This window comes from Jeotgalibacillus sp. S-D1, assembly GCF_004358665.1.
Classification (GTDB): Bacteria; Bacillota; Bacilli; order Bacillales; family Jeotgalibacillaceae; genus Jeotgalibacillus.
This window is the reverse complement of record NZ_SMZR01000003.1, coordinates 1-57,671: the sequence shown is the minus strand read 5'-3', so window position 1 is coordinate 57,671 and position 57,671 is coordinate 1. Positions and strand designations below refer to the sequence as shown.

Annotated in this window: 53 protein-coding genes, 3 riboswitches and 1 other annotated feature (1 of these 57 running past the window's edge); of the genes, 29 read left to right on the top strand and 24 right to left on the bottom strand. The window is 42.3% G+C overall.

Annotation, left to right across the window (positions count from 1 at the left end):
• The 7 genes from E2R51_RS11075 to E2R51_RS11045 form a co-directional block, all read left to right on the top strand.
• Positions 1-383 carry the end of a 5-oxoprolinase subunit C family protein gene (locus E2R51_RS11075; protein ID WP_133377147.1) on the top strand. Its footprint begins 640 nt before the window's first position, so 383 of the gene's 1,023 nt are visible here — the last part of the coding sequence; its start codon lies off the left edge, out of view; the stop codon is at positions 381-383.
• Positions 370-1,131 (top strand): 5-oxoprolinase subunit PxpA, encoded by a 762-nt coding sequence (locus E2R51_RS11070; RefSeq protein ID WP_133377146.1) that lies wholly within the window; start codon positions 370-372, stop codon positions 1,129-1,131. Before E2R51_RS11075 ends, E2R51_RS11070 begins: the two co-directional genes overlap by 14 nt.
• 29 nt (positions 1,132-1,160) lie before the next feature.
• A complete protein-coding gene (locus E2R51_RS11065; protein WP_133377145.1) occupies positions 1,161-2,351 on the top strand; it encodes an NRAMP family divalent metal transporter in 1,191 nt (396 codons plus the stop codon).
• A gap of 260 nt (positions 2,352-2,611) precedes the next feature.
• Positions 2,612-3,265 (top strand): ABC transporter permease, encoded by a 654-nt coding sequence (locus tag E2R51_RS11060; protein WP_133377144.1) that lies wholly within the window; start codon positions 2,612-2,614, stop codon positions 3,263-3,265.
• Positions 3,266-3,283: 18 nt separating this feature from the next.
• Entirely contained in the window at positions 3,284-4,276 is a 993-nt protein-coding gene (locus E2R51_RS11055; RefSeq protein WP_133377143.1) for an ABC transporter ATP-binding protein, read from the top strand.
• Between the two features lie 4 nt (positions 4,277-4,280).
• Entirely contained in the window at positions 4,281-5,018 is a 738-nt protein-coding gene (locus E2R51_RS11050) for an ABC transporter permease (protein WP_133377142.1), read from the top strand.
• A gap of 26 nt (positions 5,019-5,044) precedes the next feature.
• The gene (locus E2R51_RS11045) at positions 5,045-5,947 is read left to right on the top strand and encodes an ABC transporter substrate-binding protein (protein ID WP_240733052.1); all 903 of its coding nucleotides are present in this window, start codon (positions 5,045-5,047) and stop codon (positions 5,945-5,947) included.
• Positions 5,948-6,204: 257 nt separating this feature from the next.
• On the opposite strand, the gene E2R51_RS11040 is transcribed toward E2R51_RS11045, so the two are convergent.
• From E2R51_RS11040 to E2R51_RS11025, 4 genes are all read right to left on the bottom strand, one after another.
• A complete protein-coding gene (locus E2R51_RS11040) occupies positions 6,205-7,131 on the bottom strand; it encodes an ArsA family ATPase (RefSeq protein ID WP_133377141.1) in 927 nt (308 codons plus the stop codon).
• A gap of 31 nt (positions 7,132-7,162) precedes the next feature.
• Positions 7,163-7,420: a cory-CC-star protein gene (locus tag E2R51_RS11035; RefSeq protein ID WP_026045704.1), complete on the bottom strand. Its 258-nt coding sequence runs from the start codon at positions 7,418-7,420 to the stop codon at positions 7,163-7,165.
• A 74-nt stretch (positions 7,421-7,494) separates the two neighbouring features.
• Positions 7,495-9,237: a carbon starvation CstA family protein gene (locus tag E2R51_RS11030; protein WP_133377140.1), complete on the bottom strand. Its 1,743-nt coding sequence runs from the start codon at positions 9,235-9,237 to the stop codon at positions 7,495-7,497.
• A 260-nt stretch (positions 9,238-9,497) separates the two neighbouring features.
• Complete coding sequence (locus tag E2R51_RS11025) at positions 9,498-10,346, bottom strand: aminoglycoside 6-adenylyltransferase (protein WP_165967206.1); 849 nt, start codon at positions 10,344-10,346, stop codon at positions 9,498-9,500.
• A gap of 151 nt (positions 10,347-10,497) precedes the next feature.
• On the opposite strand from E2R51_RS11025, the gene E2R51_RS11020 reads away from it, so the two are divergent.
• Positions 10,498-10,881, top strand: a complete 384-nt coding sequence (locus E2R51_RS11020; protein WP_133377138.1) for a PH domain-containing protein — start codon at positions 10,498-10,500, stop codon at positions 10,879-10,881.
• Between the two features lie 48 nt (positions 10,882-10,929).
• Here the strand turns inward: E2R51_RS11020 and E2R51_RS11015 are convergent, their stop codons facing one another.
• From E2R51_RS11015 to E2R51_RS11000, 4 genes are all read right to left on the bottom strand, one after another.
• Complete coding sequence (locus E2R51_RS11015; protein ID WP_133377137.1) at positions 10,930-13,296, bottom strand: M14 family zinc carboxypeptidase; 2,367 nt, start codon at positions 13,294-13,296, stop codon at positions 10,930-10,932.
• A gap of 103 nt (positions 13,297-13,399) precedes the next feature.
• Positions 13,400-13,505: riboswitch (SAM riboswitch) on the bottom strand.
• A gap of 104 nt (positions 13,506-13,609) precedes the next feature.
• The gene (locus tag E2R51_RS11010) at positions 13,610-13,795 is read right to left on the bottom strand and encodes a hypothetical protein (protein ID WP_133377136.1); all 186 of its coding nucleotides are present in this window, start codon (positions 13,793-13,795) and stop codon (positions 13,610-13,612) included.
• 119 nt (positions 13,796-13,914) lie between these two features.
• Positions 13,915-17,220: a GH36-type glycosyl hydrolase domain-containing protein gene (locus E2R51_RS11005; RefSeq protein ID WP_133377135.1), complete on the bottom strand. Its 3,306-nt coding sequence runs from the start codon at positions 17,218-17,220 to the stop codon at positions 13,915-13,917.
• Entirely contained in the window at positions 17,217-19,403 is a 2,187-nt protein-coding gene (locus tag E2R51_RS11000) for a glycoside hydrolase family 3 N-terminal domain-containing protein (RefSeq protein WP_133377134.1), read from the bottom strand. The genes E2R51_RS11005 and E2R51_RS11000 overlap by 4 nt, the downstream gene beginning before the upstream one ends.
• Positions 19,404-19,801: 398 nt before the next feature.
• Here E2R51_RS11000 and E2R51_RS10995 point away from each other — a divergent pair, with 398 nt between their 5' ends.
• From E2R51_RS10995 to E2R51_RS10980, 4 genes are all read left to right on the top strand, one after another.
• Positions 19,802-21,031, top strand: a complete 1,230-nt coding sequence (locus E2R51_RS10995) for a sugar ABC transporter substrate-binding protein (protein WP_133377133.1) — start codon at positions 19,802-19,804, stop codon at positions 21,029-21,031.
• A gap of 124 nt (positions 21,032-21,155) precedes the next feature.
• Positions 21,156-22,058: a carbohydrate ABC transporter permease gene (locus tag E2R51_RS10990; RefSeq protein ID WP_133377132.1), complete on the top strand. Its 903-nt coding sequence runs from the start codon at positions 21,156-21,158 to the stop codon at positions 22,056-22,058.
• Between the two features lie 37 nt (positions 22,059-22,095).
• Positions 22,096-22,926 (top strand): carbohydrate ABC transporter permease, encoded by an 831-nt coding sequence (locus E2R51_RS10985; protein WP_133377131.1) that lies wholly within the window; start codon positions 22,096-22,098, stop codon positions 22,924-22,926.
• A gap of 90 nt (positions 22,927-23,016) precedes the next feature.
• Positions 23,017-24,000 carry a LacI family DNA-binding transcriptional regulator gene (locus E2R51_RS10980; protein WP_133377130.1) on the top strand — a complete coding sequence of 328 codons (984 nt, stop codon included), beginning with the start codon at positions 23,017-23,019 and terminating at the stop codon, positions 23,998-24,000.
• A gap of 40 nt (positions 24,001-24,040) precedes the next feature.
• Here E2R51_RS10980 and E2R51_RS10975 read toward each other — a convergent pair whose 3' ends face one another.
• Both E2R51_RS10975 and E2R51_RS10970 read right to left on the bottom strand, forming a co-directional pair.
• The gene (locus E2R51_RS10975; protein ID WP_133377129.1) at positions 24,041-24,508 is read right to left on the bottom strand and encodes a hypothetical protein; all 468 of its coding nucleotides are present in this window, start codon (positions 24,506-24,508) and stop codon (positions 24,041-24,043) included.
• A 245-nt stretch (positions 24,509-24,753) separates the two neighbouring features.
• The gene (locus tag E2R51_RS10970) at positions 24,754-25,725 is read right to left on the bottom strand and encodes a cell wall-binding repeat-containing protein (RefSeq protein ID WP_133377128.1); all 972 of its coding nucleotides are present in this window, start codon (positions 25,723-25,725) and stop codon (positions 24,754-24,756) included.
• Positions 25,726-25,901: 176 nt separating this feature from the next.
• Here E2R51_RS10970 and E2R51_RS10965 point away from each other — a divergent pair, with 176 nt between their 5' ends.
• Positions 25,902-26,159 carry a hypothetical protein gene (locus E2R51_RS10965; RefSeq protein WP_133377127.1) on the top strand — a complete coding sequence of 86 codons (258 nt, stop codon included), beginning with the start codon at positions 25,902-25,904 and terminating at the stop codon, positions 26,157-26,159.
• Between the two features lie 39 nt (positions 26,160-26,198).
• Here the strand turns inward: E2R51_RS10965 and E2R51_RS10960 are convergent, their stop codons facing one another.
• Complete coding sequence (locus E2R51_RS10960) at positions 26,199-27,341, bottom strand: CAP domain-containing protein (RefSeq protein WP_133377126.1); 1,143 nt, start codon at positions 27,339-27,341, stop codon at positions 26,199-26,201.
• 265 nt (positions 27,342-27,606) lie between these two features.
• Between E2R51_RS10960 and E2R51_RS10955 the strand changes: the two genes are divergently transcribed.
• From E2R51_RS10955 to E2R51_RS10940, 3 genes are all read left to right on the top strand, one after another.
• Positions 27,607-28,140, top strand: a complete 534-nt coding sequence (locus E2R51_RS10955) for a DUF5412 family protein (protein ID WP_133377125.1) — start codon at positions 27,607-27,609, stop codon at positions 28,138-28,140.
• Between the two features lie 374 nt (positions 28,141-28,514).
• Complete coding sequence (locus E2R51_RS10945) at positions 28,515-29,042, top strand: GrpB family protein (protein WP_133377124.1); 528 nt, start codon at positions 28,515-28,517, stop codon at positions 29,040-29,042.
• 1 nt (position 29,043) lies between these two features.
• The gene (locus E2R51_RS10940) at positions 29,044-29,607 is read left to right on the top strand and encodes a GNAT family N-acetyltransferase (protein ID WP_133377123.1); all 564 of its coding nucleotides are present in this window, start codon (positions 29,044-29,046) and stop codon (positions 29,605-29,607) included.
• Between the two features lie 738 nt (positions 29,608-30,345).
• Here the strand turns inward: E2R51_RS10940 and E2R51_RS10935 are convergent.
• Together E2R51_RS10935 and E2R51_RS10930 are read right to left on the bottom strand one after the other, a co-directional pair.
• The gene (locus E2R51_RS10935; RefSeq protein WP_133377122.1) at positions 30,346-30,843 is read right to left on the bottom strand and encodes an SRPBCC family protein; all 498 of its coding nucleotides are present in this window, start codon (positions 30,841-30,843) and stop codon (positions 30,346-30,348) included.
• Between the two features lie 20 nt (positions 30,844-30,863).
• Positions 30,864-31,205, bottom strand: a complete 342-nt coding sequence (locus tag E2R51_RS10930; RefSeq protein WP_133377121.1) for an ArsR/SmtB family transcription factor — start codon at positions 31,203-31,205, stop codon at positions 30,864-30,866.
• Between the two features lie 355 nt (positions 31,206-31,560).
• Here E2R51_RS10930 and E2R51_RS10925 point away from each other — a divergent pair, with 355 nt between their 5' ends.
• The gene (locus tag E2R51_RS10925) at positions 31,561-32,118 is read left to right on the top strand and encodes a dihydrofolate reductase family protein (protein ID WP_133377120.1); all 558 of its coding nucleotides are present in this window, start codon (positions 31,561-31,563) and stop codon (positions 32,116-32,118) included.
• 460 nt (positions 32,119-32,578) lie between these two features.
• Here the strand turns inward: E2R51_RS10925 and E2R51_RS10920 are convergent, their stop codons facing one another.
• Positions 32,579-33,373, bottom strand: coding sequence for a DUF6612 family protein (locus tag E2R51_RS10920; RefSeq protein ID WP_133377119.1), 795 nt, complete (start codon positions 33,371-33,373; stop codon positions 32,579-32,581).
• A 341-nt stretch (positions 33,374-33,714) separates the two neighbouring features.
• Between E2R51_RS10920 and E2R51_RS10915 the strand changes: the two genes are divergently transcribed.
• Together E2R51_RS10915 and E2R51_RS10910 are read left to right on the top strand one after the other, a co-directional pair.
• Complete coding sequence (locus E2R51_RS10915) at positions 33,715-34,164, top strand: YrvL family regulatory protein (protein WP_133377118.1); 450 nt, start codon at positions 33,715-33,717, stop codon at positions 34,162-34,164.
• 259 nt (positions 34,165-34,423) lie between these two features.
• A complete protein-coding gene (locus E2R51_RS10910) occupies positions 34,424-34,915 on the top strand; it encodes a DinB family protein (protein ID WP_133377455.1) in 492 nt (163 codons plus the stop codon).
• A gap of 367 nt (positions 34,916-35,282) precedes the next feature.
• Here E2R51_RS10910 and E2R51_RS10905 read toward each other — a convergent pair whose 3' ends face one another.
• The 5 genes from E2R51_RS10905 to E2R51_RS10885 form a co-directional block, all read right to left on the bottom strand.
• Positions 35,283-35,789: a cupin domain-containing protein gene (locus E2R51_RS10905; protein ID WP_133377117.1), complete on the bottom strand. Its 507-nt coding sequence runs from the start codon at positions 35,787-35,789 to the stop codon at positions 35,283-35,285.
• 104 nt (positions 35,790-35,893) lie between these two features.
• Positions 35,894-36,436, bottom strand: a complete 543-nt coding sequence (locus tag E2R51_RS10900) for a cupin domain-containing protein (RefSeq protein ID WP_133377116.1) — start codon at positions 36,434-36,436, stop codon at positions 35,894-35,896.
• Positions 36,437-36,448: 12 nt separating this feature from the next.
• A complete protein-coding gene (locus E2R51_RS10895; RefSeq protein ID WP_133377115.1) occupies positions 36,449-37,078 on the bottom strand; it encodes a methylthioribulose 1-phosphate dehydratase in 630 nt (209 codons plus the stop codon).
• A complete protein-coding gene (locus E2R51_RS10890) occupies positions 37,075-37,740 on the bottom strand; it encodes a 2-hydroxy-3-keto-5-methylthiopentenyl-1-phosphate phosphatase (protein WP_133377114.1) in 666 nt (221 codons plus the stop codon). The genes E2R51_RS10895 and E2R51_RS10890 overlap by 4 nt, the downstream gene beginning before the upstream one ends.
• Positions 37,740-38,966: a 2,3-diketo-5-methylthiopentyl-1-phosphate enolase gene (locus E2R51_RS10885; protein WP_133377113.1), complete on the bottom strand. Its 1,227-nt coding sequence runs from the start codon at positions 38,964-38,966 to the stop codon at positions 37,740-37,742. Before E2R51_RS10885 ends, E2R51_RS10890 begins: the two co-directional genes overlap by 1 nt.
• 82 nt (positions 38,967-39,048) lie before the next feature.
• Positions 39,049-39,159: riboswitch (SAM riboswitch) on the bottom strand.
• 188 nt (positions 39,160-39,347) lie between these two features.
• A riboswitch (SAM riboswitch) is annotated at positions 39,348-39,467 on the top strand.
• Positions 39,468-40,075: 608 nt separating this feature from the next.
• Between E2R51_RS10885 and mtnK the strand changes: the two genes are divergently transcribed.
• The 7 genes from mtnK to E2R51_RS10850 all read left to right on the top strand — a co-directional run bounded on the left by mtnK (position 40,076) and on the right by E2R51_RS10850 (position 49,308).
• Positions 40,076-41,290: an S-methyl-5-thioribose kinase gene (mtnK, locus tag E2R51_RS10880; protein WP_133377112.1), complete on the top strand. Its 1,215-nt coding sequence runs from the start codon at positions 40,076-40,078 to the stop codon at positions 41,288-41,290.
• Positions 41,290-42,333, top strand: a complete 1,044-nt coding sequence (mtnA, locus tag E2R51_RS10875; protein ID WP_133377111.1) for an S-methyl-5-thioribose-1-phosphate isomerase — start codon at positions 41,290-41,292, stop codon at positions 42,331-42,333. Before mtnK ends, mtnA begins: the two co-directional genes overlap by 1 nt.
• Before the next feature lie 395 nt (positions 42,334-42,728).
• The gene (gene hutU, locus E2R51_RS10870) at positions 42,729-44,402 is read left to right on the top strand and encodes a urocanate hydratase (protein ID WP_133377110.1); all 1,674 of its coding nucleotides are present in this window, start codon (positions 42,729-42,731) and stop codon (positions 44,400-44,402) included.
• Between the two features lie 31 nt (positions 44,403-44,433).
• Entirely contained in the window at positions 44,434-45,690 is a 1,257-nt protein-coding gene (gene hutI, locus E2R51_RS10865) for an imidazolonepropionase (RefSeq protein WP_133377109.1), read from the top strand.
• Positions 45,691-45,713: 23 nt separating this feature from the next.
• On the top strand, positions 45,714-46,724 hold the full coding sequence (locus E2R51_RS10860) for an agmatinase family protein (protein ID WP_133377108.1): 1,011 nt from the start codon (positions 45,714-45,716) through the stop codon (positions 46,722-46,724).
• Positions 46,721-48,223, top strand: a complete 1,503-nt coding sequence (gene hutH, locus E2R51_RS10855) for a histidine ammonia-lyase (protein ID WP_133377107.1) — start codon at positions 46,721-46,723, stop codon at positions 48,221-48,223. The genes E2R51_RS10860 and hutH overlap by 4 nt, the downstream gene beginning before the upstream one ends.
• A 368-nt stretch (positions 48,224-48,591) precedes the next feature.
• Entirely contained in the window at positions 48,592-49,308 is a 717-nt protein-coding gene (locus E2R51_RS10850; RefSeq protein WP_133377106.1) for a YebC/PmpR family DNA-binding transcriptional regulator, read from the top strand.
• 265 nt (positions 49,309-49,573) lie between these two features.
• On the opposite strand, the gene E2R51_RS10845 is transcribed toward E2R51_RS10850, so the two are convergent.
• Positions 49,574-49,792, bottom strand: a complete 219-nt coding sequence (locus E2R51_RS10845) for a hypothetical protein (protein ID WP_133377105.1) — start codon at positions 49,790-49,792, stop codon at positions 49,574-49,576.
• Between the two features lie 214 nt (positions 49,793-50,006).
• On the opposite strand from E2R51_RS10845, the gene E2R51_RS10840 reads away from it, so the two are divergent.
• Positions 50,007-51,563 (top strand): sodium:solute symporter family protein, encoded by a 1,557-nt coding sequence (locus E2R51_RS10840; protein ID WP_133377104.1) that lies wholly within the window; start codon positions 50,007-50,009, stop codon positions 51,561-51,563.
• A 2-nt stretch (positions 51,564-51,565) separates the two neighbouring features.
• On the top strand, positions 51,566-51,808 hold the full coding sequence (locus tag E2R51_RS10835) for a hypothetical protein (protein WP_133377103.1): 243 nt from the start codon (positions 51,566-51,568) through the stop codon (positions 51,806-51,808).
• A 63-nt stretch (positions 51,809-51,871) separates the two neighbouring features.
• Here the strand turns inward: E2R51_RS10835 and E2R51_RS10830 are convergent, their stop codons facing one another.
• The 4 genes from E2R51_RS10830 to E2R51_RS10815 form a co-directional block, all read right to left on the bottom strand.
• Entirely contained in the window at positions 51,872-53,695 is a 1,824-nt protein-coding gene (locus E2R51_RS10830; RefSeq protein ID WP_133377102.1) for a mechanosensitive ion channel, read from the bottom strand.
• Between the two features lie 194 nt (positions 53,696-53,889).
• The gene (locus tag E2R51_RS10825; protein WP_133377101.1) at positions 53,890-54,591 is read right to left on the bottom strand and encodes a pseudouridine synthase; all 702 of its coding nucleotides are present in this window, start codon (positions 54,589-54,591) and stop codon (positions 53,890-53,892) included.
• A 33-nt stretch (positions 54,592-54,624) separates the two neighbouring features.
• Positions 54,625-55,431 carry a Cof-type HAD-IIB family hydrolase gene (locus tag E2R51_RS10820; protein ID WP_133377100.1) on the bottom strand — a complete coding sequence of 269 codons (807 nt, stop codon included), beginning with the start codon at positions 55,429-55,431 and terminating at the stop codon, positions 54,625-54,627.
• 67 nt (positions 55,432-55,498) lie between these two features.
• Complete coding sequence (locus tag E2R51_RS10815; RefSeq protein WP_240733051.1) at positions 55,499-56,737, bottom strand: MFS transporter; 1,239 nt, start codon at positions 56,735-56,737, stop codon at positions 55,499-55,501.
• Positions 56,738-56,816: 79 nt separating this feature from the next.
• Positions 56,817-57,066, bottom strand: a binding site (T-box leader).
• 169 nt (positions 57,067-57,235) lie between these two features.
• On the opposite strand from E2R51_RS10815, the gene E2R51_RS10810 reads away from it, so the two are divergent.
• A complete protein-coding gene (locus tag E2R51_RS10810; RefSeq protein WP_133377098.1) occupies positions 57,236-57,481 on the top strand; it encodes a hypothetical protein in 246 nt (81 codons plus the stop codon).
• Positions 57,482-57,671: the final 190 nt, after the last annotated feature.

Genomic DNA, 57,671 nt, shown 5'->3' with positions numbered 1-57,671 from the left:
GGGAAAAACCATTTAAGGTCTCACCACAATCTGACCGAATGGGATTTCGTCTTGACGGAACAGAATTGAAGCGCACGGTGTCGGAGGACTTGCTCTCAGAGGCTGTAGCATTTGGCACAATACAAGTACCGGCTGACGGCCAGGCTATCATCCTGCTGGCAGACCGCCAGACCATTGGCGGCTATCCGAAGATTGGTCAAGTAAGTTCCGTGGATCTGCCTGCTTTAGTTCAAAAGAAACCTGGAGAAACGATTCATTTTAAGGAAATATCACATGAAGAGGCTCAGTGCTCTCTGCTTAAAAGAGAGCAGGATATTCGTGAATTAAAATGGATCATTGACCGGAAAATAGAGAGTGGAGGAGATAATCATGCTGCGGGTTGATCTGAATTGTGATATGGGCGAGAGTTTTGGGGCATACAAGATGGGGAACGATGAAGAAATTTTAAACTACGTCACCTCTGCAAACATTGCCTGCGGTTTTCATGCAGGTGATCCATCGACAATGAAAAAAACGGTCAACCTTGCCTTGAAAAAAGGAGTGGGCATTGGTGCTCACCCTGGATTTAATGACGTGGCGGGCTTTGGCAGACGAAACATCGCCGTTTCTCCTAATGAGGCGTATGATCTGGTTGTTTACCAAATCGGAGCCCTGCACGGTTTTGTAAAAGCGTCAGGGGCAAAACTTCAGCATGTAAAACCCCATGGCGCCTTATATAATATGGCAGCACGCGATCCATTGCTGGCGCACGCAATTGCAAAAGCAGTTTATGATGTGGACAGCGAGCTTGTTCTATTTGGTTTATCAGGAGGTGAACTGATTAAAGCAGGTAACAAGATCGGTCTGAAAACAGCCAGTGAAGTATTTTCTGACCGGACTTATCAGTCAACAGGTGAACTTACATCACGAACAGAAGAAAACGCTTTAATAGAAGATGATCACTTGGCGGTTGCACAGGTCGTCCGCATGATTAAGGAACAAAAGGTTTGCTCAACAGCAGGAATGGACATCACGATTCAGGCAGATACTGTATGTATCCATGGTGATGGTTCTCATGCTTTAACTTTTGCCAGACAGATTAATGAATCACTTCAAGCAGAAGGCATTGAGTTAGTGAGTATAGGGAAATAACCATCTTTTAGTAAAGTGAGGCAACGACAATGAAGAAAGAATCAAACCGCAGTATTTTACTGGGTGCAGCGTTTTTAATGGCTACGTCTGCGATTGGGCCAGGTTTCTTAACTCAGACAACTACATTTACCCAGACACTGGCCGCAAGCTTTGGATTTGTTATTTTAATTTCCATTATTATTGATATCGGTGCACAGATGAATATCTGGCGCATTATTGCAGTGTCTGAAAAAAGGGCGCAGGAAATAGCCAATCTTGTTTTACCGGGACTGGGATACTTTCTTGCCGTATTAATTGTAATGGGTGGACTTGCGTTTAATATTGGAAATATCGGCGGAGCCGGTTTGGGAACCAATGTGCTGTTTGGGGTTTCTCCAGAAATGGGCGCGCTGTTCAGCGGAATTGTGGCAGTTGGAATATTCCTTGTTAAAGAAGCAGGAAAACTGATGGACCGTTTTACTCAAATCCTTGGATTTTTGATGATCGGTTTAACCATTTTTGTTATGTTTCAGTCACAGCCGCCGATAGGGGAGGCCATAACGCGCACATTTATTCCGGAAACAATTGATATACTTGCCATCGTAACCCTGGTTGGGGGAACAGTAGGGGGATATATAACATTCGCCGGAGGACATCGCCTTCTTGATGCAGGGCTGAAAGGAAAAGAAAACCTTGGAGAAGTAACAAAGAGTTCAATCTCTGCCATTGGTATTGCGTCAATCATGCGTATTTTCCTTTTCCTGGCTACTTTCGGGATTGTTGCACAAGGTCTTCAAATTGATCCAAGTAATCCGCCTGCATCTGTATTTCAACTTGCAGCAGGAAACATCGGCTATAAAATCTTTGGGGTAGTTATGTGGTCTGCCGCTGTAACTTCTGTGGTAGGGGCAGCTTATACGTCAGTGTCCTTTATCAAAACCTTCAGCCCTATTTTTGAGAAGTATGAGAAATGGCTGATCGTCAGCTTTATTGTTATTTCAACAACCGTGTTTGTTATCGTCGGTCAGCCGGTAACCATTTTAATTCTGGTTGGTTCAGTCAATGGACTTATTCTTCCGATCTCACTTGGTGTTATGCTGATTGGGGCCCACAAAGCAAAAATCGTGGGAGATTATAAGCATCCAATTTGGATGACTGTTTTTGGTATCATCATTGTTATAATGATGTCTTACATGGGCGGCTATACGTTAATTAATGGCATCCCTAAATTATTCTCTTAATAACCTGAAACCAAATAAGCTGCACTAAAAGGGGATCTTAAAAAGATCCCCTTTTTAGCGAAATTTGCTGTCGAATTTTCTCGAAAAAACGAGCTATTTGAAGAAAACCAGGGTATATTCCTAAATAATTATGTTAACTATGATACAATTGTCATAATGGTTAACATAATGAGAAAATAAATTATTTCTTGTTTACCTGACCATAATAAACCCAGAGAGCTTTAACTTGCTCTCTTTTACAGGAAGGGAGGTTATTTGTTTTGGAAGAATGGTTACGATTTCTTGAGATTAATGCACCCCGCATTTTAGAACTGACACTGGACCATGCCATACTTGTCACTCTTGCTATTATCGTTGCTTTATTAATTGGTGTGCCGCTTGGCATCTACTTGACCACTAATGAATACCTCGCAGGAACCGTTCTTCAAGTTGCTTCTGTTACGCTTACAATTCCGAGCATAGCGCTCTTTGGTGTAATGATACCTATTTTTTCCATTATTAATCAGGGAATAGGTTTTCTGCCAGCTTTTGTGGCATTAGTTCTGTACTCTCAACTTCCAATTATCAGGAATACGTATACGGCTATTAAAAACGTAAATCCGGAAATGAGAGATGCTGCAATTGGAATGGGCATGAAAACGTCTCAGCGCCTGTTAAGAGTAGAAATTCCCAATGCTTTGCCCGTCATAATGGCAGGCGTTCGAACAGCGGTTGTTCTTAATATCGGAATAGGAGTCATTGCTGCTTATATTGGTGCCGGAGGACTCGGCGTCCTCATCACACAGGGGATCAGCAGAGGCGATAATTATCTGATTATTAGCGGATCGCTGGCGGTTGCTTTATTGGCAATCATTGCAGACGCTATATTGCTGTTTATTCAAAAACGATTTACAACAAAGGGTATTGCTAATTAACTGTTGAGAGGTGAAAAGATGATTACGTTTAATCATGTAACCAAAAGATACAATGAAGAGAAAACGGCAGTTAAAGACTTGAATTTTACTGTTGAAAAGGGAAACATCGTCGTCCTGCTGGGACCATCAGGCTGCGGTAAAACGACTCTTTTAAGAATGGTTAACAGACTTGAATCCATTTCTGAAGGAAACATCGTTATTAATGAGCAGGATTCCATGGATCTCAATGCCATTGAATTAAGAAGAAAAGTCGGATACGTCATTCAAAGTAATGGTCTTTTTCCGAATATGACCATTGAGGAAAATGTCATGATTGTTCCTGACCTTCTGGGCTGGACCAAAAAAGAAAAGCGGGAGCGGTTTGATTATTTAATGAAATTAATCGGCCTTGACCCGAAGATATACCGCAAACGATTTCCCCACGAATTGTCAGGAGGCCAGCAGCAGCGTATCGGTGTGGTCCGGGCACTGGCAGCTGATCCGCCTGTAATGTTAATGGATGAGCCTTTTGGAGCACTTGATCCAATTATTCGTGAAAAAATACAAGATGAGTTTTTGCAGATTCAGCGTGAAGTGAAAAAAACCATTCTTTTTGTAAGCCATGATATTGATGAGGCAATCAAAATGGGTGATAAAATCGTTCTTTTGCGTGATGGAGAAATTATGCAATACGATACTCCTTCAGAAATGCTGACGCATCCTAAAAATGAATTTGTATCCCAATTTTTCGGTAAGGACCGTGCCATAAAAAGCTTGAGTTTGCATACGGTGAAAAACCTGCAGGAAGTCATCGGACTTGCGCATATTGATGATGCGATCGAAGATACGAAAACGATCAATGTAAATCAGGACCTGCGCAATACAATTTCCATGCTGTTAAATCAGGAGGCAGACCAGGTGATCGTAACAGATGACCAGGGTGAACGAATTGGATCCATTACCATTGATCTTGTTCAGAAATATTTACATTTTGAAATAAAAGGGAAGTTGTCCGTATCCCAGGAAGGGTGATCCGGTGAATACCAAAAAGTTAATCGGAAATAGCTTTCGGTTTTTTATCTATGGAATGGTCCTGCTATTTTTTATCTGGGCCATTAAAAATCAGTATTTTTCGTATATTTTCAGTGAGACAGGTACTTTTTTTGTTCTTTTAAGACAGCATCTTGAGCTTGTACTGGTGTCATCAATATTTGCCATACTTATCGCCGTTCCGGCAGGTATCTTAATTACCAGACCAAAGTTCAGAAAAGCAGAATGGCTTGTCACGAATATTGTTAATTTTGGGCAGACCATTCCCAGTCTTGCCGTACTTGCCCTGATGATCAGTGTGCTTGGAATCGGGTTTCAAACAGCAGTTTTTGCCCTGTTTATCTATTCCATTCTGCCGATTTTCAGGAATACAGTAGCTGGGCTTGATACAATCGACAAAAACCTGATCGACGCAGCTAAAGGAATGGGCATGAAGCCGCATCAGATTTTGTTCCGAATAGAATTGCCGAATGCTGCCTACTCCATCCTTGCGGGTATCCGTACAGCAGTCGTACTGAATATTGGTACTGCCGCGCTTGCTTATGTAGTGGGAGGCGGCGGATTGGGTGTCTGGATTTTTACCGGCATTCAGCTATTTGACAACGGCTTCTTAATATCAGGTGCAATCCCTGTCACCCTGATGGCTATTTTGGCTGATTATTTACTTCGTAAATTAGAATATGTACTTGTGCCAAAAGGCTCAAGACGTGTAGCAAAAGCATAGCAATTGGGATTGGAGGCAGCAGATTTGTGAGAAAATCACTTACATTAATGATCCTTGTGATCGCTATGGTTACCCTTTCTGCCTGTTCGGGAATAGCAGGGAAAGAGGTGACGGTAGGAGGCAAAAATTTTACTGAGCAGTATCTATTATCAGAGATGACAGGCTTTTTACTGGAAGAAGAAGGATTTAAAGTCAAGCAAATGAATAATCTTGGAAGCAGTGTTGTGAGAACTGCCCTGGAAAACGGGCAGGTCGACCTGATGTGGGAGTATACAGGTACCGCGCTTATCACCTACATGGGGGAAGAGCCGATTGCCGATCCGCAGCAGGCTTTTGACAAGGTTAAAGACATTGACCGTGCAGATGATATTCATTGGATGAATATGTCCCAGGTAAATAACACCTATGCACTTGCTATGAGAAGTGAACAGGCTCAGGAGCTTGGAATTGAATCAATCAGTGATTTAGCCGAATATATAAATGAAAATCCGGGCGAGCTGACCATGGCTTCTGACGCCGAGTTTGCTAATCGTGCAGACGGACTGCCGGGCGTGGAAGAAACCTACGGCTTTGAATTTGGAACCGCACAAATCAATCAAATGGATATTGGGCTGACCCAGAGAGCATTGGATAATGAACAGGTGGATGTTTCTGTGGCCTTTGAAACAGACGCCACAATCAAAAACTATGATCTGGTTATACTCGAGGATAATGAACAGTTTTTCCCGCCGTACCGTGCAGCCATTTCAATAAACCAGGAGGTATTTGAAGAATATCCTGAAATTGAAGACATTACAGCTGTATTAGCGGAGAACCTGGATAGTTCCATCATGCGGGAATTAAATTACCGCGTGGATATTGAAGGGGAAAGCGTATCTGTCGTTGCCTATGAGTGGCTTGTTGACAATGGGCTGCTTGATGAAGAGTAGACTTTAGAATAATTTGAAAGTAACTCTATAAAGCGGCCGGTTCATTTCCGCTCCAGGCGGAGGCTTTCCGGACGGCGGTCGCTGAGCCTCCTCGGCTTTGCCTGTGGGGTCTCAGCATTCCCGCTAATCGTCCCGGAGTCCCCGCCTTCCGCTACAATGAACCTGCGTTTTTAATAAAAGTTTTGCAATGAAAAGAGGAAGATGACGATGAAAAACGTCATCTTCCTTTCTTTTGTTTGCAAATATCATGTGCTACCTCAGCTGAAATGCTCACTGAACCATTCTAAATGGTTTTTGCTGACAATGTCCTGAGAAAAGAGGGGCACATAGATTAATTGCTGCTTTTTGAATGTGTCCTTAATTAATTCAGTATATTGCCTTTCATGTTTTTTGCGCTCAAGCATAAAGGTGCCGTCAGCCTCTTCAGGCAAGACTTTATTGATGATCAGTGTTTTTACATGCAAATCGTACCTTTGCAGGAGTTCAATCGCTTTTTGTGTTTCTAATATCGGCAGCCTCTCCGGATTGAGGACGAAAATAAATCCTGTTTCCTTTTCATTTAATAACAGTTCCCGTGCTTTAGAGAACCGTTCCTGCCGTGTCCGCAGCACTTCATAGATTGGATCCTCAACAGGCTCCCCGTCGTTTAACAGCGCTGCGTAGTTTTCGTTGGTTTTTTTTCTTTTTTCAAGCAGCCCTTCAATCCATACCCCCATAAGCTCAGGCAGGGTTAACAAACGAATCGTATGGCCGGTTGGCGCCGTATCAAAGACTAGTTTGTCAAAGTGCATCCTTTCTTCCAATATAATGGAGATCAGCTTATCAAACAGTGCAGCTTCGTCAGCACCAGGGGAGGCTTTAGCGGTATCAAGCTGCCGGTGAACCTCCTCCATCATTCCTGAGTGCACCACGCCTTTAATGTTTTCCTTAACCCCTTTTATATAGTTAGCCGTTTCGATTTCAGGATCAATTTCAAGCGCATATAAATTTTTAGCGATCTCTTTATTTTTCCCGCCAATTTTTTCATCAAAAATATCACCGACGTTATGGGCGGGGTCCGTTGAAATCAACAGGGTGCGAAATCCCTGCTGAGCAGACTTCCAGGCGATTGCTGCAGCAGTCGTTGATTTTCCCACGCCGCCCTTGCCGCCTACAAATATAATGCTTTTCTTCAATACTTCCATGCGAATTCTCCTTTTTAAAAACGAGCTTGTCCTAACAACAGCGAATACCTGTCATCGGAGATTTCTCCATGCCCATGCGCAGATGCCAGTCGTGAAATTTTTCGATCATATAAGGATAGAGTTCAAGTGTGTAGTAGTACACAGGGTTTGGAATGCCAATCATCTCTGAATAAAGAAGCAATAAAAATAAATCATCCTCGTTTCGCAGCTCACGGGCGATTTCCTGCCTGTGGGGCATGCTTAACACTTCTTCATAAAAGGCGATCAGCTGTTTAACCTTGTCCAGCATTATCAGTCCACCTCATTTCTTAAAATGCAGGAAAGGGATCACAACCTGCATGACCCCTTTTTGTGCATCTTACATTACAAATCGTTATCGTCAATTGTTGGCTGGCTGTTGCTTCCAAGAGCAGTAAGGGCAGTGATAACAATCCAGATGGCAAATCCCATAATAATGGCCCCGAAAATAAAGAGGAGGGAGTTTGACTGCGTTCCCCACCATGCCCATGTAAACAAGACCTGCTGAACCATAGCCCAGAGCGTCATAAACAGCAGGAATAGCATTGGAATTAATGTAATCATATAGTTTCTGCCCAAGCGCTTCAGCCAAACAGAAATCAATAGTAAACTGATTCCTGCGAGCAGCTGATTTGATGTGCCGAATAACGGCCATAGCAGGTAGCCGCCTGAACCGAAGCCTTGAGGACCTTCAGGAATCAGCACAAGTGCTGCACTTGAAACAACGGCAATCGTTGTAGCAACATGCGTTTTTGTCAGAGCTGGCACCTTGTATTCTGAACCGAGTTCAGCAATGATGTAACGCATCAGTCGAACAGAAGTGTCAAGAGTGGTAGCAGCAAAGCTTACGACGATGATTGAAACAATTGTAGCAGCGATTTCAGCAGGAATGCCTAAGCCTGTTGCAAGCTGGCTGGCACCTTGTACAAAGGAGCCCAGACCTCCTGCACTTGCTGCTTGAAAACTGCTGTAGGTTGCAAGGAAATCTTCCTTTGTCGGGAATAGCGTAATAACGGCGATTATCGAAACAAGTGCTAAAATGCCTTCCCCTACCGCTCCCAGGTAGCCTACAAAGCGGGCATCTGTTTCTTTATTAAGCTGCTTGGAGGATGTACCGGAGGAGACCAGTCCGTGAAACCCTGAAATTGCCCCGCAGGCGATGGTAATAAACAGAAGAGGGAACCAGGATACATCATCAGCATTTGGGTTGGTAATTGGTGCTGTAATTTGAGGGTTCGTAAAAATCAGTCCTAAATACAAAATAGCCAATCCAACAACCAATTGATGAGAGTTAATAAAGTCACGCGGCTGCAACAGCTGCCATACAGGAAGTGTGGACGCGATGTAAACATAGATCATTAAGATAACAATCCAAATGAAAAACGCGCTGGACACGGCACCGAGACCAAAAATCCCCGCTCCGGCTTCCCCGCCCATATAGCGGACCAAGTCAATTTGAAGAAAATCAACACGCGCAGCAATAACAGCCACAAAATACATGACGGCAAGAGCAATCAGAGAGGGAACCAGCATTTTTGCATTCTTTTTATAAACAGCATGTCCAATCCAAATCGCAAGCGGAATCTGAATAAAGACTGGAAGGACGCTTGATGGAAAGGTAATAAACAGGTTTGCAATTACCCATGCAAAAACGGCATTTACCATCAGCACCAGAATTAAGATAATGAATAAAAATAATATTTTTGCCCGCTGGCCTACAAGCTTATGAGCAAGTGTGCCAATTGATTGTCCCTTGTTTCGGACAGATACAACGAGAGTGCCAAAATCATGGACACCGGCTGCAAATACCGTTCCTAATACAACCCACAAAACAGCGGGCAGCCAGCCCCAGTAGACGGCAATGGCAGGTCCTAAAATAGGCGCTGCCCCTGCAACGGAGGTGAAATGATGCCCCCATAACACAAACTTATTCGTTGGAACAAAGTCTACGCCATCCTTATATCGATGTGCAGGTGTGACATAATTCGGATCCAGGCGAAAGATCTTTTCTGCCACAAATTTTGAATAAAACCGGTAACCTAAAATAAAAATAAAAATGCCTATAACCGCTATCGCAATAGCATTCAATTCGTATACCTCCCCCATTAGTAGTAGTTACATTGTTTTTTATTAAGGCAGACCAGAAAGCGCAATGTAATCGCTTTCAAACCTTTGTTTTAATGATAAGACATAACCTGAGTTGTGTAAATATTTTAAAGATTCATTGTTTGCTATATTTTGTCTTATTAGCTGGTAAAGTGATGAATGATGTTGAACAAAAACGATTTAAAGATGGTGAAAGAAGAGAGGTATTTAGGGAAAAATGGAAGTTTGGAACAATACTTGCTCTATGGGAGCGTATAAATATTTTTGCAATACGCGGTCAGTCTTTCTTCCATTTCTTTATCATAGGGATAGCTTAAGTAAGCGCCGACTTCAATTGCCAGTTCACTGAACAGATTCATGGTATTGAATAGTGCATTCCAGTTATCTTCTACCGAACTTCCTGCATACGTCTGTTCAATGCGGGTCCAAAGTGCAGGCTGAACATAGCGTTTAAACCAGCGGCCATGTTTATTGGGGTTAACGCCCCAGCTGTGTTGAACACCTATATGCCATTCAATCATCGGCTGCAAATAATTGATGCGAATAATGCTGTCCAGCATATATTTGGAAAAAAAGAGCTCATCGCGCCATAAGCTTTTTGCCACATAGGATGTATCCCACCAGAAGCTGTTAACAAGTTCGGCGTATTGATCTTTCGTTGGGGGCTTAACATGATAGGCCTGAAAAGAAGGGGGCTTAAAAAGCGGTGTAAGCTTATCTTTATCAAGCAGCACCTCATAGCCGTTATCGTATTCAGGTGGCAGCTGACTGACTTTTTCCAGAAGATCAAGTTGATAAATCTGAAAATCCATTTTTGTTCCATCATCAAACAGCACCAGGCGGGTTATGTGCAGCTGATCGATCGCAGGTTTTAACGGTGCTGCTGCAATCAGTGTTCCAAAATGGGAAAGCCAATTATCCTGCAAAAACCATTCCAGATTGTTTACATACAACTCAATATCGTAATCAGTAAAACGATCCCTGAAGGCATGAGGGTTGGTTCGTGAACTTGTTTGTAAAACAACACGGATCCAATCGCATTCCCCGGCCCAGTTCAGCAGGGAAGGGTAGAACTGTTCTGCACTTCGCATTAAGGACATCCTTCCTTTCATTTGATGGTTTAATTGTATCATTAAAAAATAGAAAATTCAGATTGTTAGTAAGGTGCTAATTAAGAAGAGGATTAATGAACACATTAAGTTGGTATTAACACAATAGAGGATAAAAAAGGAGGAGTTAGTGATGGGACTGTTTGACGGGTTAATGGGCAATGCATCAGAAGTAAAAAATGAAGATGCTCAAAAAGAATATGGCAAACTGCTGATTCAGGGTGAACAATTTGAAAAGTCATACAAGATTATCAGGGATCTTTTTCTCTTTACGAATAAGCGTCTTATTTTAATTGATAAGCAGGGGGTATCAGGGAAGAAAGTCGAGTATCATTCCATTCCATACTCAAGCATTACGCATTTTTCCATTGAAACAGCCGGCACCTTCGATCTGGACGCAGAGCTGAAAATATGGATTTCAGGGGCGGGTGAACCATTAAGTAAAATGTTTAATAAATCGCTAAATATATATGATGTCCATACCGTCCTCGCAAAATATGTTTTGGCAGCTAAATAAAAAGGGGAGCCTTCAAAGCCAGATTCCAGGCTTGAAGACTCCTATTTTTTATTGATTTATTTCAAATATTGAGTTGGATAATAAACGGAACAAATAATCAGTATGGTTTCTAAATCCGGCTTCGATTCCAATCAAGGTAACGGGCTGATCCTTTTCTTTAACAATTACCGCTTTGTCCCTGGCGGTTTCACTGCCCTTCCAGTGACCTGCCAAGAAGAAGTCCTCTTTGCTGGAGAAGGTGGCGGCAACATCTGTGTTGTCTGTGTTCGAGTACCATACAGGACCATAAACGAATCCGATATCCTCCTTTTTATAGCCGGAGGTGAGGGGGGAGTTAAGGTAATCCACCTTTACAATTCCATTGCTGCTTGAGGAGGCGCGATTAACTTGTACTTCTGTCAGGCCGGCTGATTTTGCTACTTGTGAACCGCCTGATCCTACAGCAATAAAGCCGCCATTGTTATCAACAAACCTTCTTATGTTTTCATTGAATTTGTTTACTTCTTCTGAATTTTCAAGACCAAATTCTTTGTTTGCTTCACTTAAATTAGAGGATACTAGATTTGCAGTTCCGCTGTAAATTAATGTATCGAAATCCTCCAGTCCTTCATTTGCTACTTCCCTGGGATGAACTTCAGTTACAGAAAAGCCAAGCCGCTCCAGGGAAAGCTTTGTTCCTGCGTGGGATTGAACTTTACCCATGCCGCCATCCTTCACAATGGCGATTTTTAAAGCTTGCAGCTGATCCGAATGTTTTGGTGCTTTTTTTGTAATCAAGGTCAATCCGGATTCCTTCACTGCTTGCTGAAGCTTGTTTTGTTTACCCTCTGCATAAAAATGACCATCATTATCTTTTTTGACAGTTACATCTTCATTGAGCAGCTTATTCACCAGGTTCACCGCATTAACAGAAGCATTGGGGATCTGGTAAGGACCTTTGCCAACCAGCTTTCCTTGTTCTTTTACTTTTCGTACTTCGGATGTCTTTACCTTAACATCAGTGTAGGCTTCAATTGCTTCAAATCCCCATAACTCTGGAAGGTTCCAAGCGGAAATATCATACATGGCATCAATGTCATCGGTAATATCTTCACCGTCCCAAAGAAATGCATTAGCCAGTCCTGCTTTTGCCTGGTGTAGATCAATAATATAGGCGCCTTTTTCATAACGTTCGCCGTCTGCTGTAAATGGGCTTACTGCTCTTTCCACTTTAATATCATTTTTGATCAGATGATTGATTACTTGATTAACAGCAGTTGGATCTTTTTTATCTTCAGGGATGATATAGCTTTCAGGATAGAAACTGTCTTCATTATTAGGATGCTCTCCGCTGACACCGCGTTCAAATATCTTTATCTGGTCACGCATCATACCCTGCTTATTATCAAGAGCATATTTCAATGCACCGGTAACTGCGTCGACCTGCCATTTTACCCCATCCAGATCATTCGTTGGAGCTTCCAGGGTGTAGCCGTATCCTCCATGGAGCATGGCGTAGGCAGGGGTATAAATAGGGGGATAAACATCCCAGCCTGATGGTGAATCTCTTAAAGGAATGTGAGTGCCTTTCATAGTTGTGTAAAGCTCTGTTTCATAGTTTTCCTTTTCACTGACTAGTTGTGTTTCCATTGCTTCTGCTTGTTCGTTCATCCATTTATATAAAAGATCATATTCATAGTTTGGATTATGAGGTGGGGTGCCGGGAAGAATGAGACCCGGGTGGTTGGCTTCGCCCCTCTGTTTTACATAACCATGAAGATCAAGCAGCACAAGGGGATTAAGCTCCGCAATCTGCTTTACCGCTGCCTGCGTTTCAGGCTGTGATTGAGTAATAAAATCACGGTTTAAATCGATGCCCTCCGCATTAAATCTTGTTGCATCGATCCGTCCGTCAGGATTGGCATTCACATTGATTACCAGTGTAAAGTTTTTAAGAATTTCTTTTGTTTCTTTGTCATTTTCAAACCCGAACCGTTCGATCAAACGAATGGCTGCATCTGTTCCTACAAATTCTGTCCCGTGGATCGATGCGTGGATAAGAATTGGCGCTTTTATATCAGGGTTTGCTTTTAAGTAGGCCTGTGCTTTTTTAGGGTTATGATTCATTAACTTACGCAGGAATTTGTATTTCTTTTCGCTTTGTTCAGACTTAGGCTCTCCAATTGTAATTGTGTATAAATCTTTTCCGGTAGAGGACTGTCCGGTGATGTCAAGGTCCACCCGCTTACTTTCTTTTTCAAAGCCTTCGAGCTGGTCTTTCAATGAGTCATACGTTATGTAATCATATTTTTCCGAGTTGAATAGACTGTGCTTTCTTTCAGTCGAAGTAATCGTATCGGCAAGGGAATGCTGTGGAGCGATGCTGAAGAGTAAACTTATACTTACGGCGGTTGCAGCAATCGTGTTTTTAATCATTTTTTTCCTCCTGTCAAGTTTTTGTTAAATAATATATTCAGTCAATAAAAAAAGCCTCTTTCTCATAAGAAAGAGGCGTGTTAATCAATATAACCGTTTCTCTCTCTTATCCCTCAGCACGTAGCTGCAAGAATTAGCACCGTATTGACACAGGTCAACCGGTTGCCGGGTTTCATAGGGCTTGTCCCTCCACCAGCTCTTGATAAAAGAGTTTTATTATTGAATTAGACTGAATTATAAAGAAAATAAAGAAATCGTCAACAGATATTGAAAAAAATGGTTCTATAAGACGATGAAAATAATGGAAAATGAGTCAAATGTCCAGCTGCTGAGGGGCATTGCCATCTGCATCAGATGAAAAATCACTGTCCCTTATCAACGGGTCCACCCTAATCGAATCCTTTGGTTCCATTGCGTAACGGAAAAAATAGATAAATGTCCCACCAGCCATACCTAAAAACATCAAAAAACCCAGCGTCGTTACTAACCATAATGTCATTAGAGCCGCCCCCTTTTGTTGATATGTATGTGGGGAGGAGGGGAATTATTTCTAGTAAACATTTGTAAAAATAAGCATAAAAAAGCCGCCCAATAACAAAATGGGCGGCGCAAGAAAGATTAGCTCCAAACTTCAATAATATTACTTTCTCTATTTAACATGGATTCTACAGTAGCTCTGGATAGAATTACTCCGCTTTCACGGTATCTGTTTTTTGGTGAGTCAAAAGTGATTTCTTTATCATTAACCGTAACGTTCTGCTCTCCTTTTGAAAGATGATAACGCAGCGTCAATGGTTTTCCGTAAAGGTTAAACGAAAATTCCAGACCATCCATTGAAGGAGGGAGGACTGGATCTATGATCAATGAATGTGCCTGGTGACGAATTCCGAGCGCATTTGAAATTAACTGATTCATATAAATTCCCGGTCCGCTTGAATAAATGCGCCAGCCGCCTTTAACAGGTACTTCTCCGGTGCGTAGCTTTTCAAAATTGTCCTGCGCTTCATATCTGTTGTTGAATTTGCCGTCTGAACTGCTGAAATACGCATTGCTTTGGCGTTTTTCTGCATTAGGCACGACTGAAGTAATGCCGATTGGATTAATTGTTTCAAGACCTTTCCATACTTCCTCAGTTCGTCCGAGCTTAGCCATGGCTTCGACAAAACGAATATGGGCATGTACATATTGAAGACCGATCTCTCTTCCAAAGTTTGAAGCCTGTTCAGCACGCTTAAAGTGTCTGGTAACGCCGCCGTCGTAATTAGCAGGGCGGTTCATCAGGCGCACTCCATCAGGACAGTAAAATTTTTCTCTGATCAATCCCTCGTATCTTTCAGCTTCCTCGGGTGTTAACAGTTCGCTGATCATGCTGCGGGTCATTGGCAGCAAACGATACTGGATACCTGTTTTTTGATCACTTGGATGCACCATGTTTTCAGGGTTCTCAGGATCTTCAAAATACAAAAACCCAGGGATAACGTCTGTGTTCAGCATATATTTTTTAAAGTCAGACTCAATGCCGGAAGCAAGTTCCATCAATTGATCAGCTTCTGTTTTATCAACGTTTTCAAGGCTTTCCGCCAATGTGCGAATCGTTTGGAAGGTCAGGGCGACAGTCCAGCTGCTGACCATGTATTCTCTCAGCTGCTGGTTGGCCGGCTGAAGCGTATCATCCCAATCGCCATCTCCATATGAAGAAAGGTGCGTGTCATGAAGAAAGTTATCTTTGATCGTTTGAATCTGTTTCTTCAGGTGATCCATAAGCGGAATTGCAGCTTCTGTGAATGAAAAATCATGCCGGTTTGTATAAGGGACAGGCATTTCCAAAATCGAATAGTCACCTGTAGCAGATAAGTAATCAGCTACTACCTTAAGCGGCCACACGATTACATCCCCATGGCTGTGATCATGCTGAATATGCTGATACTCATCAAACATGAACCACTGAGGCCAATCACCTTTGTCCTGATATTGATGAGAATACACGGTTTTTATAATTTCTCTTACACGTTCGTATTGATTGGTGGCAAGGAAGTATTCTGCAGGTCCCTGGCAAACGTCCCGTGTTCCCCAGGCGGCACCGCCATATTGTTCGAGACCATGCGGCACAGAATAATGCACAAGCATATTATGCGTGTACCACCACGCGATGGCATTTACTTTCTCTATGTCCTGATCCTTGTGGGACAATGAAAATCCGTTCATCATATCCTTGTAGTAGGATTTATAGACTGTCTTTTCCTTTTCAAAGTCTAATGCCTGAACCTCATTGAATTCACCTGTTAACGAACCTTCCATCGTGAGGGTCCATTCATCTGCAGCATCTATTTCAATGGACACCATAGAGTCCTGCTGATGATCGATCACATTCATGGGCTTATTAATCGTATAACGGTAGGCTAAATCAGGATGTACATTGGCATTATCAGAACCAGACCCCGCGTAGACATTAAATTGATCCCTATGCACGTCCAATTTGAACGGTGCATCGTATTCATGATTATTCATGGTCAGCTGATTTGTCACGATAAAATCATACGTTTTCTTGTTCAAAGAAGAAACAGTCAGCGTTACCGATTTTTTATCGGCTGCTGTAAAGCTTGTGATCGTCAGCGTATCGTGCGGAAGCTGATAGATCCAGCGTGCATAGTTAAAGCCTATTTCATAAACAGCAGGCATCGTCAGTAAATGATATTGACCGTCCATTTTGACATAGATTCGCTGTCCGGACGTTTTAAAGATGTTTAAAGGATTTCGTACATTTGACATCAACTTATTCATGGATGTGTTTCCGAGCACAAGCTGTGCATTGAAAACGCCTGGCATATAAGAAGTAGAGGTCATAACCGGCTGCGCGCTGAGGCGGTGATTTCCTCCGCTCATTAAAATATGGCCGTGGGAGCGTTCCACCTGAAGCTCTTTTTCTTTTAAAACAATATGTTCAAATGACGGAGTAAAAAATGAGAGAAGGGTGTCTTCCTCCCATTCTTCCAGAATTCGGTCAGGATACATGGTGTTAATTTGATCCAGCGTAAGGGCTGGCGATGAAAGAACAGGCGCATTGGAAAGATGCTGCACCTTTTGTGGAGCAACCAGCTCGAATTTTTCGGTCTGACGGATTGTTTTATTCCATTCTTCCTCAAGATCGCCGATTTCTGAGAATGGTTTTCTAACTGCTTCAGCATGATTTTCTGCCGTGTAGCCATAGAACACAAATGATGCTTTGCCATTTAATTCGATTTGTTCACTTTGAAGGGCGGTATAAGCAAATTCATATTGATAAACTTCATTTGCGAGCCTGTCTTTTGTCAGTGCTTCCGGGAGATTGGTTTCCTTGTAGCTTAGCCCGTAAAATTGAAAACCATCTGTGCTAAAGCCGGTGATTTTTCCTAAAGCGCCCTGCTGTAAATAAGGATAGCGATCACCCTGAGGCTGATTTTGCCTTGAGCATAAGACGTGTCCGTTTTTACTTTCAAATACAGCATGATCTATATACTGGGCAGTGTATGCTTCGTTTGAACGGAGAGCATTTTTGTCAGCGAGTCCGACATCCTGTCCATATACCAGGTCAACCTTGTGATTGTTTCCTTCAAGGTTTATTTCCCAGAACCAGGTGCTTTCCGATGCCAAATGGAAAACAACTTCATAAGGGATGCCAGCTGCTGAACCCGTCCATTTAACCTTGCTTTGAGACTGATAAAAAGAGCTTTGTGATGCTGAGCCGAGCAGGGGATAAAACTGAATAGTCTCCTGGTCATATACACGCAAATAAATATTATTTAATGAGCCGTCGATGGTGTTGCCAAACAGCTGATTAATCATAATATTGTTGGAGGAGAAGTTGTACACATCTCCTGTGGATAAAAATTGAATTGCTGTATTTCCGGCTTTAAGTTGTGGAGTGGTTGTCGTATTAACGATCATTTCGATTGTCCGCCTTCCTTTAGTAGAATAAATGATTGAGAAAAGGTATGTTCACTGCTGCTGCCGATAAATAGTTCAAATGCTCCGGGATCACTTTTAAATGACAGATCTTTATGATGATATCGGAGCTGTTCTTCTGTAATGGAGAAGCTGATTTCTTTTGATTCGCCGGGAGCGAGCGCCAGGCGTGCAAAATCCTTTAACTCCTTCATTGGCCGAACAATTTCGCCGGCAATATCCCTGATATACAGCTGGACAATTTCTTCTCCGCTGACATCGCCTGAATTTGTTACTGTGATCGTGGCTTGGATAGATGATCCAGGTGAAAGTTCAACAGAAGAAAGCTTTAACTCTTCATAGTTGAAATGGGTGTAGCTCAAGCCAAATCCAAACGGGAACAATGGTTTATTTGGCGCATCAAGATATTGAGATACATAGTGTACCTGTGCGTCTGGAGCCCCTTTTGGACGCCCGGTGTTAAAGTGGTTGTAGTAAACCGGCACCTGGCCGACATTAGAAGGGAAGGACATGGACAATTTCCCAGACGGATTGATTTCTCCAAAAAGAAGATCGACTAAAGCATTTCCACCTTCACTGCCGGGAAACCAGGCTTCTAATACAGCATCACTGTGCGATACGACATTCGTTATATCCAGCGGACGTCCATTAAATAAAATCGTTACGACAGGCTTTTTGAGAGCGGCGACAGCCTGAAGCAATTCAATTTGCGGAGCGGGGAGCTGGATGTTTGTTCTGCTGCAGGCCTCACCACTCATATTGCTGCTTTCCCCGAGCGCCATCACGACTACATCCGCATCTGCTGCAGCGGCTAAAGCCTGAGCGATTTGTTCTTTTGACACCTGGTCAATGCTGCTGCCTTCAGCAACAGTAAATGTATTAACTGGCCGTATCTGTTCAAAGGCTTGCCGTAAAGTGACTGCCTCTTCTCTTGCTCCTAAAGCGGACCAGGGTCCTAATAGATCATTGCTCTCTGCAAAGGGGCCAATTAAAGCAACCTTTGCCTGTTTGTCCAGCGGCAATGTCTGTTTATTATTTTTAAGCAGTACCGTTGATTTGGCTGCAAGTTCTTTTGCTGCCTGGCGGTGATCTGCATGCCCGACAATCTCTTTTTCAAGCTCAATATCTGCACCTCTGAATGGGTTTTCAAAAAGACCCAGCTTCTCTTTCAGTGCAAGAATTCTCAGAACTGCCTCATCAATCAGTTCTATCTTAAGAAGGCCTTCCGCTACGAGTGATTCCAGGTGCTGAACATAGCATTCTGTCATCATTTCAATATCTACACCTGCTGTCAGTGCTTTTAGCGCTGCTTCTTTTTCATTTTCCGCTACACCGTGTGGAATCAGTTCCTTCACCGCTCCCCAATCAGAAATTAGAACACCGTCAAATCCCCATTCTTCCCGCAGCAAGTCCCGCATTAATTCTTTATTGCCTGTCGCAGGAATGCCATCCACAGTATTAAAAGCAGTCATGACCATTTCGCACCCAGCATCCAGAGCTGCCTTATAAGCAGGCAAATAGCTTTCTCTAAGCTCTCTTTCTGACATATCCACGGTGTTGTAATCTCTTCCGCCTTCAGCAGCGCCATAAGCTGCAAAATGTTTCACACAGGCAGCCACAGATTCCAGGTTATTTGTTAGATCATTTCCTTGAAAACCCTCAACAAATGCCCTGCCAAAAGCGCTGTTCAAATATGAATCTTCACCGGTAGACTCCATCACACGTCCCCAGCGAGGATCACGTACAAGGTCGACCATCGGTGCAAAAGTTACATGAACGCCTGAAACACTGGATTCCCTGGCTGCTATTTCAGCACTGCGTTTAGCAAGCTTCAAATCCCAACTGCACCCGATTGCTAGGGGAACAGGAAAGATGGTTTTGTATCCATGTATGATGTCGGCCATAAATAGAAGAGGAATACCCAGGCGATTTTGTTCAAGATGTTTTTTTTGAATGGATCTGACCTCAGCAGCTCCTGAGACTCCTAATACAGAACCGGCATTTATAATATGGTTTTCTGTAATCGGCATTTCAGCCATGGGTCCGGTAATATGTCCGGTCTCGGTGGAGCCCTTAAAGAATGGTCCGGCCAGTTGTACAAGCTGAGAAATCTTTTCTTGCAATGTCATGTCAGCGAGCAGATGTTGATACGAAGATGCAGTCATTAGATACCCTCCATTAACTAATTTAGTGAAACGTTTCAATTTATATGTAAAAAAATTATTCCCCAGAATATACAATCAAAAATAAGTTGTTTACTATCGTCATGAATTGCAGAGACTATAGTAACCTGCGTATAAAAGCGCTAATATATCAGTTTCTTTACATTAAGATGTAAAAAGATATTACTTTTATTCTGTGAAATAAAAATGTTTTAAAAAAGAAAATAAAAGAAATATGAAGAAAAGTATTGAAAGCGTATTCACCTTTGATTATAATCAATTTATCGAAACGTTTCAATAAGTTTATTCGAAAGTTTTAAAAACTACTCAGCACATTTGCTGATCAAGGCTGACAGAAATCATAGAAGAAAAAGAAAATCTATACAAAGGAGAGAGATCGTATGAAGAAGAAAAGCATCGTTTATCCATCGATTTTAGCTGTTGCATTATCAGGTGTTTTGGCAGGCTGCGGAGGCGGCGAAAGCGGAGGCAGTGATGATAATACCCTTACCGTGTGGGCAATGGGGGAGGAAGGCAAGCTGTTAAATGAAATGACAGCAGGGTATGAAGAAGCTCATCCTGACGTTAATGTAAAAGTTCAGGCGATCCCTTGGGAATCTGCATATGACAAGCTGCTGACAGCTGTTGCATCCGGCAATGGACCTGATGTTCTTCAACTGGGAACAACCTGGGTTGCTGAATTCGCTGATGCGGGTGCTTTACTGGATTTATCAGAGCATATCGAAGAATATCCTGAGTTTGATCCTGAAAATTACTTTGATGGTGCTCAAACTTCTATGAAATATGATGATCAAATTGTCGGGATTCCATGGTACGTAGAAACACGTACGATGTATTACCGCACAGATTTATTAGAGGAAGTGGGTTATTCAGAGCCGCCAGCCAACTGGGATGAGCTGAAGGATGCTGCTTCAAAGCTTTCTGAATCCGGAGAGGACGTATACGGACTTGATATTGATTTGAACGATCAAATTACCCCATTCATCTTTGCATGGCAGAATGGTTTCGAATTTGACGCAGAAAATCCAAACTTCACTTCCCCTGAATTTAAGGGAGCGCTTGAATATTACACAAGCTACTTTAAAGAAGGCATAAGCACAACCTCTGAAGGAATCGATATTGTACAAGCCTTTAAAGACGGCCAGAAACCAATGTTCTTTAGCGGACCTTGGATGATTAACATCCTGAATGATCAGGCGCCTGATCTTGAAGGCAAATGGGCAGTTGCCCCAATGCCTGCTCAGGAAAGCAATGTGTCAAGCATTGGAGGAGCAAACTTTTCAGTCTTCCATAACTCTGAAAAAGTCGATGAAGCACTGGACTTTATTTCTTATATGAACGAAGTGGATACGCAGCTTGAGTGGATGGAAAAATCAAATACGTTGCCATCGCGCCTCGAAGCATGGGAAGATCCGAAGCTTGCAGATGATGAAATGTATTCAGTTTTTGGCGAGCAGCTGGAAAATACCAAAGGAGCTCCACCAATTAAAGAATGGGAGAAAATTGCCCAGGAATTGCTTGCAACAATCGAAAGAATTAATATCGGCGGTGCTGATTTAGATGAAGAGCTGGAAAAATTCAACGAAAAAGCAGACAGCTTGATCGAATAATTATACTAACAACAGCATTCTTTTCATGCGGTTATTGATAAAAGCAGGTAAGGAGCACAAAGCCTGCCTGCTTTTGTCTGTAGCGCCAGCTGTGTGAAAGATTGTGTGAGATGGGTGGAGTATTATGCTGAACCAACTATTGAAAGGCACGGTGCGTAATCGGCATCCGTTTATTTTTATCGCTCCGGCGTTGATCATCTTAATCCTTTTCAGTTTAATTCCTATTATGATTGCGTTTGTCATCAGTTTTACAGACATGGATCTGAAAGGTCTGGCTGATTGGTCCAATATCAGTTTTATCGGTCTTCAAAACTATACGACTTTACTTGCAGATACGGTTTTTCACAAAGCTTTGTTTAACACCTTTTTTTATGTTGTTATTGGTGTTCCGCTTGTCATCATTTTTTCATTGAGCATTGCCCTGCTTTTAAATTATGGAAAAACCTTAATATTCACTGTGTTTCGTGCAGTCTATTTTATGCCGGCCATCACGAATATTATTGCCGTTGCCGTCGTGTGGGGCTTTTTGTATAACACGCAGTACGGGCTGTTCAATTATGTGCTTTCGCTGGCTGATATTGACAAGGTACTTTGGCTTGAGGAACCGGTTATGGCCAAGCTTTCTCTTATTATCCTGGCAGTCTGGAAGGGAATCGGCATTAATATGATTATCTTTTTAGCTGCGCTACAGGGCATTCCAAACTCGTATTATGAGGCAGCGAAGATAGATGGAGCAAAAAGATGGCAGATTCTTTTTTTCATTACATTGCCGCTTTTGCGTTATGCGATTTTCTTCGTGACCGTTACAACATTGATCGGATGGCTTCAATTCTTCGAAGAGCCGTTCATTATGACCCAGGGCGGTCCGCTTGACGGCACTGTGTCGATGGCACTGTTTATCTATCAAAGAGGATTTCAGTTCAGCGAATTTGGTTATGCTGCCGCTGGTTCATTCGTTCTTTTCATCGTCATTATTATTGTGACCTTGCTTCAATTTAAATTAAAAAAATCAGATGCAGAATATTAATGATGGCTGCACAATAACAGGATCGGGGTGAAAACCAATGTCTTCTGGAAAATCAAAAAACAATACGGAAAGATGGATCGCAACGATACTGCTGATTATTGGCGGCATCATTGTTTCACTGCCGTTCATATGGATGATTTCAAGTTCTTTTAAACCGGAAAATGAAATACTTCAAATTCCGCCGACTCTTATCGCGGAAAATCCAACTTTTCAAAATTATATTGATTTATTTACCAATTTAAATTTTGGAGTCTACTTAAGAAATACCTTGATTATCGTGGCTTTATCGTTTGTGGGATTATTTTTTAACGCGATGGCTGGCTATGGTTTTGCCAAATACCATTTCAAAGGAAAAGAAAAAGTATTTTACCTGGTTCTCGCTACGATGATGATTCCAGGACAGGTAACGATGATACCAGTTTACCTGCTATTAAACGAAATGGGTTTAATCAATACAATGGCCGGTATCGTGCTTCCAGGTCTTGCAGCGGCGTTTAGCATTTTCTTATTCAGAATGTTTATGGCGACGATTCCGACAGATTTAATCGAAGCAGCGAGATTGGACGGGGCAGGGGAGTTTTATATTTTCTTCCGTCTAATTATTCCTATTTCCAAGCCGATCTTCGCTGTACAGGGAATTCTGACATTTATTGCAGCCTGGAACAGCTTCTTATGGCCGTTAATCATAGCCAATGATGAATCTCTTTACACGCTTTCGGTAGGGTTATCTCTGTTAAAAGGCCAGTATGCCAATAACTTTGCACTGCAAATGGCAGGTGCTGCCTTCATGGTCATCCCAATTATCATCATCTTTTCATTTTTTCAGAAATACATCGTGGAAGGATTTACAACTTCCGGCTTAAAATAAACACCGAACAAAAGACATTTCCAGACTGGAATGATAATCTAGATAATAGTAGTTAACAATGAAGCAGTTGGATGAATGGAGGAAAAAGCTGTGGCAACAATTAAAGATGTGGCCAAGCTCGCAGGGGTTGCCATTTCAACAGTATCTTATGCATTAAACGATAGTGAAAAAATCAGCAAAGCCACACGCAAAAAAGTGATGGAGGCAGCCAGAGAACTAAACTATCAAAAAAATGGCTTTGCTTCAGATCTGAAGCGTACCAAAACAAATACCATCGCTTTAATTTTAAGTGATTTGGCAGGACCCTATTATTCAGAGCTCACAACAGGTGTCCAGGAGGTTTCGATGGCAAACGGCTATGACTTAATTGCCTGCAGCTCTCAGGGCGGCCCTCAATCCACAGCGGTAAAGTTTCTAAGGGAGAAACGGGTGGATGGAGCAATTATTTTAGCCCATAATATTTCAGATGAGGATATCGTTGAATCAGCGCGGAAGGGATTTCCAATCATCATCCTTGACCGACATTTAGAAAACGAACATGTGGTCCAGGTGGAGGTTGATAATTTTCACGGCGGTTATGTCGCGACGGAGTATCTGATTCAGCAGGGGATGAAAGAAATTGCTTTTATCAGCGGACCGCCAAAATCTCATGACGCAGATATGCGTTATAATGGATACATGATGGCTTTAAAGGAGCATAAACTTCCCATTCATTCCAAGTGGCGCATGCACGGGGACTTTACCCGTGAAGGCGGCTACAGAGCAACCAAAATGCTGATTGCACAAGGCAGCCTGCCGGATGCTGTGTTCTTTGCCAATGACGAAATGGCCATTGGAGGAATGCAGGTATTCAAGGAAAACAAGATTAAAATTCCGAAGGATATATCGGTTATAGGCTATGATGATATCCAATTATCCGAATTCATGTCACCGCCGCTCACCACCATTCGCCAGCCGAAGTATGAAGCAGGCGCCCTGGCGATGCATTTAATTCTGCAGCAGCTGTCAGGAACAGAAGTAAATCCGTATTATAAGCTATCGACGGAACTGGTTGTCAGGAAGTCGGTTAAATAAAGCAGGACAAAAGACTGGCCAATTTTGGCTGGTTTTTTTGTCAGGATTTTGGGGCCGATAATGCCCATATTGCTTTTTTTACTTTAAAATAATAGAAATCAATCGCGAAGAGACCTATGCCATAGATGACGAGTGAGTAGATGATACTCCACTTATCGTGGTAGCTTACTTTGTTTGCTAATATTGCCAGCAGTTCGAATCCATTTAACAATAAGAAAAAAAGAGAATAAGCCTGCCATCGTTTAAAAGTGGTGAAATAAAGAAGATAAGTAAACCATGCTGCTGTTATCGGGTAATACCCTAAGTCAATTAATAAAGAATTGTATATGGGGACAGTTGTATGCGGATGCAGATGCCATAATCCATGCTGAACACCCAGTTGATTACATGCTACGGCAATGAGTGCGGTAAAAGGAACGATGGTATAAAACAACAGGGGGACTCGACGGTACAAAAAAATACCGGTTATCCAGGGAAGAATAAATCCTAATGTTATATTAAAATTCATAGTAGCCAAGCCTGCTTTCAATCAATTCAACGAATTGATATGTAGTTTTTTGGAATTATTATTATAGTATAGAGATAGCTGGATTAATTATTTATGGTAATTAATGTAATTTTAGCTTTGTATAAAAAACGTCGGACAAATAACAGTCTGGCGTTTTTTAAATGCGGAAGCGTCTGGGGAAACCGGTGTTAAATAAAAAAAGAAAAACAGCCATGAGGATCACGTCTGTTCTTCTGATCTTTAGGCTATTTAGAAAGCAGTTTGTTAATTGCGCTATCCGGCAGGGCTTTTTGTCCGCCGACAATAATATATTCTTCAGCGTCCTTCGCGTATTTCTTAATGGTTGCTTTGGTAGTAGCTTTTGGAGTAGTAGGATGCGTCAAAATAACACCGTTTAAAAAGCCTGCTGCTACTGCTGATGCAGATAGAGCATCCGGGAAGTTTTGACCGGTAGCGATGAATGGGAGGTCCATATCGAGAATCCCCAGTTCAGCAAATTCAGTAACAATTTGGCTGTTTGTATCATATCTGTCCACTCCGCTGATTCTGTCAACGTTAGGGAATTTTGATGCCACTGATTTAGAAATGGCTCCCTCGCCTCCAACTACTAACGTTCCCTCTGGCTTAAGAGTGTTCACATAGGACGCCACAGATTTTGGAACGTCATTTTTCTTCGTTAACAAAATTGGTGTTTCCAGCTGAGCTGCAATTGGTGCAATCGAAAGAGCATCGGCAAAGCTTTGTCCTGCAGCTACAAAAATCCCCTCAGATGGTCCTACTGCTTCGGCGATTTTAACGGAAGTTTGATAACGGTCGCTTCCGCTGATTCGTGTGATTTTTTTCACACCCAAAGCCTTTAATTGCTTTTCCACATCTGCTGAAATAACTGCAGTTCCGCCAATCAAGTAGACCTGAGTTACACCAAGATCTTCAATGGCATATTGTAAACTTTCCGGCACTGAATTTGTATTGGTTAAAAGCAAAGGTGCATCATACTTATATGCCAACGGGGTTGCGCTAAGTGCATCAGGAAAATCACGGCCAGTAGCGATGACTGCCACTTTAGACTTTTCCCATCCTTCATATGCCAGATTTGCTGATGTTTCATAACGATCTTCCCCAGTAACTCGATACGTCGATGGACCTTCCGCAGCTGCAGCTTGTCCAAATGGAATGCTGAGCGTCAGTAGTGCGGCTAAAGCGATTGATTTTTTCATGTTATCCCCCTTGAAAATATTCTATCAAACTCCTTTATTATACTTTTTTGGGGGTATTATTGGCTATAAAATTTTTAGGAATTTAACTTATCTTTTACATAAAATCAATTCGAGTGTGTGTATTGGCAGCTGATGGCTCTGTTGTGATTTTCGTATAGAATGATAAAAGTAAAAGATTGATCGATAAAGCCGGGAAGATGATCGATATATTTGAAAAAGTAATCGATATAATTCAATTTGCCTTTGTAATGTTAGATAAAGTTGAAAAGTTGATTGATATATCCGGGATGTGTTGCGATAAAAGCCTGAAAGTGATTGATAAAACGGAAATGATGGGCGATAAAAACGCAGGGAGGTTCGCTGCACAACTATTCAGGTGGGTACGTAACTGGGTAGCAGCTAATTATGGGGGGAAGCCTCCCCAAATAAACTAAAAACCACTCCCCATGCAAAGGGTGAGTGGTTTTCTGAGATTAATTATTGAAGAAGTTTTCCGTAAAATAGGGCTGAGCATCCTCATTGAAGGCGACGCCAACTCCGAGGAAGCCAAATTCAGGCTTCAGGATGTTTTCCCGGTGGCCGATTGAGTTCATCAGCCCTTCATGTGCATAGACACTGCTGAATTGACCGTACGCCAGGTTTTCACCGGCGACATTGTAGCGGACGCCATCTTCTTTCATTCGGTCAAATGGAGATTGTCCGTCCAGATTGGTGTGGTCGAAATAGGCGTTCTCCGCCATATCGGCACTGTGCTTTCTAGCCGTTTCCCGCACCTGCTCATCCCAGGTTAAATACTGTAAGCCATGATGAACACGGGCGGCGTTTGTCAGATCAAACAGCTGATATTCAAAGCCTTCCTTTAATGCATCAGAAGGTTTTGTGTAAATATTATCCCGGTTATTCTCAAGACTTTCATGAACAATCTGGATGGCAGTTACAGTATCATTTTCGTGCTTGTCGTAAAAGACTGTGACATAGGAATCATCTAATTGATACATATCGTATTCGCCATTGTCCTGAAGCTGATAACGCAGAAGTCCTTTGCGAATGGATGTGAGCGGATCACCGAGTGCGGCTTGAACATCTTCTCTGGAACTTTCAATTGTTAAGCCGTTCGAAGACGAAATTAAGTCCTGGTTGGTGAAAAGACCGTTCACTTTATTCTCATCATTGTAGGACACCATCACAAAGTTACCAAAGTTTTCGTGATAAGCAAACCACTCGGTGTCGAACTCGTTGACGGATTGCCGCTGAGGATCTCCTAATTCCTGTTCTACCTGTTCTTTGGAATCGCCAAGCTGGACATTATATACAGAAAATACCTGCTCAGTTGGAACTGATAAATCCGGTTTTTCTACAGGACTTGATGCTTCTGGTGATTCAATGCTTGGCGTCTGCTGGATGGCATCATCTATCGTAATAATCATGGAAGTAATCGTATCTTGAAATGAATCAAACGCGTCGGACACTGCCGGCGTGTCAACAGCACTCATAACTCTGTCAGAGATTGTATCCATAATGGATAGATCCACATATGGAGATACTTTCTCCTCCCAAAGCGGTTTTGAGATGAACACGGCAACGACTAAAAGGACGAAAAGCAGTAATTTTCTCAAAATTGGTTCACCCCTTCTGCTTATATTCTATCCTAAATGCAGGAGCGGTATAAAGGGAGAGCTCTTTTGTTCATTTAATGTCCATTGTTTATAAATGAATTAAGAACGATATTTAGAATGGATTTAAGAATAGTTCTTAAGCAAACGGGTAGCATTCTTTTAATAAGGGATGATTTTTGTTGGTCAACAAAAAGGGAATTAATGTTAAACTTAAAGAGCGGTATAGTTAATACATGAAAGGATATGAAACTAATTGGGAAGTATTATGGAAACAAAATATAATTTATTGTCATTTTATTTAACATTATTTTGCATAGGCTTAACTTTCTACTCGTTTTATTCTTATGTGGAAGGCTCTTGGTTAATTTCTCCTCCAAATTACATCCTCCTTGGATTCAGTGTAATAGCCTTCATCTTAGGGATTAAAGGGTTAAAAGATAAAAGGAATAGATGGACAAAAGTTAGAAGCTGGTTAACTCTGGTTTTATCATCCTTGTTATCTATTGTTCTTTCCTTAGCAATATTATTTGGACTGCATTTTTCTTCGGGGGCTAACGTATACCTAAAAACAATAAATTCTCCTGATGGTAAATATACAATTGATTTTTATCGTTGGGACCAGGGAGCTATGGGCACATTTGGTGTAAGAGGCGAATTAAACGGTCCTCTCTGGATAAAAAAGAGAATCTATATACAAAAAAGAACTGAAGACGTTAATGTAGAATGGGAAAGCAATGATGCGGTGTTGATAAACAATCATCTTCTTAATCTGGATAACGGTGAAACTTATGGTTATTAAATATGTGAAACATTTACTTAAAGGAAGGGGACGGGATTATTTAAGAAACAATATTTTTAACAGGTAATGAGAGAGGGGAACCTAATCTCATAATATTGGAGGTTTATACAGTATGGAATTTAGATTTGGGGACAATTTTGCTATCTTCCTTCCCTCGTTACATCACAATTATTGCAATCATTATTATCTTCATATTAGTAAGGTGGAGTAAGCAATCATTTTTTTATACCTGGTTCGCAGCAAAAGGAACCATCCATCTAAATTGAAAGCAAGTATTATAGGACTTTGCATAGCAATTTATCAACTCATTCTTCAATATGTCGGGTGGTTTTGAGAATTCCATTATAGAAATTAAAGAGGTGAAATACAACAAAGTGGAAATTCGGCTTACAGATTTTAATGATGACTGGTCTCAAATGTTTCAGACGGAGGTAGAGTTCCTTCAGACAATATTTTGCGAAGAAATAATAAAGTGTGAGCATTTTGGGAGTACTTCAGTTCGTGGAATGAAATCAAAGCCTGTAATCGATATGATGTGTATTGTTAAAAATATAGAGAAGGTTGATGTCTTCAATAACCAAATGGAGTCATTTGGATATGACATAGCTGGAGAGTGGGGTATTACAGGTAGAAGATTATTTAGAAAAGGCGGGGACAGTAGAACTCATCATATTCATTTTTATCAATTTGATAACCCTGAAATTGAACGGCATTTAATTTTTCGAGATTACCTGAGGTCTCATCCTGAAGAAGTAGATAAGTACAGTCGCTTCAAAGAAGACTTAGCTAACCGTTACAAAACTACAAGGGAATACAGTCCAGCAAAAAAGAAGTTTGTTAGTGAAATGGAACAAAAAGCACTCTGTTGGTATTCGGAAAGTCAAACGGAGCGGGGGAAATAAAATGAATCCTTTAAAGTTAAATGTACCCACACAATTAGAAACAGAACGATTAATACTCCGAGCCCCGCATCAAACAGGAGACGGGAAAATTGTAAATCAAGCAATTAGAGATTCCTTTTATGAATTAAAAGCGTGGCTGCCATTTGCTCAAGAAATGCCTACTGTTGAAGAAACAGAGATAAATTTAAGAAATGCTCATATAAAATTTTTAAGCAGAGAAAGTTTTCGTTTTCTTATTTTTGATAAAGATAACTATGACTTTATTGGGACAACAAGTCTACAGGGGATTGACTGGGATATTCCTAAATGTGAAATTGGATACTGGGTAAACACTAAATTTAGCGGTAATGGATATATGACAGAAGCAGTAAAGAAAATAGCTAACTTTGGGTTAAATACTATTAACCTTAGAAGAATTGAAATAAGGTGTGAATCAACAAATCTTAAAAGTCGTGCTATCCCAGAAAAACTCGGGTTTGTATTCGAGGGCACTTTAAGACAAGATGATTTATCCGCAGATGGCAGCAAGCTGACTGATACCTGTTTTTATTCAAAAATAAAGTAATATTTTGATGCCAAGATCGCAAGCTGCTATGGCACTTTTTTTATTGAACTGACGGGGAAGGATAATTTAACAAGCAATTAGGACTTTATGATAATAGGAAAAAGGTGGTGAAAAATTAATTGTTAAAGATTTTACACATTATTTTATCAATAACAGGTATTTTATTTGCAGGGTACAGTTTGATTACTGGGAAATTATTGCTTATTTTGCTGATAACGGATACGACACCCTCATCATTGGGATATTAATTGTACTTGTATGGATATTGGCAGCTATTAATGTGTACACACTTACAACGGGAAGAACGATTGGTACGAAGACAAGCAAGCGTATACAGGAATTTGATAGAGATTCGTTTGGGAGAGAAACGTTGGAAGCGGAACAAAATTATAGAAACGGTCGTCGCCAGTGTTTTAGGTGTGGGGTTTGCAGCAGGATATATACTCCTCTTCGGTTTTAACCCTATAACACTTCAGTTTCCCAGCTTTTATTTCCCACTTTTTGGGTCGTGGGTAGGATACAATGCTGGTGAGATTTCTAGAATAAGCAAGTTGTAAAGGGAACTTGTAAACATATAGAAACTTTTGTTCACCTGGCGGATAGGAGTTACATAAGGAGTTGGTTTCTCCAGTGATATATCCCGAAATTTTGGTTCCTGGGAAATTACAAACAGCAGCTGTTCAGTTAATGATTCAAATAGCTGCTGTTTGATTATTAAATGACGATGGATCCATCAATTTAGCCTTTATAGCTAACTTTTCCTGTCTCTGCTAATTCTTTTAGTCCCATAAACATTAAGTTCCAACCATGTTCAGTTTGGTCGTGATGCTCTCCAAGAGCTTTTTCAATATCTGCTTTGGTCCAGTTTTCCTCAGTATCAACGTGTATAAGGTGTGTAAATGTCATTTCACAGCCTGTATCAACGTCTCTTAACTCAACAGTAATTGTATCTGCTAACTCACTAAACTGAGGCATTTTAAAAGTAAATACCAACTTATTTGGCGGGTCTATTATAAGGTATTCCCCTACTGCTCTGTAATCTTTTCCTTCTCTATGGTCCACGATCTCCCATGTCCCACCCACTTGGGGATCATTCTGAGCGACCTTATTTGTCCCTTCAAGTGTAAATAACCACTTTTTCATCATTGCTGGATTTAGCCATGCGTCAAAAACTCTTTCAGCTTTTACATCAAATTCTCTTTTCATTGTTAAGGTCGTCGTTCGAATATTGTTCATAAGATACCCCTTTCAACTAGTTAATGTTCCTTCTTTTTCGCTTTCAATATCTCACTTTCCATTAGATCAAAACGCTTACTCCAAAATTTCTCATAAACGCTCAACCATTGAGAAGCTAAAGCAAGTGTTTCGGCATTGATACGACAGGTGTGGGTCCTCCCTTCTACTGTTCGTTGGATTAACCTTGCTTTTTCCAATACTTTAATGTGTTTAGAAGCGGCAGCTAAAGACATATCAAAAGGTTTTGCCATTTCAGAAACGGTCTTTTCCTTCTCAGAAAGAAGGCGGATCATTTCTCTTCTCGTAGCATCAGCAAGCGCATGAAATATTAAATCTAAGTTTTCGTTATTATGTTCAACCATGTAATTAATTATATAGACCCTACCATTCTATAGTCAACCAAATGGTTGAATATTAATACTCAAAGTTGCGAGGCTCTCTACTTAAAAGCCACGCCGACCTTAGAAATAGAGATTAAAGAGTTTACTCATAGGGAAGAAGAGGAATTCCTCCTCAATGTAAACCATGTTTTAAAGGAATGATTGACCATTTTATCGAAATAAAGACTTGTTGAAGTACCAGCGCTGTTTAGTTCAATAAGCAGGGTTTCTTTGGTGTGGAGTGGAATAAATAAATATATGTAAATTAATGATTAATAAGTTTGAGACTACTGTTTTTTTGTTGCGAATAAAATTAAAGGATGAGGGAGGTAGTAAAATGGGAAAAGTTATTATTCATGCGACCATAACACTTGATGGCTTTATGGCCGATACGGACGGAGGCATTGATTGGATGTTCGGCTTTTCGTCTGTGGACGAAGATGAAGCGATCGTTAGTAAAGTTATGGAAGAATTAGGAGCCATAGTCGGCGGCGCTAACAAGACACAGACCATCGAGGAAGGTGAATTACCGTACGGAGGTATGTTGAAGATTCCGGTATACGAAATGACTCACGAGGCTCATGAACCGATCGAAAGGGACGGCATCACCTATACTTTTGTCGTTAATGACATTACGCATGCAGTCGAAGCGGCCAAAGCCGCCGCCGGAGATAAGAGTGTAGCGCTTCTTGGAGGCAGCATCTCCCGGCAGTGCCTAGAGCTTGGATTAGTAGATGAAATCCAATTACACGTAGTACCGCTGCTGCTGGGTGACGGCATTTCATTATTTGAGGGGCTCGGACAGCAAATTAAGTTGGAGCGGATAGAAACAGCTGCCTTTGCGAGCGAAACCCATCTGCGGTACCGTGTAGTCAGCAGTGGATTAAAAAGATGACAAGCGTAGAACAACTTAATGGCTGAACTCACACTAGCAGGAAACACCCGATCCTCTCCTAGTTGTCCTAAAGGCAAATAATTTATCAAACTAGTTTTTGATTTCAAAAGAGAATACTAAATACAATGGTGGTGATAAACCCACTAAATGTAACAAAGAATTTAATACTTTTATTCATTTTTGGTCTGATCAACAAAAAAGCGATCAAGCCAATTGGGACTGGAAGATACAAAAGCCAAATTGTAATGCTACCTAATAAGAAGTAACCTACAAACTTCAACAGAATGCTACTTTCTTTTCTTCTAACCCACTTTTAGCAACTCTTACTACAACAAATAGATAGCTTAAGATATACAAAAATAGCAGATTAGCTTCTAGAGTATTAAAAATAAGATCACCTCCGGTTGACTGTAATATATAACAAAACTATTTTAATGCTGTGTTACTCGCAACTCGGGTATTAAAAAGCCTCCTTGGCATTATCAATAATCTCTTGAGGAATCTTAATCGGGTCAATCTCATCCATTTTAGTGTAGGTTTCTTCGATGGTCTGATCTGATAGCATATCCCGTTCATCAAAACCATTAATCATTTCTATATCAAGGTTAATTGTGGAATCTACAGGCAACAAGGTGTTTTGATCAAAGGAGATCGAGTAAACAATCTCATTTACGGAAACATCATTCAAGTATTCCGCCAGATTAAAATAGGGCTGGGAGAAATCCAGCATTAGTTCCGTGAAAGGAACAAATTCTTCCCCCGATCCTGTGAAGGACAGAATGAGCGAATCCTCTTTTTCTTTTACATCCATTTCTCCGGCATAGGACAGCAGCCATTCCATTCGTTCAGAAAGGTCTAACAGCTCCTTATACGAATCTAAAGAAGGCTGAGTGCCACCATCCTGGTTAATATACCACTCCTCCCACCTTTTAGAGGTTGAATAGGTGGTTTCCCCGTCAGTATACATTTCAAGAACGGTTTCAGGAGCAAGATCAATTAAATTCGTTACCATGGTGGCATGAATTCCTTCGGGGTCATTAACTGAATCTGCATTAATTTCTGTGATTTGTTTTGACGAATTATCATCTATGTAAATAATATCCTGGTCAATTAGAATTTTAGCTTGAAAGCTATTAATGTCCTCAAGGGCCCGAATAGAGGCTTCCAGAATTTCCTCCGGTGTCTCCGGATCTGCTGAACAGCCTGCGAATAAAAAGCTGGAAACGAATATCAGTGGTGAATATAACTTCTTCATCTTTTCCTCCTATGTTTATTTCCCATTTCTAAAAAATCTTACCTAAAAACGAATAATCCTTCAACCATGCTTTTTTGAGATGGTAATAGGTACTACCCTTTCAAAATTGATAATTCCGTCGGGTTTTATAATGGGTATATTTGTAATTTTTTTTGCTAGTTGAGGAAAGGATTTTTACTATTTTATGATATCATTAAATGTATATTTCTTCTTCAACTAACGGCGCAGGTTAGTTCAACAAGCGTAGTGTAGTCGAATGGTAATGTTTCTAAAAAGATTAGTTATTGGTAAAATAAGTTAGGGTTTCAGAAGTAAAAGATCTAACGAGGAGAAACAGAACTATGCCAGAAAATAACAATGAGTCATTTCGTAATATGAATATAAAAGAAAAGATGGCAACAGTTACCGGATTAGCATTTCTCATTATTTTGGTAGTGGGCTTTGTATTGGGGCTTTATTTCTTTGGACTGGCAGGGGTTTTTGAACTGCTCGGCGTTCAATATGAATCTATCTGGTCATTGATTGTTTTTGTTGTCAGTTTCTTTATTTTAGGAATCATTGTCGAATTGTTTTCCAAAGCAATTTTCAAGCTGTCTGTTCGAAATATTACAGGGAAAATAAAAGTATTTTTTATCCGAATCAGTTTTGAAGGCACATCGAACTGGTTAGTCCTGTTCGCAGTGGATGAGTTTATGAGAAGTATTACACTCTCCTTGAAAACAGAAATTATTATTGCATTGCTACTTGCGATAATAGAAATTGTTTTCGACGATGATAAGGAAATCTCCTAATATAATTGGGGACTTTTTGTACCTCGGGTAGAGAGTAATGGAATTGGGAAGTGCACAGTTCGAAAATAATGAAGAGAAGTCTTAAACTATCGGCGCAGGATAGTTAAACAATCGTCAAGAGCTTTTTTTCAACAATCGAGCCATTTAATTGAAGATCTCATTAGATGAATAATTATATTTAAAGGAAAAGTTCATCCTGATAAAGAATATTAAAAAAGAATAAGTTAATTGCTATTACCATAAGGGAGGAATGGAATTTATGGTCAAAAAACTGATCGTCGGCGACGCATCGCATGAACTGTCTACTACGCGCCGCATTCTGGAACGATTGCCCGAAGAACAAATGTTGTGGAAACCGCATGAGAAATCGATGACACTTGGCGGGCTGGCCACGCACCTGGTCAACCTGCTAAACTGGCAAGTCGCGATTTTGCAGTACCCGGAGTTCGATCTTTCGACCGTGCCGCTGAGGCGGGAGCCTTTGGAAAAACGCGCTGACGTGCTGGAGGAGTTCGATATAAACGTCAGCAAGTTGGAAAAGCTGCTCACCGAATGCGAAGAGAAAGCGCTCGGCGAGGAATGGATTCTGCGCCACGGCGACCGTATCATCCTCCGAGAGCCGCGGGCGACCGCGTTCCGCACCTTCGGATTAAGCCACATGGTTCATCACCGAGCGCAACTCGGGGTTTATTTGCGGCTTCTCGATATTCCGGTGCCGGGCATCTACGGCCCCTCTGCCGACGAGGAATAACTAATGAATCAAGTTTCTCATCCAATGATCGCCAAAAAGTCGTAGCCCACCGGCATGAAGCGGGATACACTACTATAATGGACAAGAAGGATTATACTCCTTGCTTACTAACATTTGAGGATTCTTAATTGAATAATACCAGTTAATATCAGCTTTTTTTATTTAAGAAAAAGTCGCTTTTCTTTAGTAAGAAGGCGTCTTTTTGATTTGCCCCTACATATAAAGGGATTAGATTGTGTTAAGGTGAAAAAATTGTGAAGATTATCACTCAAACTAACGGGTATCGTTAGTTAAAAAACCCTACATATTAAAACAAAAAACCCGATGAGCTCTAGGCTCACCAGGCTGATTGGTACGATTGTGTAAATTATCTTCCTACACTCCAATGATTTAAAAGTGGACCTTCAGAGCCGTAGACAGGGTCGTTATCGGGAATGGGTACATGCCAGATTTCTTCTAACACATTTGGCCGTTCTCCCGGTTCTCCTGTACGCATATTATACTCGGCACCGTCAGGGTAGGCTCCGACGATACGGAAATCTTCGCTGGATTTCATATTTTTATGGCCCGTTCCGGCAGGCAGCAGGAGAACATCCCCGGCATTAACATCTACCATTTTACCTTCCTCGCCGCCGATCTGAATCATTGCAGTGCCAGACTGGACACCGAGAACTTCGTGCGTATTGCTGTGGTAGTGATGGTAATCATGCACGCCGCCAACCCAGCTGTTGCGCCAGTTATTCTTGTTAAAGGTCGCTTCAATGTCATCAGGGTTGTCCTTAAATGCCCCTTCATATACCAGTACAGAAAGCTGCTGATTATTTGGGATTGAACCGTCATCTTCTAATGGATACACTTGCACTTCTACAGTCATAACATATCCCTCCTGTTTTATAGGTATTTACCCTTTTTTCAGAAGGTCATGCCAACAACTGGGAATAATTTTATTAAAGTTTGATGTCAATTGTAAACAAAAGTTTATTTTGCATCTTCAAAGGCAGGATCGTGAAACGGATGAGCCACCCAGCCTTCTTTTTCAATGAACAACCGGACTGCTACGACCTGGCGCTCATCTGTCAGTGTAAAGAAATGGGGGACATTAACAGGAACTGAGATCACATCTCCCGGCGCTAAGTTGACATCAAAGTAGCCTTTTTCTTCACTTTTAATGATAAAGATTCCGGACCCTGCAGTAATGGCGCGAACTTCATCTTCTGTATGCGTATGCACTTGCTCAAATTTCTTCAGCAGCGCATCAAGATCGGGCGTGTTTTCATTTAATGCGATTACGTCCCAGTTATGGTAGCCGCGGCGCTCGGCAAGTGAGCGGATTTCTGCATCAAAAACAGTTAAAACCTGTTCTTTTCCTTCATCCCCTATATGCGTTTCATTTTGCAGCTCTGCGGGCAGCTTGGATGTGTCCCATTTTTCATAAAGAACACCTTGATCCTGCAGGAATTGAAGAACATTTTCTTCTCCTTCAATTACTTCACTCGTATTTCGAACCGTGATCGTCGCCATGCTGCATTCCTCCTATATTTTTTTCACTGAGGACAGCTTCAGATGGTAGTTGAATAAAAACTCAAAAGCTTCCAGATGTTTTTTCGCTTCAAAACCATTTCGTCCCCACACGGTAATTCCATGATTGAGGATTAAAACACCATATATATTTTCTTTAATTTGACCTGCAAGCAGTTCAGCAAGGGCGGGCAGGTCAGCTTTATTTTCAATGATTGGAACAGTGATTTCAGCATCTTCTTCCCACATATTAAATGCCTTAATTAACTCAAGCCCTTTAAATGTGATAGACCCTTGCTCTTTATAAAGCTCTGAGATCACATTATTTGCCACGGTGTGAACATGCAGGGAGCATCCGGCATCAGTTAGCTGATAAATACGCTGATGCAGCACAGTTTCTGCTGAAGGACGCAGACTGCCTCCATGAACAGGCAGGCTGTTGTCATCTACTAGGATAAAATCCTCCTGTGTGCGTTTGCGTTTATCTTTCCCGCTCGCCGTTACAAGAAATTGCAGTGGTTCCTCCCGAACCTTAATCGATAAATTTCCGCTTGTTCCAGGGAACCAGTCCCGTTCAGCCAGTTCATCTTTAATATCCGCCAGTTCTCTCCAGCGGTCAGTGTATACAGTGGATAAGGTTGTCAAGTAGCCACCTCCTTTTGTTGTTCAAGCTGTTCAATGATTTCATGGAAGGATTCAAACCGTTTATAGGAAAGATTCAGTTCTTCACATTGATTAATTAAATAGTCGTCACATGCGTAAACCTGGTCAGCTACCTTAGCTGCTTCTAAGTCCGTAACAGAATCACCGATCACTATTTTAAAATAGTCATCAGAATAGGTGCGAAGAATGCTTGGCTTGCAGCACCCGCAGCCGTTTGTGCATTGCGCGTCGCAGGTATACGGCCAGGTGATACGTATTCTGTCACCTGAAAAATCACTGCCGTTGCAATAGATATGGTCTTCCAATCCATATGGTTTTAAAAGAGGGTAGACGAAGAAATCAATTCCTCCGCTTACAATCTTAAGCTCAATGTCTTCATTTCTTGTGTAAGCCACAAACTCTTCAAAGCCGTCACGGATGACTGCCCGCTCCAGCAGAAATTGCAAAATATCATTTTTTCTGTGAGAGGGAAGGGTGGAAAAAAGTGCTCCGACTCCTTCTTGAATTGAGACCTCCCGGGCAAGAATCTGATCCTTGATTTCTTCCCATTCGGGCGGAGCGAACTCCTTCATGATGGCAATGATGTTATCAGAGGTGGTAATTGTGCCATCAAAATCACAGAATATAATTCTTTTTTTATTCATCAGCCGCGCCCCCATAACGTTAAAGCAGTCGCGAGTTCAGATGAATTCGCAGCTGCTTCATCCAGGCTCTGCCCGCTGATCACTCCGTCAATTGCATCCCGGAACGCTTTCGCACCGGCAGCTGCCCCTTCAGGATGACCATGTATTCCGCCGCCTGCGTTAATAATAGAATCAATGCCAAAGTCCTCAACAAGCTGAGGCGTCAGGCCGGGGTGAATGCCGGCAGAAGGAACAGGAAACGCCTTATTTAACGCATTGTCAGCTGTCAGTGCTTTTGCGATCAGCTGCGTTTCTGATTTTTCCATCGCAACACTTCCGTATGGAGAAGGGAAGAGAACAAAATCAGCACCCGCCAGGCGAAGAAGCTTGCCAAGCAACACCTGGTTTGATATCCCATATAAAGGTGAAGCTGTCAGGGCACCTGATACAGCAGGGTGAGCCATGATCGGAACATGAATCTCCGGATCCTCAGCAAGACTTTGCAGCGTATCAAGCCCGTAGGCAAAAACATTAAATAAAAGCGCATTTGCTCCAAGAGAAACCGCTTTTCTTGCTTTTTCTTTTAAGTCAAACGTTCTCCCTGTTAAATTAACTGCGTAAAGCGTTTTGTGGCCGCTGCGTTCATATTCCTGCTGCAGCACCTGTTTACCGGCAGTGATGCGTTCTTCAAACGGTGTAAGCGGGTTATCAAACAGAATTTCATCGTCCTTTACCAGGTCGACGCCGCCTGCTGCCTGCAGCTGCAGCTGTTTAGTGAATTCAGTTAAATCCCTGCCCAGAATACCCTTAAAAATACTCATTAAAAGCGGGCGGTCATATACGTTAAGCTCCCTGCGGATAGCTGGAATGCCGAATTGTGGACCGGGGAAGGCCTGCTGCAGTGATTCACTGAGTTCAATATCCATCAGCTTTACTTCGCCATCTAGAGATAATTTTCCGATAATCGTTGTTAAAATCGCCGGAATATCAGCGCTGAAGTTAGCAGCGGGATACGAGATTTTAATCAGGCCTGCTTTTCTTTTATCCGTAAAATGGCCGGCCGCCGGAGAGGCCTCTGTTTCCTGGACTGAAACCACTTCTCCCTTATGCTTTTTTAATTGATCCTGATCAACTGCTGGAAGGTTTGTCCACGAACCTACCGTTAAACCCAATGCGATGGACTCAGCCTTTTTTTCAAGGTCTCCTTTTTGATCATGAACCAAATACGTTGCTGTTACACCAGTCATAATTAGCCGCCTTTCCGATTGTGAAAATGAAAAGTCCCCTTCCTGAATAGAGGAAGAGGACTTTGATTATGATAGATTCTTCCTCTTATCCTTCAGCTGCTGCTGTGAGAATTAGCACCTTGAATCAACACGCATGTTGAAACAGGTTGCCGGGTTTCATCGGGCTCGCCCCTCCACCTGCTCTTTATAAGAGATTAAGATATTTAGTTAATGGGTGTATTTAAAATCATGTAGTGAATTATTGCAAATATCTTAGGGCATGTCAACAACTTATCTGAAAAAATGATTTATTCAAAAAATGGATTGACAAAACCTGTAACACTTCGTAAACTTGCAATTAATGATTTGAAATTAAACAAAATAACCCAATTGAATAGAACACTCTTATCGAGAGTTGGCAGAGGGAATTGGCCCTGTGAAGCCCGGCAACCGGCCTCAAGCAAAGCATGCTTGAAGGCACGGTGCTACATCCAACAGACACACCAGTCTGAGAGATAAGAGGTAGGATACCGTCCTTTCCGCCTCTTTCTTAACTAGAAAGAGGCTTTTTTAATTTAAAAGCGGAAACTGGCGTTTAGCTCCGACAGACGTAAGACGCGGTGGCAATTAGGCGCTCTTTGCCTAAATGCCAGCGTGACTTACGATCCGAGGAGCTGCCAGTTGTAGCTGGATAAAGTAAAAGCGGAAGGCGCTCGTTCAGCCCCGACAAGCATAAGGTTCGGTGGCCAAGTGGACGCTCTTTGTCCACTGGGGCAGCGTGACTTATGACCTCGAGGGGCTAGCGCCTGTAGCTGGATAAAGTAAAAGCGGAAGTCGTTCGTTCAGCTTCGGCACGAGTCGACGCAGGGCGGCTGATTTATCGAACAACATTTTAATTATATCGATCATTTCCACCGTTTTATCGATCATTTTTTATAATATATCAATCAACATTTCATGTTTATCGGTCAAATGGGTCTGGATCACTCATTTATCTGACTAGTTTCCCAATATATCGATCAACTTTTTGCAATTATCGATCACAGATCTGGTGATATCGATCAGGATCAAGGGCCAAGTACCTGTTTGGCAATAAGAATGACCAACTACAAATAGAGAGGGCGACTACCATGGCTTTAACTGAAACGCTGGTTTATAAAGAGCTTACGGAAGAAAGTGTGCTGGATTATTTAGTAGAAAAAGAACTGCTGACGAATAAAGAAAAGGCGCAATGCAAGGAAGTCGGAGATGGTAATTTAAATTATGTATTTATTGTAAAAGATGAATTGAATGGGAAGTCAATGGTGGTAAAGCAGGCGCTGCCTTACGCAAAAGTGGTGGGGGAAAGCTGGCCGCTGTCGCTCGATCGCGCCAGAATTGAAGCAGCATCATTACAGCATGCAGCCCAAACAGTGCCGGATCTGGTGCCGCAGGTTTTTGCTTCAGATGAATCGCTGGCTTTAACTGTAATGGAGGATCTTTCTGAATTTACCATTCTTCGTAAAGGCCTGATTGAAGGGAATAGATATCCGTACCTGGCAGAGCATGTGGGGAGGTTTTTGGCCGAGACCCTCTTTAGTGCATCAGACGAGGCGCTTGGGCCAGTGGAGAAAAAGAAGTTGGCAAGACAGTTCATTAACCCTGATTTATGTGATATTACAGAAAAGCTTGTTTTCTCAGATCCTTATTTTAAAGCTGAAACCAATAGCTACCCTCAAGCTCTGCAGAAGGAAGTGGAAGCAATCTGGCAAAATGGCCAGCTTAAATTTGAAGTGGCCAAGCTTAAGAAAAAGTTTTTAACCGAAGGGGAAACTCTTCTCCATGGTGATCTGCATACTGGCAGCATCTTTGTTACTGAAAAAGAAACAAAGGTGATCGATCCGGAATTTGCATTTTTTGGACCGGCAGGCTTTGATGTTGGTGCATTTTTGGCTAATCTCTTTTTAAATTATCTTGCTCAGGAAGAACGCCAGGTAAATGAGCGCGAAAAAGAAGAGTTGCAAACGTATCTACTTCAAACCGCTGTGCAGACATGGAATGTTTTCGAAACAGGCTATCGAAAGCTTCTTACTGAAAATGGACTGGATGAGCAAGCCAGAACAGAAGAATATGCAGATTATCTACTGCAAAAAATTCGGACAGATGCAATAGGCTTTGCGGGATGCAAAGTAATCCGCCGAATTATAGGCTTAGCCCATGTGGAGGATGTCGATGGAATTGAGAATGAAGAAGCGCGTCTCCGTGTTCAAAAATCAGCCTTAAAACTGGGTGAAGCACTCATTATCAATCAAAACCGTTTCAGTTCTATTTCTGAATTAGTCGAATGGATAAAGGAGCAAAATTAATGGCAATAAAACAGGATTTTATCAAACCAATGACCTGGCAGGGCGATTCAATTAAACTATTAAATCAGCAGAAGCTGCCAAATGAAATTGAATTTATCTTTCTTACATCAATTGAACAGGTGTGGGACAGCATTCACAGCTTAAAAGTCCGCGGTGCACCGGCAATTGGCATAACAGCTGCCTACGGATTGGCTCTTTGGGGGCTGCAGTCAAACTATGATTCTGCAACGGAATTTCGACATGAATTAACAAAACAGTTTGACTATCTTGTGTCTTCCAGACCGACAGCCGTTAATCTTTACTGGGCGCTTGAGCGGCTTGTAAACAGCGTAAAATATGTAGAGGATGTCGGGGGAATCAAAGAAACCCTTGTTAAAGAAGCGGTTCTGATTCAGGAAGAAGATGAGAGAACATGCAGGGCAATAGGTGAAAATGGTTTTTCTTTGTTCCCGGATAATCCAACAATATTGACGCATTGCAATACTGGAGGAATCGCTACCTCAAAATACGGCACAGCACTTGGGGCGTTTTATGTGGCGAAGGAAAAGGGTGCAAATCTTTCTGTTTTTGCGACTGAAACAAGACCTGTTCTCCAGGGTTCCCGGCTGACTGCATGGGAGCTTCAGCAGGCTGGTGTAGATGTGACGCTGATTACTGATAATATGGCAGCGCATGTGATGAAGAATAAAAAAATTGACGCAGTGATCGTTGGTGCTGACCGAATCGCCGCAAATGGTGATACAGCCAATAAAATAGGTACATTGGGCTTGGCGCTTCTTGCTAAGGCATTAAATATCCCATTTTATGTGGCTGCGCCATTATCAACAATTGATCTGACGGTGCAGGACGGAAACGGAATCACCATTGAAGAACGTTCAAGCGAAGAGGTTACGCATATTGCCGGAACCAGAATTGCTCCTGAAAACGTCAAGGTGTATAATCCTGCTTTTGATGTAACGCCTAATCACTTAATTACGGCTATTATTACAGAAAAAGGCGTAGTGGAAGGCAGCTATTTAGAGAGTCTTAAGGAAATAAAATAAAGATATATTATCCCTTAATATTGAAATTAATTAAAATAATATTTAAAATAAAAACATCAAATAATGACTTATTAAAAGTTATTGTTTGATGTTTTTTATATGTGTATATTTCCTATCATTCTCTATTAACCCAAGCGTTTAATCACTCTTCTAATTGGTCATATTACTTTTGCGGTGTTAAGTAATTAACAAGATAACTTTTATAATATATATCAAATATATGTAAAATAATTAAAATATAATTTATTTTATGTGATATTTCCTTTACCATGCTACCAAACTCCATAACTAATGAACTAAAGGATAAAAATTACTTTTTATTAATTTAATGATTTTGCTTTTTTTAATATATACTTTGGAATAAGATAGAATTATAGCAAATAAGGAGGAGTAAAATGAAAGCGCATACAAAAGGGTCTGTTACAGTTAAAGCGAAACATGGAACTCAACTTGAAACAAAAGGGTGGCAGCAGGAGGCGGCTCTCCGGATGTTAATGAATAACCTGGATCCTGATGTGGCGGAACGTCCGGAGGATCTGGTGGTGTACGGAGGGATTGGAAAAGCTGCGCGAAACTGGCCTTCCTATCATGCGATTGTCCAGTCGTTAAAAAAACTGGAAAACGATGAGACCTTGCTGGTTCAATCTGGAAAGCCTGTTGCGGTCTTTAAATCCCATGCCGATGCGCCGCGGGTTTTAATCGCAAATTCAAATTTGGTCCCGGCGTTTGCAAATTGGCGTACCTTTCATGAACTCGATCAAAAAGGGCTGATGATGTACGGACAGATGACAGCTGGCAGCTGGATTTATATTGGTTCCCAGGGAATCGTGCAGGGAACCTATGAAACATTTGCCGAGGTGGGCAGGCAGCATTTTAATGGGTCGCTGGAAGGGACAATCACTGTTACCGCTGGTCTTGGCGGAATGGGAGGGGCCCAGCCGCTTTCTGTAACGATGTGCGGAGGCGTCTGTATTGCTGTGGATGTTGATGAATCCCGCGTTGACCGAAGGATTGAAACGGGTTATTTAGATGTTAAAACCACCTCGCTGACAGAAGCCATTGAGCTTGCGCAAAAGTCAAAAGAGGAAAAGAAACCCCTGTCGATCGGTTTGATAGGGAATGCTGCTGACATTCTTCCAAAAATGATTGAGGTACATTTTATCCCGGATGTCTTAACGGACCAGACCTCCGCACACGACCCGCTTAACGGGTATTTGCCGCTGGGACTCACTCTTGAAGAAGGAAAAAAGATGAGAAAAGAGGATTCAGATCAGCTGATCACTCGGGCCAAACAATCCATGGCCACGCATGTGCAGGCGATGCTTGAGTTGCAGAAAAAAGGTGCTGTGACATTTGATTACGGCAATAATATTCGCCAGGTGGCACTGGATGAGGGGATTGAAGATGCCTTTGATTTTCCGGGATTCGTCCCTGCGTATATACGGCCGCAATTTTGTGAAGGAAAAGGACCATTCCGTTGGGTTGCGCTATCGGGTGACCCTGAAGATATCTATAAAACGGATGAAGTTATACTTCGTGAGTTTGCAGGCAATACCCATCTATGCAATTGGATCCGAATGGCCAGAGAAAAAATTCAGTTTCAGGGGCTGCCGTCCCGTATTTGCTGGCTGGGCTATGGGGAACGTGCGCGTTTTGGAAAAATCATAAATGACATGGTGAAAAGCGGGGAATTGAAAGCCCCGATTGTGATAGGACGGGACCATTTGGACAGCGGATCGGTGGCCTCGCCTAACCGTGAGACGGAAGCCATGAAAGACGGATCGGATGCTGTTGCAGACTGGCCGATTTTAAATGCCATGATAAACGCAGTCGGTGGCGCTACGTGGGTCTCCGTTCATCATGGCGGAGGTGTTGGCATGGGCTATTCCATACACGCAGGGATGGTGATTGTTGCTGATGGTACGGATGAAGCCGGGGCAAGGCTCGAGCGCGTACTGACGACCGATCCGGGCATGGGGATCGTCCGCCATGCAGATGCCGGCTACGATCTGGCAGAAAAAACAGCCAGAGAAAAGGGCATTGCAATTCCAATGCTCGATACAGAATAAAACAGGATTTTAGCGGAAAGGAGGATGGATAATGGGAAAGCCAATTTGGATAAAGTATGCAGCACAGCTCGTCACGATGGCGTCATCTGCAAAAGGGCCCAGGAAGCATGAAGAGATGAGCGATTTGGGGGTAATTGAAGATGGCAGCTTGTGGATCGAGCACGGTGTCGTTGTACGGGCAGGTTCAACAGAGCAGCTTGAGCAGCACTTCGCAAACCGGGCGCATGAAGCGGAAATTGTAGATGCTTATGGAAAGCTGGTGACACCGGGGCTTGTTGATCCTCACACTCACGTTGTATACGGCGGGACGCGGGAACAGGAGTTTGAAAAGCGGCTTAAAGGGATCAACTATATGGAAATTATGAATGCAGGCGGCGGTATTCATGCTACAAGCAGGATGACAAGAGAAGCTGATGAAGATGAATTATTTGAGCAGTCTTTTGCCAGGCTGGACTCATTCCTGCGTCATGGGGTGACAACTGTTGAAGGCAAGAGCGGCTACGGTTTAAACCTGGAAACGGAGCTCAAGCAGCTTCGGGTGATGAAAAAGCTTAATGAAGCGCATCCGATTGATCTGATTCCGACATTTATGGGGGCCCATGCCGTTCCGAAAGAATATAAAGGAAGAGAAGATGATTATGTAAATCATCTTATCGACACGATGATTCCAAGAGTGGCAGAAGAGGAACTGGCCCGATTTAACGATGTGTTTTGTGAAAAGAATGTCTTCACACCGGAGCAGTCCGAACGTATTTTAGAAGCGGGAAAAGCATTTGGTTTGATCCCTAAGGTTCATGCTGATGAAATAGAATCTTACAGTGGGGCGGAGCTGGCTGCAAGAGTGGGAGCCATTTCAGCAGAGCACTTATTGAAAGCTTCAGATGAAGGAATTGCGGCGATGGCTGAAAGTGGAGTGATTGCCTGTCTGCTTCCTGCAACTGCCCTTTATTTACGGGAAGAAGCAGCCCATGCAAGAAAGATGATCGATGCAGGCGTAGCTGTTGCGATTTCGACGGATTGCAATCCTGGTTCATCTCCTACCACCAGTATGCCGCTTGTCATGAACCTCGCTTGTATCTCCATGCGTATGACACCTGCTGAAGCGCTTTGTGCGGCAACCATCAATGCAGCATTTGCGATCGGTGCGGAAGAAGATGCGGGAAGTATTGAGGCGGGGAAAAAGGCGGATGTCGTCATGTGGAACGTACCCAATTATCAGATGCTTCAGTATGCGTTTGGGGTTAATCACGTTGCGTCTGTCTGGAAAAATGGACTTCAGGTTGTTTGAAGGCAAGGGACGGGGGATTTGTGATGAATGACATTAAGCTTGCACTGCAAAAGAATTATCTTGTCGCCAGCGATTGGATCTGGAAAAAGGATCCGGCTGATAAAGGCAAGGTCCATCAATGGATTCAGCCGATGGAGGATTGGGAGGGGGGGAACCCGGATGTTGTTTTGTTTGGAATGCCTCTTTCCAGGTCCTCTATCAGCGTATCAGGTGCTTCAGAATATCCTTCGGCTTTTCGAAGAAGCTGGAAGGGATTCTCTACCTATAATTTAGATGAAGACATCGATTTATCTTCCCTGAGTGTGGTGGATCTTGGCGATGTAAAATTGCATGGCACCAATGTTGAAGAGTGTCATCAGCGGATTGAACAGGCTGCCCATGCTGCAGCAAAGCATTTTAAAAAATCCATTACAGTTGGCATTGGCGGTGACCATTCGGTTACAGCGTGTTCAATTAGAGGTCTCAGGGACGTTTATCCTGATGAAACAATTGGTATTTTGCAGCTGGATACGCATCTTGATTTACGCGATCCGGCTGAAAACGGACCAACCAACGGTACTCCGATCCGGCAATTGATTGAGGGCGGGATTGTAAAGGGAGAGCATGTCTGCAATATCGGACTTCATGGATTTTTTAATACTGCCGATCTTGTGGCCTATGGCAAAGAGCAGGGTATTAATATGATTACGCTGCAGCGGGCCCGTCGGCAGGGAATTACCAATACCATTGAAGCTTCACTTCAGCAGCTGACTGAAAAGGTGGACAGAATCTATGTAACTGTTGATATGGATGTGCTGGATATCAGCTTTGCTCCCGGGGTTCCGGCCTCTACACCTGGGGGAATGACTACGCAGGAATTATTTGATGCGCTTCTTCAGATTGGGAGGCATAAATCGTTTCGGCATATTGATTTTGTTTGTCTTGATCCTACGAAGGATGAGGCTGCATCACCCACTGTAAAAGCAGGTGTTTATAGCTTTTTACAAGTAATGACCGGTGCTGCATTGGCGAAAAGAGAGGGGGAGGCTGGATGATTACATTAAACGGCAATAACCTGACGATTGAGCAGGTAAACCGTGTTCTTTTTGATAATGAAAAAATCAGGATTGAAGAACGCAGTATGGAAAAAGTGATAAAAAGCCGCAGTGCTGTTGAAAAAATCGTCAGTTCGCATAAAATTACGTATGGCATTAATACGGGTTTTGGGAAATTCAGCGATGTTGAAATTGATAAAAAAGATGTTCATGCCCTGCAGCTTCACCTTATCCGTTCCCATGCATGCGGCATCGGAGACCCCTTCCCCGAAGTCGTCTCCAGAGCGATGATTCTCCTCCGTTTAAATGCATTGTTAAAAGGCTATTCAGGGATCCGTCCCATTTTAGCTGAACGTTTGATGGTTATGGTGAATGAACACATCCACCCGGTTATTCCCCAGCAGGGCTCTCTTGGTGCATCGGGCGATTTGGCTCCACTTTCGCATCTAGCTCTCGTTTTAATTGGGGAAGGGGAAGTGTGGCAAGGCAGGAAGAGGATTCATGCAGCAGAAGCGTGGAAGCAGATCGGTGTTGCACCAATTACCCTGCAGGCAAAGGAGGGCCTGGCGCTCATTAACGGCACACAGGCAATGACAGCAATGGGTGTTATTAATTATCTTCAGGCCCAGAAGCTTGCACTTCAAAGCGAATCCATTGCTGCTATGACGATGGAAGGTCTCCACGGGGTCATGGATGCATTTCATCCGGCTATTCATGAAGCAAGAGGGTATCCGCAGCAAATCGCGGTGGCAGAGCGGATGAGAGCGATCCTCCATGACAGTAAACTGACGACAAAGCAGGGGGACCGCCGCGTGCAGGATGCGTACTCCCTGCGCTGTATTCCTCAGGTTCATGGAGCAAGCTGGCAGGTGCTGGACTATGTCAAAGAAAAGCTTGAAATTGAGTTAAACGCGGCAACGGATAATCCGTTGATATTTGATGACGGTGAAACAGTTATTTCCGGAGGGAACTTTCACGGCCAGCCGATCGCTTTTGCTATGGACTTTTTAAAGGTCGCTGTGGCGGAGCTTGCGAGTATTTCAGAGCGGCGGATAGAACGGCTCGTTAATCCGCAATTAAGCGATGGGCTGCCCGCTTTTTTAAGTCAGCAGCCGGGTCTTCAATCAGGAGCAATGATACTGCAGTATGCAGCGGCGAGTCTTGTATCCGAAAACAAAACGCTTGCCCACCCTGCGAGTGTGGACTCCATTCCTTCTTCAGCCAATCAGGAGGACCATGTAAGCATGGGCACCATCGGGTCGAGACATGCGTATCAAATTATTCAAAATGCCCGCAGGGTTCTTGCAATAGAAGCCATTTGTGCTATGCAGGCTGTTGACTGCAGGGGTGCATTTGGAATGAGCAGCGCAACTGGAGCCTGCTATAACGAGTGGCGCTCACTCGTCCCGGCTATTACAGAGGATCGTTCATTATCACAGGATATTGAAAAGCTTAGTGATCATCTGCTGTCTGGCAAGGTTCAAAAAGCGATTATATGAACTTACTAAGATATTATGCGGCTGGGACATAACTCTAAAAGTCATGCAAATGGAGGCTGTTTTAATCGCAACGATGAGGTGAACGGAGCGGAAGGTGGCGACTCCTGCAGGATTTGACGAGGCTTGAGACCCCGCAAGGCGAAGCCTGAGGAGGCTCAAGCGAAGTCCCTGCGGAAAGCGTCCACCTGAAGCGCAGTGAACCGGTTTGAAGAGGGTGAGACACATTTGTCCCACCCTCTTTTGAATAGGAAGAAAAGTGCGTTATAATAATGAAGGATAGCGAGTAAAATGATCTTGTCTATTGAAGATAGAGGTCTTTTTAAGGTAAAATTTAGAAAGTAAAAGCGATAGAAAGAGAGTGAAACCTTATGGGTCGTAAATGGAATAATATTAAAGAAAAGAAAGCTTCCAAAGATGCAAGCACCAGTAATATATATAACAAATTTGCCCGCGAAATATATGTAGTGGCAAAACAAGGAGAGCCGGATCCCGAATCAAACCAGGCGCTGCGCGTTGTGCTGGAGCGTGCAAAAACCTATAATGTGCCAAAAGCCATTATTGAACGCGCCATCGAAAAAGCAAAAGGCGGAGCGGAAGAAAACTTTGATGAGCTGCGCTACGAAGGCTTTGGCCCGAATGGTTCCATGATTATCGTGGACGCGCTGACGAATAACGTAAACCGTACGGCGCCGGAGGTTCGTACAGCCTTTGGTAAAAACGGCGGGAATATGGGCGTCAGCGGATCGGTTGCCTATATGTTTGAATCCACTGCAGTCTTTGGCATTGAGGGCAAAACAGCTGATGAGGTTCTTGAACTGCTAATGGAGGCCGACATCGAAGTCCGCGATATATTAGAAGAAGAGGATTCCATCATTGTGTATGCAGAGCCTGATCAATTTCATGCTGTGCAGGAAGCATTTAAAGGTGAAGGAATTACTGATTTTACAGTAGCTGAGCTGACCATGCTTGCTCAAAACGAAGTAGAATTAGAAGAAGATGCTCAAGCCCAATTTGAAAAACTGATCGATGCACTAGAAGAATTAGAAGACGTTCAGCAGGTTTATCATAATGTTGATTTGAAGTAAGTTAAAGACCATTTCAATATAAATTTAAAAAAGAAAAATGACTCTGTTACAGTGCAGTGTCATTTTTCTTTTTTGATACACACATAAATGATTGAATTCTTAGGTTCATTGGAGCGGAAGGCGGGGACTCCTGCGGGATGCAGCGTGACAGGTGAGACCCCGCAGAGCTCACCGCACGCCCCGCGGAAAGCCTCCGCCTGCAGCGGAAATGAACCGGTTCTGTTTTAGAGGATTAATTCATCGCCACATATAAGAAACTGTATTTTCATATTGCTAATCCATAATAAAAGGAACCATCCCATCCGCTGTCGTCGGTAAGGTGGTTCCTGTGTTTACTCTGATGCAGTTTTTCCTGTTTGGTTTTGGTTGTTTTTGTACGCAGATCCAGCTCCAATGCTGCAAAGGGGCTGCGTTTTATCTGGGGGTCCAGCCGGCCTTCCCGCAGAAGCTTTTTCCGATGTTTTTGTGCTTTTGAACGTGCCATGAGTGGGTCATTCCTTTCCATACAGGGTTCCTTTTATTATACCATTTAAAAACTCATAAAATAAAACAGGTCATTAAATAGTATGTCAGGAAATATGACAGGAGTTTTTGATTGATTGGTAAACATTAGTATACTAACTTCCATTACCAATTAAGTAGTTGAATTGTTATGAAAATGATAACAATCAATTAGTTAATAAAATGGAGGGGAGCTTATGTTAACACCAATAACGGGGTATCTTATTTTATTATTCTTTGGCGTATTCTTTACCGGTCTTACCGTTATCATGCAGCGTCGAAGGAAAACAAAGATGACCGCTGAACAGTTTAGTACTGCAGGAAGAAGCATAGGGATCGGACTGGCAAGTGCTTCAATTATCGCTGCCTGGACATGGGCTGCTACGCTTATGATGTCATCCTCCACAGGGTTTCAGTACGGGATAAGCGGTCCGTATTGGTACGCTGCCGGCGCATGTATTCAGGTTTTATTATTTGCTATTGTTGCTATTCATCTAAAAAGAAAAGCACCAAACGCCCATACATTTTTAGAGTTCATTGGAAAGCGATTTGATGGCAAAAACCATACGCTTATGATGTTTTTTGCGTTAATGACCAATATTATTGTCACCTCCATGGTTATCCTTGGAGGGGCGATCGCCTTGAATTCGTTAACGGGTATGAATATCTATGCGGCAGCTTTTTTAATCCCCTTAACCTTTACCATCTATACCATGATCGGAGGGTTAAAGGCTTCCTTTATAGCTGATTATTTAAACACGGTTATGATATTTGTTATTCTTGTTGTTTTTGCCACAGTTGTCTATACGAAATTTGGCGTAACCACTGTCTATGAAGGATTGAGCTCGCTGCCGGATTCACAGCAGATGCTGACGATGGCTTCAATACCCGGCCTGCTTTTTGGAATGATTAATATCATCGGGAACTTCGGGACAGTATTTGTGGATCAGTCCTATTGGCAGCGAGCGATTGCAAGTAAGGACAGTGCTGCTTCAAAAGCTTACATATATGGGGGCATTGCATGGTTTTCGATTCCATTTGCTATAGCGACTTTTTTAGGTGTCAGTGCTGCAGGACTAGGGCTGACAATTGGGGATCCTGACGCGTCTGCACCGCTTATGGCAGCTCATTTGCTGGGAACTGCGGGATCGATTTTATTTTTAGTGATGTTGTTTATGGCTGTTATTTCCACGGGAGCGGCGGAGCTTACAGCCATTACGAATATTATTGTGACGGATATTTACCGAAAATCGATCAATCCAAAGGCGAGCAGTGCACAAACGTTAAAAGTTTCCCGAAGCGTTACCTTGTCATTCGGGCTTGCGATGGGTCTGTTTTCAATCCTGCTTTTTAATATTGGAATCGGTCTGGGCTTCGTATATATGGCGATGGGGATCTTTGTAAGCGGGGCTGTTATACCATTAACCATTGGACTGTTATGGAAAAGAGCAACAAATGATGGTTGTTTTTATGGAGCGTTACTTGGCATGATTTCAGGTATTACCGTTTGGAATATTTCAGCCTATGTCATGTACGGTCAAATAAATGTGGATTCATTAGGTCAATTATATTCCATGCTATTTGGAAACCTTACTGTCTTTATTGTCAGCGGACTTATTTCAATTGGACACGCGCTCCTTTCTAAACAGGAATTCGATTTTGAAGCCTTAAAGGATCAATTTAAAAGCTTCGATGAAGATGAAGAGGAAAATCAGGAAGAAATTGAATTCGTTAAACGCAAAGGGGCTGTGTGAAAATGGAGGATCGTCAGCTGCTGAAAGATGCAAAGCTGTGTACCAGATGGGCTCTTGGGTTAACATTTCTGCTTATTTTTGCATTCCCGGGCATCATGTTTCTAACCGGCTATAATTACACCTTGCAGTTTTTTAAAGGGTGGACATACCTTGCCTTCGGATGGCTGGTTATTGCCGGACTGTATACGACCATTCGTCCCTGGGTGGAATATTTCATCGAAAAGAAACAATCACGTATTAGCTGAACCTGACTTTAAAGGAGAAACGAAAGAATCCCCCGTATAATTATCATACGGGGGATTCTTTCGTTATTTACCGCGTCTTGGCGGATGTAAATCATCAGGATCAATTGAAGGATTGTTGATTGTTCCTTCAGTGTAAATGTCATCTTCAGTGGTCCAGGCAGAAGTATCATTAGAAAGATCTTCGCCGGTTCCTTCCCAGCCGGTTTTTGGCGTTGGGGTGTTCGGTGGTTCATTTACTGAAGTAGAGTACGGCTTTTTTGAAGCGGTTGAATGATTCGCAGGGCGTTTGTATTCATTTCTGATTTCTTCCGCCGTTGCTGCAGCACGTTCTCTGGAAAGCTCAGTCGTTTCAGCTTTTCGTTCCAATTTATCCAGGTAGCGTGAAGCATTATCTCTGCCGCCCAGTCCGAATGCTAATCCAAATGCAAGAGCAAGTGCACCAAGGATTAAGATAAAGGCTGAATTAACAATTGTATCGGCAACGCCTAATTGGTCAAGAGCCATAAATAATGCAAGTGCCATAATGGCGTATTTAGCAGCTGAACTTAGGGAAGATAGCTGAGATCCTGTAAACAGACTGTCCAGAACCCGCTTCACAATGTTTCCTAAGATAATACCAAGTGCCAAAATAATAACCGCTGTTATCACGCTAGGTAAAAATGCGACAACTGCTGATCCAAGATCAACCATGAAGTTGAGCCCGACAATTTGGAAGGCTTCAACAAAAAACAGGATGACTACAACAATTTGTGCAAGATAACCTACAATATCAGCTGGGGTCATTCTGGATTGATTTGGCTTCCATCCTCCAACTTTTAAATGATTGGTTGCATTGTTAAAGCCAAGTCTTCCAAGGAAATCTGCAACAAATCTGCGTACCCATTTACCAGCCCATAGTCCGACAAAGATAAGAGCAAGGGCAATAATAATATTTGGTATCATCGCAATGACATTATTCAGCATATTAATCGCTGGTCCGGTAATTCCTTCGATCTGCAGCTGATCAAGCGCTGAGATGGTAACAGGAATCATGATAAGTACAAAAACGACCGTTCCGATAATGGAAGAAAGAGTAGTATCTTTCAGGAAGTTTGAGAATCCAAGGCGGTGGGCAGCTTTATCTGTCCCAACAGCATGAAGGAAGTTCGAAACAATGTCACGAATGATTTTCGCAACAATCCAGCCTACAGCAAAGATTAATGCAGCTGCTACAAGGCGTGGAATAAATGCCAGGAAGCTTGCCAGCATATCGCTGAATGGTTCAGAAATCGCGTCGATTCCAAGCGCTCCCAAAATACCTGGAAGGAACATCAGTAAAACAACATAAAACACGATGGTTCCAATGTTTTCTACGTAGTCATTTAAATTTCTGCGATCTTTAACATATTTGTGCTCACTTACACTCTTGTTCCTTGCAATGGCATGTCCGCCTTTTACAACAAGTGTTTTTAAAACGAGTGCAATCCCGTAAGCAAGCAGCAGAATCAGCGCTGCCTTCAATACATTTGGAATAAATGCAAGCATGGTATCTACCATATTCGCTAGAGGTGTTGCAATAATTTCCAGATTAAGAATGTTGAAAAATAAGACTAATACAAAGACCATTAAAATGTAGAAAACTACTTTTCCAATAATCTTTTCTGGAGGCCATGAAGGTTTCTTCTCCTCACGTTCTGCTTTTTGCGGCTGGGCTACAGCCGTTCTCCGTCTGGGAGAGCCATATTTCTTGATAACGCCTGTTTTCAGCAGTACTTTTTCAACTGCTTTTCCAATTGCTTTGGCAACTAAATAACCGATAAGTAAGACTAATAATGCCAGGACGAAATTGCCAATGGAATTTAAAAACGCGCCTGAGTTAAAACCGTTATCTGTAAAGATATTGTTCATAAAGCGTCCTCCTATTCATTTTTTAGTATGCTTCAATGTCTTTGTTCCCTAAGTTTTCACAATCAAAACAGAAAGAGAGACAGATTAATAGTTTTTAGTTATATACAATCATATAAATGGGAGATTATGTTTAGAGGCATGATATGTGAAGTGGAGGGGAAGGCAGTTAATAAGACAAAAAAGAAATCCCGGCATTACTTTCCATGCAGGGATTCCTTTTTTAATTGATGAATTTCGTCATGGTTTAAATGTCTCCACTGGCCAACAGCCAGGTTTTCCAAGTGGATGCTTCCGATTCGGATTCTCTTTAATGTCTGAACGGTATAATCAAATGTTCGGCACATACGGCGAATTTGTCTGTTTAATCCCTGAGTCAGTGTGATGGCCAGAGTATAGTCATCTAGTTGCAGCGCTTGGCAGGGGGAGGTAAGGGTTCCCCGGATATTGATCCCGCCTTCTTGAATACCCTGGATAAGCATGGCTGAAATAGGGCGGTCTACTGTCACAATATATTCCTTTTCGCGATGGAACTCCTTTTTCATTAAGGGGTTTACAATGCTGCCATCGTTCGTAAGCAGGATCAGGCCCTCGGAATCTTTGTCCAGACGGCCCACAGGAAAAATTCTCTCTGGATAATTGATATAGTCAATAATATTATCCTTAACATTTGGCTGAGCAGTGCAGGTAACACCCCTAGGCTTATTGTAGGCTAAGTAAACAGGAAGGGGAGTATCCGGAAGCCGTTTTCCATCGATCCGAATCTCGTCTTCTGCTTCAACCTGCTGTTTCGATGTGCAAGGAACGCCGTTTATTGTCACTCTGCCAGCTTCAATCAGCCGGATTGTTTCCCTTCGAGAACAGTATCCGGTCCTGCTTATAAACGTATGAATATGCATGTATGAACCTCCACGAAGTGTGTGATCAGAAATTTATTTTAATAAAAATTCTTCAACCACTTTAGCGACGCCATCGTTCATATTTGTATCGGCTACGTAATCCGCAGCTTCTCTCATATCATCCGGCGCATTTCCCATGGCAATCCCGAGTCCGGCAAATTGAATCATGGACAGGTCATTATAACTGTCCCCAACTGCGATGACTTCCTCCTGCTTAATATCAAACTGTTTGATCAGCTGTTCGATACTGGAACCTTTTGTTACGCCGCTTTCTGTGAACTCAAGGAAATAGGGTTTTGAACGCATAACACTAAGTTCCCCGTTTAATTCTCTCTGAAGTTTCTTTTCTGTATGGACCAGAATCTCTTCTTTTTCAAGCATTAAGACCTTCACGACAGGATCTGTAATCGTCTTCTTGAAATCGTCTACCACATGAAGGGGAAGGCCGGTGATCTCAGCTTCAATATCAGAAAACGGATTAGCACTTTCCGTTACAATGGAATCGCCAATGTATGTGTGAATTCCGACATTTTCTCTTTTGCTTATCTCATATAAACGGTGGACTGTTTCCGGTGAAAGCGTACTTGAAAAAACCTCTTCCTTTGTCTTAGCATTAATAATTTTTGCACCATTAAAAGATAAAATATAGCTTCCATATTCATCAAGTTTTAATTGTGCAGCAACATCCAGCATTGCAAAGGTAGGGCGCCCGGAAGCAAGAACCACTTTCACACCGGCTTCCTGTGCCGTCATAAGAGCCTTAATTGTACGTTCTGACATTGTATAGTCATCGCGCAGCAGTGTATCATCCATATCTAGCACAATCATTTTATAGTTCATTTTAAAAATCTCCTTCTTGTCTATACATATCCTTCTATTGTACTACAAGCAGAGGGTGGCGGCTAGTTCACTGCCCTGGTTTTATCAGGGAAGAGCCGCCTTTTGAGAGATAAAGATAACCGATTAAAGAGACAGCTGTAAGAACCATCGCCAGTGTTCCTGCTCTGACTGCTATTTGAACAGAAACCAGTTCTGAAAGAGCCCCGAGGGTCAAGGTAGCAACGATAATCAGTAAAGCCTCCATTAAGCCATAAATACTCCCTACCCGCCCCATTACTTCAGCCGGTATATTGTTTTGGTAAAAAGTGAGGTAGCCTGTATTCGCAAAAGAGATAAAAAAGGCAAGAGTGAAACAGCCGATTGCAGCAAGGGTAAAATTTGCAGAAAAAGCGAATATCACATATCCCCCTGAAACAAATAATGTACCAAAGCCCATCAGCTTAAACAGAGAAAACCATCTCGCATAAATCATATTGCATAAAGATCCAGCAGCTATGCCTGCTCCTGCAATGCTTACAAGAAACCCGTATTCACTGTTGGAGAGATGCAGAACCTCTAAAGAAAACACGGCTTCCAGCGAGTCGACTGCTGTGGCTAGTACCATCATAGTTCCATTAAATAACAGGTAAATCATAAATACTGCTATGTGCTTGCGGGTAAATTCAACAACGAGCGTCCAATCTTCCTTTACAAGCAGAAGGGATGAGGATGATTTATTGTTGTCTGGAATCGTTGCTTGTTCAACCTCCGGCATAAACCATGTAGCTATAGAAGATAACAAAAAGGCTGCCCCTGTAAAGTACAGCGCAAAGACAGGTGAGCTGACGATAAAAAGAAGGCCTGCTATTGCCGGACCAATTAAAAATGCCCCGGATGTCATCACACTATACAACGAATTGAATTTCTTCCGGTGCTCCTCAGGAATTAGTTTGGTTATATATACCATCGAGGCGGGCTTAAACATGGCATTCGCGATATTAATCAAAAATGCAGTAAGATAAATCACCCAGACCGTTGATATAAAAGGAATGAGTAGGATAATGAGCGCCCTCACAACATCAAGAACAATCATTAATGTTCGTTTGCTGTTACGATCGATCATGCTGCCCGACCAGCTGTTTGTAAATAGGGCGGCGAGGGGACCAAGTGTGTAAAGAATGACAATACTGAGCGGCGAGCCGGTCATATCATATAAAAGTAAATTAAGTGAAAGCAGGTAAATCCATGCTCCGATATTGGAAATACCCAGACCTGCCATCAAAATAAAAGTATATCTCCAGTAGTCTTTTTTCGTCAGCAGCTCCATGTGCGACACTCCCCGCGTAATCATTTGCAATCAATTTCGAATAGTTGACAACAAAAAATCCCACCTCCAAGATTTTCATCTTGGAGGCGGGATTATAATCTCGCGGTGCCACTCCAGGTTTATTGACATGTCGCCATATCAGTCTCATTAAGTACAGCTTTCGCTTATACCCCGGCTCTATAACGGGAGCTCCCGTCACACCATCCCCTAAACAGGTTCCTTTGTGCTGCTCAAAGATTTGGTTCAATAAATCTTTCCTGCTCCTTTTCACCAGTCTGGAGCTCTCTTTGAAGAAATAATTTATCTACTCTTCTCATCATCGCGTTTTATTTTTGATAGTGTAGCATTGTTGGGTAAATGTGTAAATAGGACAGGGGGAAGTTGGTGTTTAGTTGGGGCTGGGGGCGGAATGATCGATAAAAGCTAAAAGATGATCGATAAACGCGCAAAGATGTGCGATAAAACGGAAATCTGACCGATAAAAGTGTGGAAAATGGGGTGCTGACCGATAAATGTCAGGATCTGATCGATATATCGGCGAAGATGATCGATATAAAGGCAGAAGTGATCGATAAACTCACAAAAGTGATCGATAAAATGCCTCCTGGCGAGTGGACGGCCCACGGTCTGGCTTCTCACATTGAAAAAAGCTTTGACGCTAAGGTGAGAAAAGCGGGTTTGTCTGATAAAAGCAAAAAGATGATCGATAAACACTCAAACATGTGCGATAAAACGGAAATCTGACCGATAAAAGTGTGGAAAATGGGGTGCTGACCGATAAATGTCCGAATCTGATCGATATACCAACGAAGATGATCGATATAAAGGCAGAAGTGATCGATAAACTCACAAAAGTGATCGATAAAATGCCTCCTGGCGAGTGGACGGCCCACGGTCTGGCTTCTCACAATGAAAAAGGCTTTGACGCTAAGGT

Coding starts and splice junctions, on each gene's coding strand:
- E2R51_RS10845 (WP_133377105.1), bottom strand. CDS start 49,792: ATGGCACGTTCAAAAGCACAAAAACATCGGAAAAAGCTTCTGCGGGAA.
- hutU (WP_133377110.1), top strand. CDS start 42,729: ATGAAAGCGCATACAAAAGGGTCTGTTACAGTTAAAGCGAAACATGGA.
- E2R51_RS11035 (WP_026045704.1), bottom strand. CDS start 7,420: ATGCTGGACAAGGTTAAACAGCTGATCGCCTTTTATGAAGAAGTGTTA.
- E2R51_RS11010 (WP_133377136.1), bottom strand. CDS start 13,795: ATGACATTATGGTTAGTAACGACGCTGGGTTTTTTGATGTTTTTAGGT.
- E2R51_RS10905 (WP_133377117.1), bottom strand. CDS start 35,789: ATGACTGTAGAAGTGCAAGTGTATCCATTAGAAGATGACGGTTCAATC.
- E2R51_RS10940 (WP_133377123.1), top strand. CDS start 29,044: ATGAATCCTTTAAAGTTAAATGTACCCACACAATTAGAAACAGAACGA.
- E2R51_RS10970 (WP_133377128.1), bottom strand. CDS start 25,725: ATGAAAAAATCAATCGCTTTAGCCGCACTACTGACGCTCAGCATTCCA.
- E2R51_RS10860 (WP_133377108.1), top strand. CDS start 45,714: ATGAATGACATTAAGCTTGCACTGCAAAAGAATTATCTTGTCGCCAGC.
- E2R51_RS10900 (WP_133377116.1), bottom strand. CDS start 36,436: ATGGCGACGATCACGGTTCGAAATACGAGTGAAGTAATTGAAGGAGAA.
- E2R51_RS10885 (WP_133377113.1), bottom strand. CDS start 38,966: ATGACTGGTGTAACAGCAACGTATTTGGTTCATGATCAAAAAGGAGAC.
- E2R51_RS10850 (WP_133377106.1), top strand. CDS start 48,592: ATGGGTCGTAAATGGAATAATATTAAAGAAAAGAAAGCTTCCAAAGAT.
- E2R51_RS11070 (WP_133377146.1), top strand. CDS start 370: ATGCTGCGGGTTGATCTGAATTGTGATATGGGCGAGAGTTTTGGGGCA.
- E2R51_RS11015 (WP_133377137.1), bottom strand. CDS start 13,296: ATGATTAAAAACACGATTGCTGCAACCGCCGTAAGTATAAGTTTACTC.
- E2R51_RS11020 (WP_133377138.1), top strand. CDS start 10,498: ATGGGACTGTTTGACGGGTTAATGGGCAATGCATCAGAAGTAAAAAAT.
- E2R51_RS11025 (WP_165967206.1), bottom strand. CDS start 10,346: ATGCGAAGTGCAGAACAGTTCTACCCTTCCCTGCTGAACTGGGCCGGG.
- E2R51_RS10920 (WP_133377119.1), bottom strand. CDS start 33,373: ATGAAGAAGTTATATTCACCACTGATATTCGTTTCCAGCTTTTTATTC.
- E2R51_RS10995 (WP_133377133.1), top strand. CDS start 19,802: ATGAAGAAGAAAAGCATCGTTTATCCATCGATTTTAGCTGTTGCATTA.
- hutI (WP_133377109.1), top strand. CDS start 44,434: ATGGGAAAGCCAATTTGGATAAAGTATGCAGCACAGCTCGTCACGATG.
- E2R51_RS10910 (WP_133377455.1), top strand. CDS start 34,424: ATGGTCAAAAAACTGATCGTCGGCGACGCATCGCATGAACTGTCTACT.
- E2R51_RS10985 (WP_133377131.1), top strand. CDS start 22,096: ATGTCTTCTGGAAAATCAAAAAACAATACGGAAAGATGGATCGCAACG.
- hutH (WP_133377107.1), top strand. CDS start 46,721: ATGATTACATTAAACGGCAATAACCTGACGATTGAGCAGGTAAACCGT.
- E2R51_RS10930 (WP_133377121.1), bottom strand. CDS start 31,205: ATGGTTGAACATAATAACGAAAACTTAGATTTAATATTTCATGCGCTT.
- E2R51_RS10825 (WP_133377101.1), bottom strand. CDS start 54,591: ATGCATATTCATACGTTTATAAGCAGGACCGGATACTGTTCTCGAAGG.
- E2R51_RS11055 (WP_133377143.1), top strand. CDS start 3,284: ATGATTACGTTTAATCATGTAACCAAAAGATACAATGAAGAGAAAACG.
- E2R51_RS10815 (WP_240733051.1), bottom strand. CDS start 56,737: ATGGAGCTGCTGACGAAAAAAGACTACTGGAGATATACTTTTATTTTG.
- E2R51_RS10840 (WP_133377104.1), top strand. CDS start 50,007: ATGTTAACACCAATAACGGGGTATCTTATTTTATTATTCTTTGGCGTA.
- E2R51_RS11065 (WP_133377145.1), top strand. CDS start 1,161: ATGAAGAAAGAATCAAACCGCAGTATTTTACTGGGTGCAGCGTTTTTA.
- E2R51_RS11005 (WP_133377135.1), bottom strand. CDS start 17,220: ATGATCGTTAATACGACAACCACTCCACAACTTAAAGCCGGAAATACA.
- mtnA (WP_133377111.1), top strand. CDS start 41,290: ATGGCAATAAAACAGGATTTTATCAAACCAATGACCTGGCAGGGCGAT.
- E2R51_RS10835 (WP_133377103.1), top strand. CDS start 51,566: ATGGAGGATCGTCAGCTGCTGAAAGATGCAAAGCTGTGTACCAGATGG.
- E2R51_RS10830 (WP_133377102.1), bottom strand. CDS start 53,695: ATGAACAATATCTTTACAGATAACGGTTTTAACTCAGGCGCGTTTTTA.
- E2R51_RS10955 (WP_133377125.1), top strand. CDS start 27,607: ATGGAAACAAAATATAATTTATTGTCATTTTATTTAACATTATTTTGC.
- E2R51_RS10890 (WP_133377114.1), bottom strand. CDS start 37,740: ATGAATAAAAAAAGAATTATATTCTGTGATTTTGATGGCACAATTACC.
- mtnK (WP_133377112.1), top strand. CDS start 40,076: ATGGCTTTAACTGAAACGCTGGTTTATAAAGAGCTTACGGAAGAAAGT.
- E2R51_RS10820 (WP_133377100.1), bottom strand. CDS start 55,431: ATGAACTATAAAATGATTGTGCTAGATATGGATGATACACTGCTGCGC.
- E2R51_RS10975 (WP_133377129.1), bottom strand. CDS start 24,508: ATGAATTTTAATATAACATTAGGATTTATTCTTCCCTGGATAACCGGT.
- E2R51_RS10990 (WP_133377132.1), top strand. CDS start 21,156: ATGCTGAACCAACTATTGAAAGGCACGGTGCGTAATCGGCATCCGTTT.
- E2R51_RS11040 (WP_133377141.1), bottom strand. CDS start 7,131: ATGGAAGTATTGAAGAAAAGCATTATATTTGTAGGCGGCAAGGGCGGC.
- E2R51_RS10935 (WP_133377122.1), bottom strand. CDS start 30,843: ATGAACAATATTCGAACGACGACCTTAACAATGAAAAGAGAATTTGAT.
- E2R51_RS11000 (WP_133377134.1), bottom strand. CDS start 19,403: ATGACTGCATCTTCGTATCAACATCTGCTCGCTGACATGACATTGCAA.
- E2R51_RS10925 (WP_133377120.1), top strand. CDS start 31,561: ATGGGAAAAGTTATTATTCATGCGACCATAACACTTGATGGCTTTATG.
- E2R51_RS10915 (WP_133377118.1), top strand. CDS start 33,715: ATGCCAGAAAATAACAATGAGTCATTTCGTAATATGAATATAAAAGAA.